We start from the raw sequence: 56,415 nt of genomic DNA on the forward strand, positions 1-56,415 counted from the left end.
GCAATGCCACCGAGTCATAGCCTTGCACCAACGGGTACAGGAACTCATGAATGGCAATCGGCTGATTGGTCGAATAACGCTTGTCGAAGTCGTCGCGCTCGAGCATCCGCGCAACGGTGTACTGGGAAGTTAGACGAATGAAGTCCGCCGGCCCCATCTTGTCCATCCAGGTGGAGTTGAAAGCCACCTCAGTCTTGGCAGGATCAAGAATCTTGAAGACCTGGCTTTTATAGGTCTCTGCGTTTTCCAGGACCTGCTCGCGAGTCAAGGGTGGGCGCGTGGCACTTTTGCCACTGGGGTCACCGATCATGCCGGTGAAGTCGCCAATCAGGAAGATTACCTGGTGACCCAAGTCCTGGAACTGACGCAGCTTATTAATAAGTACGGTATGCCCGAGATGCAGATCCGGCGCCGTCGGATCGAAGCCAGCCTTAATGCGCAGCGGTTCGCCGCGCTTGAGCTTCTCGATCAATTCGGACTCGACCAACAACTCTTCCGCACCACGTTTGATCAGCGCTAGCTGCTCTTCAACCGACTTCATAACAGACCCGCAAGGCTCAGATTCAAAAGGGAACCAACCATACAAGATCATGGACTAATTACAAGTTTTGCCCGGCGTACGGGAGCATTCCGAAAGCAGAGTGCCCGCGCCCTTGCGTCACAGATGATTTGGTTATATTTTATACAGTTATTTCATCTTCATCATGTCATTCATCTTTTCCATTTCATCTTTTCAAAGTCAAATTACCTATGACCACCGAACCGTCTAAAGCGCCACCGCTTTATCCGAAGAGCCACCTGCTCGCCGCAAGTGGCATCGCGGCCCTTCTCAGCTTGGCCCTTCTGGTATTTCCATCCAGTGATGTAGAAGCAAAAAAAACGACATTGAGCCTTGATCTGGAAAGCCCGATCGAGCAACTGACACAAGATCAAGACGCCGCATCCACCGAACAAGCCACAAGCGAGGCCGTTGCCTCACCTTTCGCACAGATCGAAAACACCGCCGAAGACACCACGCAAACCGCAGAAACCGCACCTGTGCCTGCTGCCGTGGAGGAGCCAAAAGCCCCCGGCCACAGGGAAGTTCTGGTCACCAAGGGCGACACCCTCTCCACACTCTTTGAAAAGGTTGGCCTGCCAGCCACTTCTGTCCATGAAGTACTGGCCAGCGACAAGCAGGCCAAGCAGTTCTCCCAGCTCAAGCATGGCCAGAAGCTGGAGTTCGAGCTGACGCCTGATGGCCAACTGAACAACCTGCACAGCAAGGTCAGCGACCTGGAAACCATCACCCTGACCAAAGGCCCCAGGGGCTTTACGTTCAGCCGGGTGATCACCAAGCCAGTGGTTCGTTCTGCTTATGTCCACGGCGTCATCAACAGCTCGCTTTCGCAGTCTGCCGCCCGCGCCGGGCTGTCCCACAGCCTGACCATGGATATGGCCAACGTTTTCGGCTACGACATCGACTTCGCCCAGGATATTCGCCAGGGTGACGAATTCGATGTGATCTATGAGCAAAAAGTCGCCAATGGCAAGGTAGTCGGCACAGGCAATATCCTCTCCGCGCGCTTCACTAACCGCGGCAAGACCTACACCGCAGTGCGCTACACCAACAAACAGGGCTCCAGCAGCTACTACACCGCTGATGGCAACAGCATGCGCAAGGCCTTCATCCGTACACCGGTGGACTTCGCTCGCATCAGTTCGCGCTTTTCCATGGGCCGCAAGCACCCGATCCTGAACAAGATCCGTGCCCACAAGGGCGTGGACTATGCCGCGCCACGGGGCACTCCCATCAAGGCTGCCGGTGATGGCAAGGTGCTTCTGGCTGGCCGTCGTGGCGGTTATGGCAATACCGTGATCATCCAGCACGGCAACACCTACCGCACTCTGTACGGCCATATGCAGGGCTTTGCCAAGGGTGTGAAGACTGGCGGCTCGGTGAAACAGGGCCAGGTCATCGGCTATATCGGTACCACCGGGCTGTCCACCGGACCGCACCTGCACTACGAGTTCCAGGTCAACGGTGTCCATGTGGATCCGCTGGGCCAGAAGCTGCCCATGGCCGACCCGATCGCCAAGGGCGAACGTGCACGCTTCCTGCAGCAGAGCCAGCCTCTGATGGCCCGGATGGATCAGGAAAAGGCCACGATGCTGGCCTCGAGCAAGCGCTAAGCCATGGCGCTCTATATAGGTGTGATGTCCGGTACCAGCCTTGATGGCCTGGACATCGCCCTGATCGAGCAAAGCCCGGCGCTCAGATTGGTCGCCACTCGCTACATCCCCATGCCCGATACCCTGCGCGCCGAACTCCTGAGTTTGTGCGCCAGTGGCCCCGACGAGATCGCCCGTTCCGCCATCGCCCAACAGCACTGGGTCGAGCTGGCCGCCCAGGGCATCAACCAACTTCTGCAACAACAGCAACTGCACCCTCAAGACATTCGCGCTATCGGCAGCCACGGACAAACCGTGCGCCATGAGCCAAGCCGCGGGTTCACGGTGCAGATCGGCAACCCGGCCCTGCTCACTGAGCTGACCGGGATCACTGTCGTCAGCGACTTCCGCAGCCGCGACGTGGCGGCGGGCGGACAAGGCGCGCCGCTGGTTCCGGCCTTTCACGAAGCCCTGTTCGCCCAGCGCCCGGGAAACCGCGCCGTGCTGAACGTCGGCGGGTTCAGCAACCTGAGCCTGATCGAAACCTCCAAGCCGGTGGCCGGATTCGACTGTGGCCCGGGCAACGTCCTGCTCGATGCCTGGATCCAGGCCCAACGCGCAGAGAACTTCGACCGCAATGGCCAGTGGGCTGCCAGCGGCCAGGTTGATCCGCCCCTCCTGCAAGCCCTGCTCAGCGACCCGTTCTTCGCCACCCAAGGCCCGAAGAGTACCGGGCGCGAGGTATTCAATCTTGATTGGCTACAGCGGCATCTGAGGGCACGGGGCGCTATTGCCGCCGAAAACGTGCAGGCTACCCTTTTGGAGCTGACAGCTCTAACCATCGTCGAGTCGCTGCAGAGCGCTCAAAGTGACACCCAGGAGCTGCTGGTGTGCGGCGGCGGCGCGCATAACGCAGCGCTCATGGGCCGCCTGGCAGCCCTACTTCCGCAAACCCGGGTCAGCAGCACCGCAGCGTATGGCGTAGATCCCGACTGGGTAGAGGCTATGGCGTTCGCCTGGCTGGCCCACTGCTGCCTGGAAGGCATCGCTGCCAACCGGCCCAGCGTCACCGGCGCCCGTGGCCTGCGTGTACTAGGCGCCATCTACCCGGCTTGAACAGCAGACAGCAAAACGCCGCAGGATCCCAGGCCCCTGCGGCGTTCGGCGAATGGCTACTGCCGGCTGGTCAGATCGAGAACGACGACCCGCAACCACAGGTAGTGGTGGCATTGGGGTTCTTGATCACGAACCGCGAACCTTCCAGGCCTTCCTGGTAGTCCACTTCAGCACCGGCCAGGTACTGGAAGCTCATCGGATCGACCACCAGGCTCACGCCCTCGCGCTCGACGATGGTGTCATCCTCGGCCACTTCCTCATCGAAAGTGAAACCGTACTGAAACCCCGAACAACCGCCGCCCGTAACGAATACGCGCAGCTTCAAGCGATCATTACCCTCTTCATCGACCAGGGTCTTCACCTTGTGCGCTGCACCTTGAGTGAATTGCAAAGCCGTGGGGGTGAAGGATTCAACGCTCATGCTGACTATCTCCCGGCGTTAAGCCGCCATACTGCGTAATGACGCGCATTATCCGCTTCTCCCAGAAAAGCGGTCAACTATTGTTACGGTATATCAATAGTCGTACAGCCACCCGTATAAAGCAGAAAGGCCCGTCAGACGGGCCTTTTTGTTCACGCAAAAACGACGTTAAGGCAGCATGCCCGCGTGGGACAGCCCAAGACGCTCATCCAGGCCGAACAGGATATTGAGGTTCTGCACCGCCTGGCCCGAAGCGCCCTTGACCAGGTTGTCGATGACTGACAGCACCACTACCAGATCACCATCCTGCGGCCGATGCACGGCAATCCGGCACACGTTGGCACCCCGCACACTGCGGGTCTCCGGATGGCTGCCGGCCGGCATTACATCGACAAACGGCTCATTGGCATAACGCTTCTCGAACAACGCCTGCAGATCCACCGACTTATCCACCACCGTGGAGTAGAGCGTGGAGTGGATACCGCGAATCATCGGCGTCAGGTGCGGTACGAATGTCAGGCCAACTTCCTTGCCTGCTGCCCGGCGCAGGCCCTGACGGATTTCCGGCAAATGACGGTGCCCCTTGACCGCATAGGCCTTCATGCTCTCGGAAGTTTCCGAGTACAGCGACCCGACGCTGGCACCACGGCCAGCACCGCTGACACCGGATTTGCAGTCGGCGATCAGCCGGGAAGTGTCGGCAAGACCGGCTTCCAGCAGCGGCAGGAAACCGAGCTGGGTTGCGGTTGGATAGCAGCCAGGAACCGCAATCAAACGGGCTTTCTTGATCTGTTCACGATTGACTTCCGGCAGGCCGTAGACCGCTTCGTCCAGCAATTGAGGGGCACCGTGAGGCTGACCGTACCACTTGGCCCACTCATCGGCATCCTGCAGGCGGAAGTCTGCCGATAGGTCGATGACCTTGGTCCCCGCAGCCAGCAGTTCGCCAGCCAGTGCATGCGCCACGCCATGGGGTGTGGCAAAGAACACCACGTCACAGGCACCAAGGGTCTTGATATCCGGCACGCTAAACGCCAGGCCGTCGTAGTGGCCACGCAGGTTCGGGTACATGTCGGCAACGGCCAGGCCAGCCTCGGATCGCGAAGTGATGACTTCCACTCGCGCTTGCGGATGCTGTGCCAACAGACGCAGCAGTTCGACACCGGTGTAACCCGTGCCGCCGACGATACCGACCTTGACCATAAACCTGCCCTCAACGAACCCACTGGAAAGCTGCCGATAATAGGGGCGGCGCGCCCCTGCGACAACCGTCAAGGTGACGTGCGGACGCTCTACCCTCTACTATCTTCGCCACCGTGAACCTGGGAATAACTAAAAATGCTCTATCTATGGCTCAAAGCCTTTCATATCGTCAGCGTGGTCTGCTGGTTTGCCGGCCTTTTCTACCTGCCACGCCTGTTCGTTTACCACGCCCAAAGCGAGGACAGCATCAGCCGCGAGCGCTTCTGCCTGATGGAACGCAAGCTGTACCGCTTCATCATGGGGCCTGCGATGATAGCGGCACTGATCTTTGGCATCTGGCTGATCAGCCTCAACCCCAGCGCGTATTTCGGCCAGGGCGGCTGGATGCACGCCAAACTGACCCTGGTGGTCATCCTCATCGGCTATCACCACATGTGCGGTGCGCAAGTGAAGCGCTTCGCCCGTGGCGAAAACACCCGCAGCCATGTCTTTTATCGCTGGTTCAATGAAGTGCCGGTTCTGATATTGCTGGCTATTGTAATTTTGGTCGTTGTACGGCCGTTCTAACTCTAACTAGTCGCTTCCCTGGGGGTACTCCAATGTCACTGCCCGCTTTGCTTGAACAACGTCTGCGCCTGCCCCTGGTGGCCGCGCCGATGTTTCTGATCTCCAACCCGGAACTGGTCCTGGCATGCTGTCGCAATGGGGTGGTGGGTAGCTTTCCCGCCCTCAATCAGCGCGAAAGCAGCGGTTTCAAGGCTTGGCTGGAGGAGATCGAAGCGGGCCTGGCCAAGCTGGAGAACCCTGCTCCCTACGCCGTGAACCTGATCGTGCACAACAGCAACCCACGGTTGCAGGCCGACTTGCAGATCTGCATCGAGCACAAGGTACCGATCGTCATTACCAGCCTCGGCGCGGTCAAGGAAGTAGTGGACGCCGTGCACAGCTACGGCGGCCTGGTATTTCATGACGTGACCACCCGCCGGCACGCAGAGAAAGCCGCCGAGGCGGGTGTCGATGGGCTGATCGCCGTCGCAGCCGGAGCGGGTGGCCATGCAGGCACCTGGAGCCCCTTCTCTCTGGTCGCCGAGATCCGCCAGTTCTTCGACAAGACCCTGCTACTGGCCGGCTGCCTGAACCGGGGCCACGAGATTCTTGCCGCACAGCTGCTTGGCGCCGACCTCGCCTACTTGGGCACCCGCTTTATCGGTACCACCGAAAGCCACGCACCGGATGCCTATAAAGAGATGCTGCTCAGCTCTCGAGCCGCCGACATCGTGCATACTGCCGCGGTTTCCGGAGTACCTGCCAGCTTCATGCGTCAGAGCCTGGAGAATGCAGGTTTCGACCTGGCCGCCCTGCAAGGCAAAGGTGAGATCAACTTCGGCTCCAAGCTCAAACCCATCAGCGATGAGGCAAAAGCCTGGAAAACCGTCTGGTCCGCAGGCCAGGGGGTTTGTGAAATCGACGACCTGCCCAGCGTCGACCAATTGATCGCGCGCCTGGACAGCGAATATCAGGCGGCCCAGCAACGCGCCAGCCAACTGAGCAAACGCTGGCCACGTTAACCCGTTCTCATTAGTTTTTTGGCCAGCCGAGGGGCGCTGGCCTTAAACTGTCGGTCTTTTGTGTAAACCTTCTTTTCAAGTGACAGGGATGCCCCCATGAGCGAAACCCGCTACAAGATCGTTTTCGACGGCACATTGCTGCCCGGCGTGGAAAAAGCCACCGCCCAACTGAACCTCGCCGAACTGTTCAAAAGCGATGCCGCCGCCGTAGAACGCCTGTTCAGCGGCCAGCAGGTGGAGCTCAAGCGCGACCTGACGCAGGCCGACGCCCAGCGCTATCTGGAAGCATTGAAGAACGCCGGGATCGATGCCCGCATCGAATCCGAGCAGGCCCTGAAGCTGGATCTAGACGCAGTAACCCCCACACCCAGGGCCAGCAGCCTCAGCGAGTCGCCCTATGCGCCCCCGCAAGCCGCAGTAGGCGATGCAATCCCACAATACGCCGCACTCAACGTATTCAGCTTCGAAGGCCGTATCGGTCGCCTGCGCTACCTGGCCTGGACTCTGGTCCTGACGGTGGCCATGCTGGCCGTGGTCGGGGTAGGCGCCTTCTTCGGTATCCTGTCCGCGGCGGTGTTCAATTCCACCCTGCTCACCGGCCTGGGGATTGTCGGCGGTATCGTGGTCTTCATCGGCTTCCTCGTGGTCAGCATTCAGATCAGCGTGCAGCGCCTGCACGATCTCGGCTGGTCGGGCTGGCTTTGGCTACTGAACTTCGTGCCCATCGTCGGCAGCATCTTCCCTCTGGTGCTGATGGTCAGCCCGGGCAGCAACGTGGCCAACCGCTACGGCGCACCACCGCCGCCCAATACCACCGCCGTCAAGGTGCTGTCCTGGATGTGGGTCGTCCTGATCGTCGTGCTGATCGTGGGCATGGTGGCCGGCGGCCTGAGCTCCCTGGAAGATCGCTACAGCGAAACCAGCTACAGCGAAAGCATCGACTCCAGCAGCGCCGATGAAGATGCCGAACCCGCCGATATCGCCGCCCCTGTAGAATCCGAGTCCGAGCAAGAATAAACGCGCCCGGGCCTGCGACCCTCCCCGTCGCAGGCCGCCGGCCGTTGCGATGGAGAAATGCATGACCCGTTACGCTCTGATCACTGGTGCTTCCAGCGGCATAGGCCTGGCCCTGGCCGAAGCACTGGCCCGGCGCGGCCGCAACTTGATTCTCGTGGCCCGTCAGCGTGATCAGCTGGAATGCATCGCCTTGGAGTTGACCCAGCGCTTCGGCGTCGAAGTGCTGTTCCGCGCCTGCGACCTGGGCGAACCGCTGCGCCTGTCCGGCTTCCTGCTGGAGCTGGAGGAAGGCGACCGGCAGATCGACCTGCTGGTCAATTGCGCCGGCATCGGCACCAGCGGCCCGTTCCTGGCCCAGGACTGGATGACCGAGCAGGACCTGATCGAGGTCAACATCCTCGCCCTCACCCGCCTGTGTCATGCCCTGGGCAACAGCATGGCGCTGCTGGGCGGCGGGCAGATCCTCAATGTCGCCTCGGTGGCAGCCTTCTATCCCGGGCCCTGGATGAGCAGCTACTACGCCAGCAAGGCCTATGTCCTGCATTTCTCCGAAGGGTTGCGCGAAGAATTGAAGAAGTGCGCGGTGAAGGTCTCGGTACTCTGCCCGGGGCCGACCCGCACCGAATTTTTCCGCACCGCACAAATGGACACCACCAAACTCAAGGACAGCAAGCTGCTCATGAGCCCCGAGGAGGTCGCGCTGTATGCGGTCCGCGCCCTGGAAAAGAACCGCGCCATCATCATTCCCGGCCGCCTGAACCGCTGGATGGCCTTCAGCGCCCGCCTGAGTTCACGCTGGCTGACCCGCAAGATCGTCGGTTACGTCAATCGGGCGTACTGCCCACGTTAAGAGTCGGGGCTGGGCGCACCTTGTGCACCTGAGTACACTCGGCCCGGACCAACCCAATGGAGAAACAGCTGTGGATACTCTGTTCACCAAGATCATCAACAGAGAAATACCCGCGAAGATCATCTACGAGGACGACCAGGTTCTGGCCTTCCACGATATTGCCCCGCAAGCGCCGGTGCATTTCCTGGTGATCCCGAAGAAACCCATCCGTACCCTCAACGACCTCACCGAGGACGACAAGGCCCTGGCCGGACACATTCTGTTCACCGCCCAACGCCTGGCCAAGGAGCAAGGCTGCGAAGACGGCTTCCGGGTCGTCATGAACTGCAACGAGCTGGGTGGGCAGACCGTGTATCACATTCACATGCACGTGCTGGGTCAGCGCCAGATGAACTGGCCGCCGGGCTGATTACCCGCCCCACCCCTTGCGCAGCGCCCTCTCGGACCATCGAGGACGAGGGTGCGCTGATCCAGCGCAGTTTTCGCTCCTTTGATTGGAGTAAACTGGCCGCCGAGATTTCTCCCGGAGATAAGCATGACTACCCAACGTCACTACTCGCCGATCGACCGCCTGCTGTTGCAAGCCGATATGGCGATGCGCACGCTGCTGCCTTTCAGCGGCCAACCTTATCGCCCGTCGCCGGCCATCGTGCAGCCGGAAGCGCAGATGAGTGACGAGGACACCCGGCACGTGGCCGGCCTGATGCGCATCAACCACACCGGAGAAGTCTGCGCCCAGGCGCTGTACCAGGGCCAGGCCCTGACCGCCAAGCTGCCTCAGGTACGCCAGGCCATGGAACATGCAGCCGAAGAAGAAATCGACCACCTGGCCTGGTGCGAACAGCGCATCCGCCAGTTGGGCAGCCACCCGAGCGTGCTCAACCCGCTGTTCTACGGTTTGTCCTTCGGCATCGGCGCCGCGGCAGGCCTGATCAGCGACAAGGTCAGCCTGGGGTTCGTTGCCGCCACCGAAGACCAGGTGTGCAAGCACCTGAACGAGCATCTGGAGCAACTGCCGGCCGAAGACGAAAAGTCTCGAGCGATTCTCGAACAGATGCGCATCGACGAAGAACATCACGCTGAAACCGCGCTCGAAGCCGGCGGGTTCCGCTTCCCGGCGCCGGTAAAATTCGGCATGAGCCTGCTGGCCAAGGTCATGACCAAGAGCACCTACCGGATCTGATTCCAAACCACGGGCATCAAAAAGGGCGCTATCGAAGCGCCCTTTTCTTTTACCGCCAGAATCCGCGCGGGTTCAGCCCAGCTCGACGATTTCGTAATCGTGAGAGATGGCCACACCGGCCGCACCGAGCATGATAGACGCCGAGCAGTATTTCTCGGCAGACAGCTCGATGGCCCGCTTGACCTGGGCTTCTTTGAGGCCCCGGCCCTTGACCACGAAATGCATGTGGATCTTGGTGAAGACCTTGGGGTCTTCGGTGGCACGCTCGGCATCCAGGAACGCCTCGCAGCTATCAACCGCCTGGCGCGACTTCTTGAGAATGCTGACCACATCGAAGTTGCTGCAACCGCCCACGCCGAGCAGGAGCATTTCCATAGGGCGAACACCCAGGTTGCGGCCACCGGCTTCCGGCGGGCCATCCATCACCACTACGTGGCCACTGCCCGACTCACCGAGGAACATGGCTTCGCCAGCCCATTGGATGCGTGCCTTCATCGCCAAGACTCCACTGTTAAAAAAGGGTCGCCAGCTTAGCACAGGGTTTTCCAGCCACAGCGCTTTGACCGTTTGTCCCTCATTACCGGTTTTCGATAAGAAAAATCTTAATTGAGCCAAGGACGTGTCTGTTAAGCTGGCGCCAAATGACTGGCGCATCGCCAGCGTTCAACACCTTCGTTTTACGCCCCATAAAAAAACACCTCATACCGTGCAGTCTTTTCGGGATACAACCATGGTTGCTATTGCCCCCACCCCCAAGATCAAAAATCTCGACAAGTTGCTCATGCACTGTCAACGCCGCCGGTATCAGGCCAAGAGCAACATCATCTGCGCCGGTGATGTGTCCGACAGCCTGTACTTCATCATCAAGGGCTCGGTGACCATCCTCATCGAAGACGATGACGGTCGGGAGATGATCATCGCCTACCTCAATGCCGGAGACTTCTTCGGCGAACTGGGGCTCTTCGAAGAGGCCGGACATGAGCAGCAGCGCAGCGCCTGGGTGCGCGCCAAGGTAGAGTGCGAGGTTGCCGAGATCAGCTACGCCAAGTTCCGCGAACTGTCGCAGAACGACCCGGACATCCTCTATGTGCTCAGCGGGCAGATCGCTCAGCGCCTGCGCAACACCACGCGCAAGGTCGGCGACTTGGCGTTCTTCGACGTGACCGGGCGGGTGGCCCGCTGCCTGCTGGAGCTGTGCAAGCAACCGGACGCCATGACCCACCCGGATGGCATGCAGATCAAGATCACCCGCCAGGAAATCGGCCGGATCGTCGGTTGTTCACGGGAAATGGTCGGTCGCGTCCTCAAGGACCTGGAAGAACGCAACCTGGTTCACGTCAAGGGCAAGACCATGGTGGTGTTCGGCACCCGCTAATCCGCCAGGAAGGCCTTGAGCATCTGCCGGTACAGGCTCTCCAACCGCACTAGCGCATCGGGCGCCGCAAAGGCCTCGTGCAGGGCGATATGACTTTCGGCCCGGCAACGCTGTTCCAGGCCACAGGCCTGATTGAAAGTATTGACCGCGCTCACCATCGAATCGCGTTCGTTATCCAGCAGCAAGGCACCATGCACCAGGCCCACTGGCCGCTGGCCACCCTTGCTCTGACGCCAGCGCTGGGCAGTGCCGACCATCTTGCGCCCGTCCAGGTTGACGTTGAAGCGACCATCGCAGAACGCCCCTTCCACTTCGCCCAATGACGGGTTGCCCCCCAGTTCGCTGAGCAGGTCGCAGATCGGCTGACACAGGCGCCGGTACGCGGTTTCGATCCGGCCCTGATCCCCTTCGCTGCGCGGCGGGGCATAGACCAGGGCGATGTTCACCGTGGCCGCCGACTGCGGCACCGGCTCGCCGCCGGTTTCGCGCAACAGCACCGGCCAGCCGTTAGCGGCCGACTCCTCGCAGGCCCGTTCAAATCCAGGCAGGCGGCTCAAGCGCCGAGGCATCACCAGCGCCCGGTCACTGGGCTGCCAGAACAGCAGGCCGAACTCTTGTTCACCGGTACACACCAAGGCCAGCAGATCTTGCTCGGCCTGCAGGCCGGCTTCGACAGTCAAGGCAAGGGGTTGAGTCATGGCAGTAGAAATCCTTGGCGATAGGCATGAAAAAGCCGGCATCGCCGGCTTGTTCATTGTCACGGGTTCAGTCCAGGGTCGAGCCGCTGACCGGCACGCCGCGCTCAGGGAAGAACAGACGCTGCAATTCGCTGCCCGGGCTTTCGGCACGCATGAACGCCTCACCCACCAGGAACGAATAGACATCGCTGATTTCCATCAGCTCGACATCGGCACGGTTGAGGATGCCGCTCTCGGTAATCACCAGGCGCTCGCGGGGAATGCGTGGCAGCAGGTCGAGGGTGGTCTCCAGATTGACTTCGAAGGTGTGCAGGTTGCGGTTGTTGACCCCAACCAGCGGTGTGTCGAGGGTCTTCAATGCCCGCTCCAGCTCATCACCATCATGCACTTCCACCAGCACATCCAGGCCAACGCCCTTGGCCACCGCCGCCAGCTCCGCCATCCGCGCGTCATCCAGCGCAGCGACAATCAGCAATACGCAGTCGGCGCCCAGGGCACGGGCTTCGACGATCTGGTACGGGTCGATCATGAAATCCTTGCGGATCACCGGCAGCTTGCAGGCGGCGCGGGCCTGCTGCAGGTACTCATCGGCACCCTGGAAGTAATCGACATCGGTCAGCACGGACAGGCAAGTGGCACCACCTTTCTCGTAGCTCTTGGCAATGTCCGCCGGAACGAAGTTCTCACGGATCACGCCTTTGCTCGGCGAAGCCTTCTTGATCTCGGCTATCACTGCCGGCTGCTTGAGCTTGACCTGGTCCTGCAAGGCCCGGGCGAAACCCCGTGGTGCATCGGCAGCACGCGCCAGGGTCTCCAGCTCGGCCAGGCTGACGCGGGCGCTGCGCTCGGCAACCTCCTCGACTTTACGGGCGAGGATTTTTTCCAGAACTGTCGGCACACTCATCCTTCATTCTCCTGCTTGAACACCGCGGTAAAGGCACCCAGCTCTTCGAGCTTCTCCCGGGCCAGGCCGGTGTGCAAGGCGTCGTGAGCCAGGGCCACGCCCTCTTTCAGGCTACTGGCATGATCGGCGGCATACAGCGCCGCACCCGCATTGAGCACAATCATTTCGGCGGCCTTCTGGCCATGCTCTGTCTTGCGGCGCCCCAGAGCATCGCGGATCAGCGCCAGGGAGGCCGCCGGGCTTTCCACCACCAGGCCGAACAGACTCTGGCTCTTCATGCCCAGATCCTCGGGCTGTACCCAGTACTCGGTGATCTGGTCATTCTTCAGCTCGGCCACATAGGTGGGCGCAGCCAGGCTGAACTCGTCCAGACCATCCTGGGAATGCACCACCAGAACGTGCTTGCTGCCCAGGCGTTGCAAGACTTCGGCCAAGGGCCGGCACAACGCCTGAGTGAACACGCCTACCACCTGATGCTTGACTCCGGCCGGATTCGTAAGCGGGCCGAGCATGTTGAACAGGGTGCGCAGGCCAAGGTCGCGACGCGGGCCGGCGGCATATTTCATCGCCCCGTGATGGGACTGGGCAAACATGAAGCCGATGCCGACGTTATCGATGCAGCGCGCCACCTGAACCGGGGTCAGGTTCAAATAGATCCCGGCCGCTTCCAGCAGGTCGGCGCTGCCGCTCTTGCCGGACACCGCGCGGTTGCCGTGCTTGGCCACAGTGCAACCGGCCGCCGCGACCACAAAGGAGGAAGCCGTGGACACGTTGAAGATGTTCGCCCCGTCGCCGCCGGTGCCCACTACATCCACCACGCCATCCAGGGTTTTCAGCTCGACCCGGTCCGCCAGCTCGCGCATTGCCGATACCGCACCGACGATCTCGTCGATGCTTTCGCTTTTCATGCGCATGGCCATCATGAAGGCGCCAATCTGCGCATCGGTGCATTGGCCAGTCATGATTTCACGCATTACCGAACGCATTTCTTCGGTGCTCAGGTCCAGGTGGCCGACGATACGGCTCAGGGCAGTCTTGATATCCATGAAAAGTCCTTAGCGCGTGCCGCCGCTCTGTTTGAGAAAGTTGGCGAACAGCTCGTGGCCCTGCTCGGTGAGAATAGACTCGGGGTGAAATTGCACCCCCTCGATATTCAGCGTCTTGTGGCGCAACCCCATGATCTCGTCGACGGAGCCGTCTTCCAGCTGCGTCCAGGCCGTGACTTCGAGGCACTCGGGCAAGCTCTCGTGCTTGACCACCAGCGAGTGGTAACGGGTTACGGTCAGCGGCATGTTCAGGCCGTTGAACACCCCCAGGTCACGGTGGAACACCGGGCTGGTCTTGCCGTGCATCACTTGCCGGGCACGCACCACCTGGCCGCCAAAGGCCTGGCCGATGGACTGATGCCCCAGGCATACGCCGAGAATCGGCAGCTTGCCGGCGAAATGCTTGATCGCCTCGATGGAAATACCGGCTTCGGTCGGCGTGCAAGGCCCGGGCGAGACCACGATGCGCTCGGGCTTGAGCGCCTCGATCTGAGCCACGGTCAGTTCGTCATTGCGCACTACTTTCACCTCAGCTCCCAACTCGCCCAGGTACTGGACGACGTTGTAGGTGAAGGAGTCGTAGTTATCAATCATCAGCAGCATACATGCTCCAACTTATTGATTTTAAAGTAGGTGTGCATGCAACTCAGGGTGTCGATATGCACATTGATATACACAAGCGCAGTGGAGCGTGCCGGGCGAGCTTGCGCACCCGAATGCTGCAAGCTGTCGGCAGGGCAGACAAGGTGACGGATTTGAACCGCCTTATCTATGCAATGTCGCTCAGCTCGCCACGCCATCGTCGGCCATCGCCAGCGCAAGCCGGCAGAACGTTGGGCATGACGATGCACCCGATGGCATTGCCGCCGGGCGAAGGTGTACTGCGTGGGGAGACTGATTGGCATGCAGCGTTCTCCTGGGGTTTGGAGCCGCCGTGCCGGAGAGCTATTAGATCCTTGATCCCTGCTTGCCGATTACGGCGGCAGGGTTCGGTTAAAAAACCGCAACGACGTGCCGCTTCCTATTGGAAGCGCCACCACTGACTAAAACGAATCGTTGCAATGCAAAGCATAGGACCTAACCGTAATTGAGCACTCGACGGCGTTCCGCAGCCGAGCTTCGAGGCGCGATTGTACCGTTCATCAAGGGGCTGCGTCGATTGCAATTTGCCGCTGGGTCTTGCGGCACTCACTCCGATGGTTGATACCTGCCCCACTCCGCTAAAGCGCAATGCATGGCCGGTCCCGTGCACGTCGCGCACTGCAAAGGCGGGGGCACGACATGCGCACCGCGTTACGCAGCCCGCCTCGGCAGCTGGCTTGAAGGCCCTTTAAACGCCAAAAGTCCATCACCGAAACGGCACGGTTCGTAATGTGGTGGCCGCCTGCTTGCTCTCCTTTGTCGTGCGGTTCAAGGGGCATTACGCCTCTGCCAGAACAGGAAACACGGCCACTTGATCAAAGGGACGCTTTTCTTGCCATGGCCAAGTCAGGAAACCAGCGCCCTTTTCTCCAGCAAATGATCGAGCCAGTCTGGATCCATTTCTGGCTCACTGGAGAACAACAAGCCGGTGTAGTCGCGGTACGGCGGGGTAAAGATCTCCTCCCGGCAGCCGTGATCGACCACCTTCCCACGCTGCATCACCAGTACCTCGTCGGCAATGGCGCGCACGGTGGCGACGTCGTGGGTGATGAACAAGTAGGCCACGCCCAGTTGCTGCTGGATGCGGTTGAGCAGCTTCAGAACGCCTTCGGCCACCAGTTGGTCGAGGGCCGAGGTGACTTCGTCGCAGATGATCAGTTGCGGCTCGGCCGCCAGAGCCCGGGCGATACAGATTCGCTGCTTCTGCCCGCCAGACAGTTCGCGGGGCTGGCGATCCATGTACAACGCCGGGTCCAGTTCGATCATCTCCAATAGCTCGGCGACCCGCTGGCGCAGCGCCTGGCCCTTGAGGCCGAGGTAGAAACTCAGCGGCCGGCCGATGATGTCGACGATGCGCTGGCGCGGGTTGAGCGCGGTGTCGGGGATCTGGTAAATCATCTGCAATCGGCGCAATTGCTCCTTGCTGCGCTGGCGATAATCAGCTGGCAGCGCTTTTCCGTCATACAACACCTGGCCGCTGGTCGGCGGCAACAACCCGGTGATCAAGCGTGCCGTAGAGCTCTTGCCGCTGCCCGACTCGCCGATCACCGCCAGGGTCTGGCCACGATAGAGCTTGAGCGAGACATCATGCAGCACCGGCTGATGGCCGTAGCTGGCGCTGGCCTTGCGTACCTCCAGCAGCGGTGTTGCCTGCGGTGGGCACGGCTTGGGTTCGGTGCGCAAGCTACGCACTGCCCACAGCGATCGGGTGTAATCCTGCTGTGGGGCGTCGAGCATGGTCCGGGTGTCGGCCTCCTCCACCAGCTTGCCGTGACGCAGAACCATGATGCGGTCGGCCATTTGCGCCACCACTGCCAGGTCGTGGCTGATGTACAAGGCGGCGCTCCCGTAGGTTTTCACCGCATCGCGAATCGCCACCAGCACTTCGATCTGGGTGGTGACATCCAGCGCCGTGGTCGGTTCGTCGAAGATGATCAGGTCCGGGTGGCAGGCCATGGCCATGGCGGTCATCACCCGTTGCAACTGACCGCCGGAGACCTGGTGCGGGTAGCGCTGGCCGATCTGCTCGGGGTTGGGCAGACGCAGTATGCGGTAGAGCTCCACTGCTTCGGCTTGTGCCTTGGCACGGTCGATACCAGCGTTCCTTACCGCGGTTTCGACATGCTGGTCGATCAGCCGGTGCGCGGGGTTGAACGAGGCCGCCGCGCTTTGCGCGACATAGGCGATACGCAGGCCGCGCAGCTTGCGCAGGGCTTCGGGCTTGGCGCCCACCAGTTCCTGGCCATCGAAGCGCACCGAGCCACCCGTGATACGGCAACCGTCGCGCACATAACCCATGGAGGCCAGGCCCAGAGTCGACTTTCCCGCCCCCGATTCACCAATCAGGCCCAGTACTTCGCCCCGCTGCAAGCTCAAGTCGATGCCTTTGATCAGCGGGTGCCAAGCGTCCTGATAATGGCCTTCAATACGCAGGTCGTGGATTTCCAGTAGCGGCTTGTCACTTGGATGAACGGTCATGCTCAGCACTCCTTCAGGCCGCTGGAAAGATGCAGCACCCAGTCCACGACAAAGTTGACGCTGACGGTGATCAGCGCCACTGCCAGGGCCGGCAGCAGCGGGCTGATATCGCCGAAGGTGATCAGCACGGCATTGTCGCGGACCATGCTGCCCCAGTCGGCGGTCGGCGGCTGGATGCCCAGGCCCAGGAACGACAACGCACTGATGAACAGAAACACGAAGCAAAAACGCAGGCCGAACTCGGCAATCAGCGGCGCGGCGGCATTGGGCAGCACCTCGCGGCTGACCAGCCACCACAGCCCTTCCCCACGCAGCCGGGCGGCCTCGACGAAGTCCTGGACCACCACGGTCATCGCCACCGCCCGTGACAGGCGAAACACCCGGGTGGCATCCAGCAGCGCGATCACCAGCACCAGCGAGGTGGCGTTGGTGCCGACCACGCTGAGGATCAGCAAGGCAAAGATCAGCTGCGGGATGGCCATGAGGATATCCACCAGCCGCGACAGGCCCTGGTCGATCCAGCCGCCCCTGATCGCCGCTACCAGCCCGCAGAAACCGCCGACGGCAAAGGCCAATAGCGTCGTCAGGAAGGCAATCCCCAGAGTGTTGCGCGCGCCATACACCAGGCGGCTGAACATGTCGCGGCCCAGGTTATCGGTACCCAGCAGGAACTGCCCGCCCCAGGGCGCAAAACCTTCGCCGACCACTTCAGTCTCGCCATACGGCGCCAGCACCGGCGCGAACAGCGCCACCAGTATGTAGGCAACAATCACCAGCAGGCCGAACTGGGCGCTCATGGGCGCCCGCAACAACGCTTTGATCAGGCTCATGGCTTACCCCTTCGGATGCATCAGGCGTGGGTTGCTGGCAATCGACAGCACGTCGGCCGTGGTATTGAGCAGGATGTAGGTGGCGGCGAAGATCAGGCTGCAGGCCTGCACCACCGGGATATCGCGCTTGGACACCGAGTCGACCAGTAACTGGCCGAGCCCCGGATAGACGAACACCACCTCGACCACCACCACGCCGACCACCAGGTAGGCCAGGTTCAGTGCCACCACATTGATGATCGGTGCCAGGGCATTGGGCAAGGCGTGGTGGAAGATGATCCGCGCCTGGCTGATGCCCTTGAGCCGGGCCATCTCGATATAGGGGCTGGCCAGCACGTTGATCAAGGCCGCGCGGGTCATGCGCATCATTTGCGCGACCACCACCAGGCTCAGGGTCAGCACCGGCAGTAGCGAGCGCTCCAGCACCTCGGCGAACGATGCCCCCGGAGCCAGGTTGGAGATACTCGGCAACCAGTTGAGCTTGACCGCGAACACCAGGATCAGGATATAGGCGACGAAAAACTCCGGGAACGACACCGCGCTCAGGGCGCTGGTGTTGAGCAGGCGGTCGAACCAACTGTTGCGGTACAGCGCCGCGAGCATGCCCAGCAGCAAGGCTACCGGCACCGACACCAGCGCCGCCAGCAAGGCCAGGGTAAAGGTGTTGCCCAGGCGCGTGCCGATCAGCTCGGCAATCGGCCGCTGGTTGGCCAGCGACAGGCCCAGGTCACCGTGCAGCAGTTGCCAGGCCCAGTGGCCGAAGCGGGTCAGCGGCGGCAGGTCCAGGCCCAGTTGGGCACGGAACGCAGCGACGGTCTCGGGAGTTGCCGCCTGGCCGAGCATGGCCTGGGCGACATCGCCCGGGAGCATGCCAACGGCCAGGAAGATGATCACCGACACCGCCAACAGCGACAACAGGCCCAGGGCCAGGCGCTGGAGCAACAGTTTGCAAAGGCTATTCACCGTACAGCTCCTCGAACAGGATCAACGAAGAAAGGTGCAAAAAGTGTCGGGCTTACGCCTGCCACCAGCGCTCGATCAAGCGCAGGCCGTCGAGCTCGCCATAGGGCGCGGTCAGCCCGCCGTGGGCCACGCGCTTGGAGCGTGCGGCCACGGAGCTTGCGAACAGCGGCACGATCGCCCCGCCCTCGTCACGGCACAGGGCCTGCATTTCGTTGTACATCTCCTGGCGCAGCGGCGCGTTCATCTCGCCGCGAGCGGCGTTGAGCAGCTGGTTGAAACGGGCGTTGTCCCAGTGCGTCTCGTTCCATGCCGCGCCCTTGGCGTAGCCGATGCTGAACATGCGGTCGGCGGTCAGGCTGCTGTACCAGAACGAGGTGGTGAAGGGCTGCTTCATCCACACATTGGAAAAAAAGCCGTCGGCAGGTTCGCGCACCACGTCGATGTCGATACCGGCCTGGCGTGCCTGCTCCTTGAACAGCACCGAGGCATCCACCGCGCCGGTGTAAGCGGCATCAGAGGCCTGCAGGCGCACCTTGAGAGAGTCGACCCCGGCCTGGCGCAGGTAGAAACGCGCCTTGTCCGGGTCATAGCCACGCTGCTCCAGGGCGCTGTTGATGAAGCGACTACCGGGCTGGATCGGGTGGTCGTTGCCAATCTGGCCATAGCCATAAAGCACCGAGGCCAGCAGGGTTTCGCGGTTGATCGCATGTTTGAGCGCCAGACGGATGTTGTTGTCCTGGAACTGCTGGCTGTCGGTCAGCATCGGGAAGGTGTAGTGCTGGGCTCCCTTGGTCTCTTCGATGACCAGATTGGGGTTGCGCTTGAGCAAGGCGACAGTCTTGAGATCGACCTTGTTGATCACATCGACCTGGCCGGTGACCAGGGCGTTGACCCGCGCGGTGCCATCGGCGATGGCCAGCAGCTCGGCGCTGGCGAAATGCGCGCGGCCGGCTTTCCAGTAATCCGGGCTGCGCTCAAGGTCCATGCGCACGCCGGGTTCGAAGCCCTTGAGGCGATAACCGCCGGTGCCGATCCCGGCCTGCCAGTCGGCGGCGCCGTCCTTGGCGGGCATGATCACCAGGTGATAATCGGCCACCACGTAGGCGAAGTCGGCATTGCCCGAATGCAGTTCGAACACCACGGTGTCATTGCCCTGGGCGCTGACCTTGGCAACATCGCCGAGCACAGTCTTGGCCGCCGAGGTGGACTTGTCGCCCAGGTGATGCCCGATTGAGGCGACCACATCGCCAGCATCCAGAGTCTTGCCGTTATGGAAGGTCACCCCCTGGCGCAAGGTGAAGGTCCAGATGCGTGCATCGGGGCTGGATTCCCAGCGCTCGGCAAGCTCGGGGATCGCCGTGCCATCGACGCCGATTTCGCTCAGGGTGTTGTACACCGCCGAGAAACCGACAAAGGTAAAGGTGTCGCTCCATGAACCTGGATCACGAGAATCGGTAGTACTGCCACCGGCCAGGCCCATGCGCAGCACGCCGCCCGCTTTCGGGGTGGCCTCCCCGGCCCAGCCGCGTTGCGGCAAGCCCATTGAAAACGCCCCGGCCACGGCAACCGCCGCTGCGCTGTACTTGAGAAAATCCCGACGCGGCAGGCCGCTGTCGTGCATCGCTTGAGTTATTTTGTTGTTGTTATCGCTCATGGCATTGCCTCTGTTGAACCGCAGAGAAAAGGATTCAGCCGACCTCGCACGCACTGATGCAAAATATTTGTAATTGTCATCGTGACAAATACATTAAGCTCAAAAACAGGTCGCTGCCAATCCCCTTTTCTTTGCGAGCGAGGCTCTTGCTAGGCGGGGTTTTGTCAGTACTATCGGTTCGAAGGGGCAGATCGGAATGTCGCTACTGCCCTACCACTGAAGAGAGAATTCAAACTAGATGAGTCAGTCGACCCGCCTGATCACCGCCTCATACATCCTCTCGTTCGTAGCGGCCAACGCGCCGCAGAGGTTGCGTACCGAGACCATTGCCAAGTGGGTCAAGACTCATCCCACCCGGGTACGCAGTCTCGTGTCGTTGATGGTCAAAGCCAATATTCTGAAGTCATGGCGCGGCGCCCACGGCGGCCTGACCCTCGCACGCCCAGCCAGCGATATCACCTTGCGTGAGGTCTATGACGCCGTACAGGAAAGCTCGCTGATCGCCGAGAAGATCGACAACCCGTTCTCAGGCATGGAAGAACACTGCAAGGTATTCGATGTATTCACCCGCCTGTTCGCCATGCTTGAAGCCAACATGCGCCTGGACCTTGGCACTATCACCGCAGACCAACTGTTCGTTGCCTTCGAAAAGCCGCAGGAAAATATCAGGCAGGCCTAAGACCTTAGGGCGCAATGCTCGGGGCCTTCATCAGCGCAGCAACTGGGCGCTTATCGCTCCCGCGCTCGATTGATATACACCACAGCACTGGATTTCATGAGGACCTGATAGACATCAGGATCCTCACAAAACCAATCAACGACAGCAACTCCTCAAGCCTTGGATGCAGGGGGCTGTTCCGCCAGTGCCACGGCACGGAACATTGCGCGACGCTTGTTCAGCGTCTCTTCCCACTCCAGGGTCGGCACCGAGTCGGCAACAATCCCGCCGCCGGCCTGTACATGCAGCTCGCCGTTCTTGATCACCGCCGTGCGAATGGCAATGGCGGTGTCCATGTTGCCATTCCAGGCGAAGTAACCCACGGCGCCGCCATAGATCCCACGCTTGACCGGTTCCAGCTCGTCGATGATTTCCATCGCACGGATTTTCGGTGCGCCGGACAGGGTGCCCGCCGGCAGGATCGCCCGCAGCGCATCCATGGCCGTCAGCCCGGCCTTGAGCTGGCCGGTGACGTTGGAAACGATGTGCATCACGTTGGAATAGCGCTCGATGACCATCTTTTCGGTGAGTTTCACCGAACCGATTTCCGAGACCCGACCGGTGTCGTTGCGTCCCAGGTCGATCAGCATCAGGTGCTCGGCGATCTCCTTGGCGTCCGACAGCAGGTCCTGCTCCAGGGCCAGGTCGGCCTCCTCGGAGGCGCCCCGGGGGCGGGTACCGGCGATCGGCCGCACAGTGATCAGGTTGTCTTCGACCCGCACCAGTACTTCCGGCGAGCTGCCCACTACGTGGAAATCACCGAAGTTGAAGAAGTACATGTAAGGGGTCGGGTTGAAGCAGCGCAGCGCCCGGTACAGGTCGATGGGCGCCGCCGAAAAATCGATGGACATGCGCTGGGACGGCACCACCTGCATGCAGTCACCGGCCAGGATGTATTCCTTGATGGTGTCCACGGCCCGCTCATAGTCAGCCTGGGTAAAGCTGGAGCGGAACAGCGGATCGGCGGCCAGCTGCTTGCTGAAATCCAGGCCCGGACGCGGAGTAATCGGCTGGCGCAATTGCGCCAGCAATTCCTGCAAACGTGCCTGGCCGGCTTCGAAGGCGTTGTCCTGGCCAGGGTCGGCCAGCACGATGGCGTGCACCTTGCCCGCCAGGTTGTCGAACACCACTACCGCGTCGGAGACCATCAACAGGATATCCGGCACACCGATCGGATCCGGGTTCGGGCACGGGCCCAGGCGCGGCTCGACATAACGCACGCAGTCATAGCCGAAATAGCCCACCAGGCCACCGTTGAAACGCGGCAGGCCGGCAATGGTCGGGACGTTGTAGCGGGCTTTGAATTCCTCGACGAAGGCCAGTGGGTCGGCCACTTCGTGACTTTCGATCTCCACGCCATCATGGGTCACGCTGACCTGGAAGCCGTGCACCCGCAGCACAGTGCGGCACGGCAGGCCGATGATCGAGTAACGCCCCCACTTCTCACCGCCCTGAACCGACTCCAGCAGATAGGAGTTGGGCTGGTCGGCCAGTTTCAGGTAGATCGACAGCGGGGTGTCGAAGTCGGCAAGGGTTTCGCAGGCCAGCGGGATACGGTTGTAACCGGCTGCGGCCAAACGCAGGAATTCTTCGCGAATCATGGGGTGCCTCGTGGCTTGAGGGTCTAACAGTCAGGTATGCAAACGTGCCGGCGGGGCCGGCCAGACAAAAATCAGGCGCGCCAACGCCAGCGGGCCAGGGCCTTGATGACTTTCATCCAGAGTTTGCGAGTGACCACCACGATGGAGTTTCCAGAATGGGATGGAACAGCGTCGGGCAACGTTATCTCAGCGGCAGGCTCTAAGCAACCGGGGATCAGCGCCCGCAGGTTGTCGATCACCAGCGCCGGCGACTCCTCGGCAATCGGCCGGCCGTGGTTGTAGCCGTAGCTCAGGGCGACGCACTTGACCCCCGCCGCCTTGGCTGCCAGTACGTCACTGCGCGAATCGCCGACGAACAGTGATTGCGAGGCCGGCACGCTGGCCATCTTCATCACAAAGAACAGCGCCGCCGGGTCGGGTTTCTTCTGCGGCAGGGTATCGCCGCCGATGATCCAGCGGAAATACCGACCGATTTTCATCTGGTCCAGCAAGGGGGCCACGAAACGCTCGGGCTTGTTGGTAATCAGGGCCATTTCCACGCCCTGCTTGTGCAGCCACTTGAGAGTCTCACGCGCACCGGGATAGACCACAGTCAACTCGTGGCTGTCCTCGTAGGCGGTATTGAACAGCTCCAGCGCATACTCGGCCTCGACATCGTCGACACCCTGGGCCTCCAGGCTGTTGGCCAGGGCCCGGCGCACCAGCATGGGCGCACCGTTGCCAACCCACTCACGCACCGCCTCGACACCGGCAGGCTTGCGCCCCAGCTTGAGCAGCATCTGATCCACGGCGGCCGCAAGGTCCGGTACCGAATCGACCAGGGTGCCATCCAGGTCGAACATCACCAGCCGTGGCAGGCGCCCCTGGAACAGCTGCTCAAAGGCGCTCATGGTCGCGCCAACGCCAGTTCGGCACGCATTTTCTCGATGACTTCCTGATAGTTCGGCGCATTGAAGATCGCCGAGCCTGCCACAAAGGTATCGGCGCCTGCGGCAGCGATTTCGCGGATGTTGCCCACGTTCACCCCACCGTCGATTTCCAGGCGGATATCCCGCCCGGAGGCATCGATCAAGGCACGAGCCTCACGCAGCTTGTCGAGGGTGCCCGGAATGAACTTCTGCCCGCCAAAGCCCGGGTTGACACTCATCAGCAGCACCATGTCGACCTTGTCCATCACGTACTTGAGCACGTCCAGCGGAGTTGCCGGGTTGAACACCAGGCCGGCCTTGCAACCGCCTTCGCGGATCATCTGCAGGGAACGGTCCACATGCAGCGTGGCTTCCGGGTGGAAGGTGATGTAGGTGGCGCCCGCTTCGATGAAATCACCGATGATGCGGTCCACCGGAGTGACCATCAGGTGTGCATCGATCGGCGCGGTGATCCCGTACTTGCGCAGCGCAGCGCAGACCATCGGGCCGATGGTCAGGTTCGGCACATAGTGGTTGTCCATGACATCGAAATGCACGATGTCGGCGCCGGCGGCCAGGACATTGTCCACTTCCTCGCCCAGACGGGCGAAGTCGGCGGAGAGAATCGACGGAGCAATAGCGAAGGGCTGCATGACGCACCTTTTTTGAGCAGAATCACGATGGCGCGCATTGTATACCTCATGCTTTGGAGCGCACACCGTAACCGCTATGATCAGTAGGCCGCGCGATAGATCTTCTCGATATCGGCGGGGCTCAGCCGGCGCGGGTTGTTGCGCATCAAGCGCTCGATACCCGCGGCCTCGACGGCCATGGCCGGGATCGCATCCTCGGGCACGCCGAAGCTGCGCAAGCCGCTGGGAATTTCCACCGCCGCACACAACGCTGCCATGGCCTCCACTGCCCGGTCGGCCGCCTCGCTGGCACTCAGGTGCGCGGTCTGTACCCCCATGGCCTCGGCGATATCCTGCATACGCTCGACGCAGGCCATCTTGTTCCAGGTCATGACATAGGGCAGCAGCAAGGCATTGCTGACCCCGTGGGACATATGAAAGCGTCCGCCCAGGGGATAGGCCATCGCATGCACCGCACCGACCCCGGCATTGCCGAAGGCCATGCCGGCCATCAGGCTGGCGGTGGCCATGTCCTCCCGGGCCTGCAGGTGGGCCGGGTTGGCAAAGGCCTTGGGTAAAGCCTTGACGATCAGCTTGATGGCGCCGATGGCCAGGGAGTCGGTGATCGCGGAAGCATTGAGGGACAGGTAGGCCTCGATGGCATGCGCCAGGGCATCGACGCCGCTGGCCGCGGTGACACGCGGTGGACAGGTCAGGGTCATCTGCGGGCTGACCAGGGCCACGTCCGGCAGCAGGTAGTCGCTGATGATGCCTTTCTTCAATTGCGCGACCCGGTCCGAGAGGATCGCCACATTGGTCACTTCCGAACCAGTGCCTGCGGTGGTGGGAATGGCGATCAGCGGCGGCCCCTTGCGCGGCACCTGGTCGATGCCGAACAGGTCCTCCAGGGCGCCGTGATAGCCGGCATAGGCCCCGACACTCTTGGCAATATCGATGGCGCTGCCGCCGCCCAGGCCGATCAGCCCGTCATGCCCACCCTCGCGGTACACCTGCATGCAGTCCTCGACGATAGCGATTTCCGGATCGGGCTGCACCCGGTCGAAGACTTCGTAACTGCGTTCCCCCAGGTGGGCCAGCGCCAGCTCCACCGTGCCGGACCTGAGCAGGGCAGTATCGGTGACGATCAGTGGGTTATCGACATCCAGGCGGGTCAGCTCGGCAGCCAGTTGCTCGATGGCGGTGCTGCCGGTCAGCAATTTATGGGCGATCTTGAAAGAGGAAATACTCATGTGCGCAGCCTCTTATATAAAGGTGGGAGCCGGCACAAGCGTAGCTGGGGATTACGCAACCGGGCTGTCGCGATGCCCGATCGGCATCACGACAGTGCTAACGTTGCGCGCGGAGGCTCAGGCCACCTCGCTTTCCACCGCCCGGGCGGGCTTGGCCTGGGGCCCTGGCTGGGCACCCGGGACGGGAGTTGCGTCCGCGGCGCCCAGGTCCTTACTGAAAGTCCGGTCGTTCTCGCCCTTGAAGAAGTTCTTGCCGTAGATCAGCAGGCACAGCACCACGCCAATGGCAAAGCCCCAACTGGCGCCCTTGATCGCCAGCACTGCACCGATCACCCCTGCTATGCCCAGGTCACGCTGACTACGGGCCTCGAGAATGCCCAGGCGCACGCTGACGTAGCCCTGGATCAGCAAGGTCAGCGCCAGCGCGACCCCAAGAATTGGCTGCACCAGGGTCACTACCGGCAACAGCAGCAAGCCTGTGTTGGTGCCCCAGCGGAACGAGCCCATGCCGCCATAGATCGACTTCATGGCCTTGGGCCCGCCCTTGAAGCGCTCGATCACCACCACCAGCATCGCCGCCCATTTCGGCCCGCACATGGCAATGTCCGGACCGAAGATGCTCATGAATGCGTTGCGCCCGCCGAAGATCAGGTGCGAGCGGTCCGGGTCGTAGTCGACCTTTTCGTCGGTGCGGATCTGCTCGGCCTCGTCCAGCAACACCTTGGCGCTGAGCACATCGCCAAAGACGATGATGTACACCGCGAGCATGGTTGGCAGCGCGCTGATGAACATCGACAGCGGCGGCATGCCCAGGCCGAACACGGTGTAGTTGTTCCACAGGCCGATGAAGTCCGGCTTGCTCAGGCCCCACTGGATGGTCGGCCACGGCGCTTCACCGAACAGCGGCGCCAGCACTACCGCCAGCAGGATGATCGGCAGGATGCCCAGCTTGGCGAAGTTCCACCAGAAGCGGTTGCGCAGCTTGAGCTGGGCAAAATGCTGGGAAAAGATCAGGTAGAAGGCAATGCCGATGGCGATGGAAATGGTCCAGGGAAAACTGTCGAACTTGCCGCCCACCTGGAACACCGCGGTCACCGCACTGAGCCCGGCGCCGACAATGATTCCCGACTTGATCGCCGAGGGCACGAAGCCCACCACCTTGCGTGCCATGCCGGTGGCCCCCAGGGCGATGGAGAACACCCCGAGCATCAGCTGGAAGGCAATCAGCGCGTGGACACGCTCCGGGCCCACGGGAAACTGCGCGCAATAGGCCATCAGCAGCGGCACCGCCGGGGTGATCCAGCCGGGCACCACGGGGTCGCCCAGCAGGTGGTGGGCCAGGTACAACAGGCCGTTAAGCATGACCACAGCCAAGGCCATCTCGAAGGGCATGCCGAGGAACTCGGTCATCAGTGGAATGGCCGCCAGGTCGACGGCGCACATCAGCAAGCCTTGCAGGTAGTCCGGCAGCTCGAATTTGTAGTGGATAAAGGGCAAACGCACCTTGAACGGGCCAAGGGCGATGTACGGCGTTTCGTGCCGAGTGTCGGAAGGCGTTGGCATCAACTGCACCTGTCTTATTGGTATTGGTGGCGGTGTAAAGCGGCCCGCGCCAGTTGGCACGGGCAAGGATCGATCAATAGGCAGCCCGGTAGATCTGCTCGATATCGCCGGGGCTCAGTTGGCGCGGGTTGTTGCGCATCAGCCGCTGGATACCCGCCGCTTCCACGGCCATGGCCGGGATCGCGTCCTCGGGCACACCGAAGCTGCGCATGCCCGTGGGGATGTCCACCGCAGCGCACAGCACAGCCATGGCCTGGACCGCCTGCTCTGCGGCCTGGCCATCACTGAGCCCGGCGATCGGCAGGTCCATGGCCTGGGCGATATCGCGAAAGCGCTCGACACAGGCCATCTTGTTCCAGGCCATGACGTAGGGAAGTAGCAGCGCGTTGCTCACCCCGTGGGCGATATTGAAGCGCCCGCCCAGGGGATAGGCCAGGGCATGCACCGCACCGACTCCGGCATTGCCGAAGGCCATGCCGGCCATCAGGCTGGCGGTGGCCATGTCTTCCCGGGCCTGCAGGTTGGCCGGGTTGGCGTAGGCCTTGGGCAGCGCCCTGACGATCAGGCGGATAGCGCCCAGGGCCAGGGAGTCGGTGATCGGCGAACCGTTGAGCGACAGGTAGGACTCCACCGCATGCACCAGCGCGTCGACGCCACTGGCGGCGGTGACGCTGCGCGGGCAGGTCAGGGTCATCACCGGGCTCACCAGCGCTACGTCCGGCAGCAGGTAATCGCTGACGATGCCCTTTTTCAACTGGGCCACCTTGTCCGAGAGGATCGCCACGTTGGTCACCTCCGAACCGGTGCCCGCAGTGGTAGGAATGGCAATCAGCGGCGGCCCCTTGCGCTGCACCTGATCCACCCCGAACAGTTCTTCCAGCGCGCCTTCATGGCCGGCGAACGCCGCCACCGCCTTGGCGATATCAATGGCGCTGCCGCCGCCCAGGCCGATCAGGCCATCGTGGCCACCGGCCCGGTAAGCCTGGGTGCAGGCCTGGACTATGGCGATTTCCGGCTCCGGCTGGACCTCGTCGAAGATCCGGTAGGCGCGCCCGCCCAGGTGGGCCAGGGCCAGATCGACGGTGCCGGACTTGAGCAGGATCGCATCGGTGACGATCAGCGGGTTGCTGATCTGCAGGCGCGCCAGTTCGGCGTCCAGCTGTTCGATGGCGCCCTGGCCGGTAATCAGTTTGTTGGCAATCTTGAACGCAGAAATACTCATCAGCTCGGCCTTGTTTAATTGTTGTGGCAAGAGCGCCGTCAGGCGGCCACTCTCGAATGGGCTCGCAGGCTGTAGAGCGAAAGCTGTGCCAAGATACGCAAAGCCTTGATCTACAAGGCTCTGGGAGGAAATCCAGGGGAATGACCGGGCCGTCGCGATTGAATTGCTGATCGCTGCAGGCAGCTCTGATCAGAATTCTAATCAGAGTGTTCCCAGCGCTTCATCTTCTGCACCACCGTGGCCTGGCTCACCCCCAGCGCCTTGGCGGCCAGGCGGGTGGTCTTGTGCAGTTGCAGGGCCGCGCGAATCGCCTGGCGCTCGGCGTTCTCCAGCACCTTGCGCAGCGGCAGGCGGCTGTCGTCGGTGTTGCGGGCCTGTTGCTCGATCAGGTCCTCCGGCAGGTCCAGGGCCTCTATCACCTGGCCGGAGCAGGTCACCACCAGGCGCTCCACCACGTTGATCAGCTCGCGGATGTTCCCCGGCCAGGCGTACTCGCCCAGCAGTTCCAGGGCTTCCAGGCTCCACTGCACCTGACGCTGATAGCGCTGGTTGAAGTGCTCCAGGTAGTACTCCAGCAAGGGGCCGATTTCCTCGCTGCGCTCGCGCAGGGCCGGGATCGCGATGGGCACCACATTCAGGCGGTAATACAGGTCGGCGCGGAACTTGCCCTCGGCCACCCGCTGCTTGAGGTCGTGATGGGTGGCGCTGATGATGCGCACATCCACCTCCTTGAGCTCCAGGCCGCCCACCGGAATGAAGCGGTTCTCTTCGATGACCTTGAGCAGCTTGACCTGCACCGCCAGGGGCAGATCGCCGATCTCGTCGAGAAACAGCGTACCGTTGTGTGCCAGTTCCAGCAGCCCGCGCTTGCCCTTGCTGCCGGCACCGGTGAAGGCACCCGGGGCATAGCCGAACAGCTCGGCCTCGATCAGGTTCTCCGGCAGCGCCCCGCAGTTGAGGGCCAGGAACGGTTCGCGGGCACGAGCACTGGCGTTGTGGATAAATTGCGCCACCAGGGTTTTACCCACACCCGTCTCCCCCTGCAGCAGCACCTTCACGTCGCAGTCGGCCACTTGCCGGGCCTGGGCAAAGACCCGTCCGGAAACCTCCTGGTCGGCCATCAGCGGTGATTGCAACAGGTCGTCACGCTGGCCCGCATGCAGCCGCGCAGTGCTGGTGCGCAGCTGCTTGAGCTGCTGCAACTCGTCGCGCTCGCGCTTGATGCGCAGCAGCTCGGTCATGTCGCGCACGGTGCTGACCACATAGCGAATGCTCTGGTCGGCGGCGAGGATCGGCGTGGCACTGACCAGCAACTTCTTGCCGTGGCTGAGGCTCTGCATCACCGACACCGGCCGACCGTCCTGCAGTACCCGTAGTGAAGCGGACTGGGAAATCACCCCGCTCTTCACCAGTTCCTGCATCGGCCGCCCCAGCAGCTCGGCGCCGTTCAGGCCGGTGAGGCGCTCGTAGGCCTGGTTGACCTTGAGGGTCTGGCCCTGGCCATCGGTGATGTAGACGCCGTCATGCAGCGCATTGAGCAGCTCTTCGAAACTGGCATCGTTGAAGTTCACCCGCGACTCCACAGTAAGCATGGGAAGCGCGCAGTTTACGGGTGAACGACAAGCAGAGGGGACGGGGCGGCCCAGACCTTAGTACAAGGCCGCCCGAGGGGCTCAGGCCTGAGCCGTGCGCAGTTTCTCGCTGCGCCCACGCAGCCATTCCAGGGTCAGCAGCAGGATCACCGAGAAGGCGATCAGCAACGTGGCCGCAGCGGCGATGGTCGGGCTGAGGTTCTCGCGGATGCCGCTGAACATCTGCCGCGGCAGGGTGGCCTGCTCCGGGCCGGCGAGGAACAGGGTCACCACCACTTCATCGAACGAGGTGGCGAAGGCGAACAGCGCGCCACTGATGACCCCGGGGGCGATCAACGGCAAGGTCACCCGGCGGAACGTGGTCAGCGGCGAGGCGCCCAGGCTGGCCGCGGCCCGCACCAGGTTGTGGTTGAAGCCCTGCAGGGTTGCCGACACGGTGATGATCACGAAGGGCACCCCAAGCACCGCGTGCACGATGATCAGCGAGAAAAAACTGTTGCCCATGCCCAGCGGGGCGAAGAACAGGTAGCTGGCCACACCGATGATCACTACCGGTACCACCATCGGCGAAATCACCAGGGCCATCACCAGCGCCTTGCCGGGGAAATCACCGCGAGTCAGGCCGATGGCCGCCAGGGTGCCGAAGACCATGGCCAGCAAGGTTGCGGCCGGCGCCACGATGACGCTGTTCTTCAGCGCGCGCATCCACTCGGCAGAGGCGAAGAAGTCCTGGTACCAGTGCAGCGAAAAGCCCTGCAGCGGGTACACCAGGAAACTGCCGGAGTTGAACGACAGCGGGATGATCACCAGCACCGGCAACACCAGGAACAACAGGATCAAGCCGCAGAGAATCCGCAAGCTGTAGAACCAGACCCGTTCGACGGGCGACATGTAGGGGCTCAGCATTTCGATTCTCTCCTTAGCTCAGGCGCAGGCGGCTTGCGCCCACCAGCCAGCTGTAAATCAGATAGAGCACGATGGTCGCCAGCAACAGCAGGCCGCCCAGGGCCGTGGCCATGCCCCAGTTGATGCTGGTGTTGGTATAGAAGGCGACGAAGTAGCTGACCATCTGGTCGTTCGGGCTGCCCAGCAATGCCGGGGTGATGTAGTAACCAATCGCCAGGATGAACACCAGCAGGCAACCAGCGCCGACCCCGGCGTAGGTCTGCGGGAAATACACCCGCCAGAAGCTGGCGAACGGATGGCAGCCCAGGGAGATCGCCGCACGCATGTAGGTCGGCGAGATGCCTTTCATCACGCTGTAGATCGGCAGGATCATGAACGGCAACAGGATGTGCACCATGGAGATGTAGACCCCGGTACGGTTGAACACCAGTTCCAGGGGCTTGTCGATCACCCCCATGGCCAGCAGCGCGCTGTTGATCAGGCCACCCGATTGCAGCAGCACGATCCACGCCGCCACTCGCACCAGGATCGAGGTCCAGAACGGCAGCAGCACCAGGATCATCAGGAGGTTGCTCTTGCGCGCCGGCAGGTTGGCCAGCAGGTACGCCAGGGGATAGGCCAGGGCCAGGCAGATGGCGGTGATCACCAGGCCCATCCAGAAGGTGCGGGCGAAGATGTCCAGGTAGATGGACTGGTCCGGGGTGGCCGGCGCCAGTTCGCCCAGGTCGTCGATGCGATGGTCCACCGCCGCCAGCAGGTAGTACGGGGTCAGGCTGCTGGTGTTGCGGCGGATCGCCTGCCAGTAGGCCGGGTCGCCCCAGCGCTCATCCAGGCTTTCCATGGCTTCTTTATAGGATTCGGGCTCGGCCTTGAACGGCAGGGCGCGAGCGGTCTTGGTCAGCAGGCTGCGGTAGCCGGCCAACTCCATGTTCAGACGCTTGGACAGGTCGCCCAGGGTCTGATTCTTGCGGGCGTCCGCCAGGTCTTCGCTCAAGGCCTTGTAGGCCCCTTCGGCGGGCAGGCCACGACCGTCCCAGGCACTCACGGCCGCCACAGTACGCGGCATGCCGCCGACCACTTCCGGGTTGCCGACGCTCTTGTACAGCAGCGCCACGATCGGTACCAGGAACACCAGCAGCAGAAACAGCACCAGGGGCGCGATCAGCGCCTGGGCCTTCCAGCGGTTGACCCGCTCGGCACGGGCCAGCCGCTGCTTGAGGGTCGGGCCGGTGACCGCGTTCAGGGGAACGGTGATGGTCATGACAAACTCCGCGAATCGATCTTTCGAATACAAACCACCCGGCAGCAGGAGCGGGCTTGGCCGCGCATCGAAGGCTGTGCTTCACCATCAAGGTTGATGCTGATGACGCCTTCGCGAGCAAGCTCGCTCCTACAACGGCAGGGGGTGGTTACTTGGCAGCCCAGGCGTTGAAGCGCTGTTCCAGTTGCTCACCGTTGTCAGCCCAGAAGCTGACGTCGATCTGCACCTGGTTGGCGATGTTTTCCGGAGTGGTCGGCATGTCCTTGAGGATGTCCTTGGCCAGCAGCGGCACGGCCTGAGTGTTGGCCGGGCCGTAGGCGATATTCTCCGAATAGGTCTTCTGCTGCTGCGGTTGCACCGAGTAGGCGATGAACTTCTTCGCCGCTTCGGCGCGAGCCTTGTCCAGGCCTTTTGGAATGGCCCAGGCGTCGAAGTCGTAGATGCCGCCGTTCCACACCACTTTCAGGTTGCTTTCCTTCTGCACCGCGGCGATCCGGCCGTTGTAAGCCGAGCTCATGACCACGTCGCCGGAAGCCAGGTACTGCGGCGGCTGGGCGCCGGCTTCCCACCACTGAATGTAGGGCTTGAGTTCATCGAGTTTCTTGAAGGCACGGTCCTGGCCATCCTTGCCGGCCAGGACCTTGTACACGTCCTTGGGCGCGACGCCGTCGGCCATCAGGGCGAACTCCAGGGTGTACTTGGCGCCCTTGCGCAGGCCGCGCTTGCCCGGGAACTGTTTGACGTCCCAAAAATCAGCCCAACTGCTCGGAGCGGTTTTCAGCTTGTCGGCGTTGTAGGCCAGTACCGTGGACCAGACGAAAAAGCCCACGCCGCACGGCTGGATCGCGCCCTTGACGTAGTCTTCGCTGTTACCGAACAGCGCCGGGTCCAGTTGCTCGAACATGTCCTCGTCGCAACCGCGGGACAGTTCCGGGGACTCCACTTCTACCAGGTCCCAGGACACACTCTTGGTGTCGACCATGGCCTTGATCTTGGCCATTTCGCCGTTGTATTCGCCGGCGATGATCTTGCCCTTGCCCGCCGCTTCCCAAGGGGCATAGAAGGCCTTGACCTGGGCCGCCTTGTTCGCCCCGCCAAAGGACACCACGGTCAGGTCCGGGCCCGCCGCCATGGCGTGCGCCGCACCCATCATGCCCAGTGCCAGGGCGGTGAATTTCAGGGATCTCAACATTTATTGTGTTCTCCACGTGCAGGTTGGTGTTGCAGGGGGGCGATCAATTCGCCTCTAGAAGCGGATCGAGCGCGCGAACGTGCTCGACTTGCCAGCCAAGCGGCACCACGTCACCCACTGCCAGCGCAGGATCGAGCTCGGCAATCGGCTGTTTCACGAAGAAGTCGCTCTTGCCGCAGACTTCCAGGCGCACCCGGACGTGGTCGCCCAGATAGATGAATTCCGCCACCCGGCCGGAGAAGCGGTTGACGCAGTTTTCGCTGGAACCGTTGAGGCTCACCCGCTCCGGGCGGATGGACAAGGTCACCGGGCCGCCGACCTGGCCGACATTCACCGCCAGCGCCTCGACCTTCTCGCCACGCCCCAGCTCCACCACGCAACGCTCGCCGTTGTGGCTGTGCAGGCGGCCGTTGAGGCGGTTGTTCTCGCCGATGAAGTTGGCGACGAAGGTGTTCTTCGGCTCTTCGTAGAGAGTGCGCGGCGGCGCGATCTGCTGGATCTCGCCCTGGTGGAACACCGCCACCCGGTCGGACATGGTCAGGGCTTCGCCCTGGTCGTGGGTCACATAGACCACGGTCACGCCCAGGCGCTGGTGCAGGTGCTTGATCTCCATCTGCATGTGTTCGCGCAGTTGCTTGTCGAGGGCACCAAGGGGTTCGTCCATCAGCACCAGCTGTGGCTCGAACACCAGGGCCCGGGCCAGGGCCACCCGCTGCTGCTGGCCGCCGGACAGCTGGGCCGGGTAGCGTTGGGCGAAAGCGTCGAGCTGGACCATGCTCAGCACCCGCTTGACCCGCTCGCTGATGTCGGTCTTGCTCAAGCCGCGTACCGACAGCGGAAAGGCCAGGTTCTCGGCCACGGTCATGTGGGGGAACAGCGCGTAGTTCTGGAACACCATGCCGATGTCGCGCTTGTGCGGCGGCACATTGTTGATCGAGCGCCCGGCCAGCTGGATCTCGCCGGCGGTCGGGGTTTCGAAACCGGCCAGCATCATCAGGCTGGTGGTCTTGCCGGAACCGGACGGCCCCAGCAGGGTGAGGAACTCGCCTTTGCGAATTTCCAGGTTGAGGTCTTTGACGATCAGGTTCTCGCCGTCGTAGCTCTTCTGCACACCACGAAAGCTGACCAGAACATCGTTGGCCCCAGCACTTGAAACGACCTCGCTCATACCCGCACCTTTTGTTTTAGACGGCTGTGGAACAAGCCTAGAGGAGCCTGCAGAGCGCGCAAATCGGGGGCCAGGAGAGATTCGCCTCAGCCGTCTGGAAGGTTGCGTGTAGGGATTGCCCTACAAGAATGGCGCGATTGGATAAGGGCGGAGGCAAACGACAGGCTGCAAGCGGCAAGAAACGGCGAAAGCCTGAAAGCGCGGAATGTCGCAAATGGATAAGTACCCTCCCCCAAGGGGAGGGAGAGCACCGCAGAGGGTGTCAGAGCAGCTTGTGTTCCATGGCGTATTTCACCAGTTCGGCCAGGGAGGTGATGTTGAGCTTCTGCATCAGCCGCGCCTTGTGGGTACTGATGGTCTTGCTGCTCAGGGCCAGTTGCTGGGCAATGTCGTTGACATTGGCGCCCTGGGCCAGGCGCTCGAAAACCGAGAATTCACGCTCGGAAAGCAGCGAATGCAGGGGCCGGGTATCGGTCAGGCCGACCTCGAAGACCATACGGTCAGCCAGGTCCGGGTCGATATAGCGGCCGCCGGATGCCACCTTGCGAATGGCCGTCAGCAGCAGCGACGGATCACTGTCCTTGGTGGCGTAGCCGGCAGCGCCGATCTTCAGCGCCCGGGCGGCCATCTGCGCCTCGTCGTGCATCGACAGCACCAGGATCGCCGGCGGATTGCTCAGGGCACGGATCCGCGGAATGGCCTCCAGGCCGTTCACCCCGGGCATGGAGATATCCAGCAGCACCACTTCGCAGGGCACCTGACGCAGGGTCTCCAGCAACTGCTCGCCGTTGCTCGCCTCGCCCACCACGACCAGGTCCTTGGCCAGGCCAATCAGTTGCTTGATGCCTTCGCGAACGATGGTGTGGTCTTCGGCTACCAGTACACGGATCACGCGTGTCTCCTCATTATTGTTCTTGGTCCAGGGGCACCCGGACACTCAGGGTGGTGCCTTCGCCCCGCTCACTGTGCAGCGACAGGCTCCCGCCCATGATCAGCACCCGCTCGCGCATGCCTACCAGGCCAAAGGACGTCGGACGTGCAGAAGCGGTGTCGAAGCCCAGGCCGTCATCGCTGATGCTCATGCACAGCTCGTGTGCTTCCAGGGTCAGGGTGAGTTCCACAGTATGCGCCTGGGCATGGCGCATGACATTGGTCAGGGCCTCCTGGAGGATACGGAACAGGCCGACGGCCTTGGCGTCGCTCAAGCGCGGCAGGTTGTCCGGCACCTGGACCAGGCAGGGGATCTGGGTGCGGGCCTCGAACCGGCGGGCCTGCCATTCGATGGCCGAGGCGATGCCCGCATCGAGGATTGGCGGCCGCAGTGCGGTAGCCACATCCCGCACCAGCTGGAACAGCTGGGCGATCAGGCGCTTCATGCTGTTGAGGCGTTCATGCAGGCCCGGGTCGAGCTGGGCATAGGCCAGCTCACACATGGACGTTTCCAGCTTGAGCACAGTCAGCATCTGCCCCAGTTCGTCATGGACTTCCCGGGCAATGCGGGCCTTTTCCTCTTCGCGCACGCTTTCCAGGTGCGCCGACAGCTCCCGCAACTGTTCACGGGAGCTGGCCAGTTCCAGCTCGATGCGCTTGCTTTCGCTGATGTCCCAGACAATGCCGTCCCAGACAAACGCGCCGTCATCCAGGCGCCGGGTGATGGCCTTGATCTCGGCCCAGCGCTGCTGGCCCTGGCGAGTGAGGATGCGGCCCTGCCAGGACCAGTCGCTGTCGGTGTCCAGGGCCTGGTCCTGGGTCTGGTGATAGCTGGCCTTGTCGTCCGGGTGCACCAGGCTGCGCAGGCCCTTGTCCCGGTGGGCCAGCACTGCTGGCGAGTAGCCCACCAGGGTCTCGCTGCCTTCGCTGATATAGGCGAAGTCGATCTGCCCGGTGACCGGCGCCCGCTCCAGGCGGAACACCAGGCCCGGCACGTTGGCTGCAATCCCCTGCAGACGCGCCTCGCTTTCGCGCAGGGCCGCCAGCGCGCGACGGCGCTCGGTCACGTCATTGAGATAGACCACCAGGTATTCGCTGTCACGAAAGCGCAGGAAGCTCAGGGACACGTCCGCCGGCAGGATGCTGCCATCGGCACGCACACACTGGGTCTCGAAACTTTGCACGCCCTCCTCGCTGCCCCGGGCCCGCTTCCACAGGTTGAGCCAGCGATCCATATGCAGGTTGGGCTCGAAATCGATCAGCGGCCGGTCGATCACCCCGCCCGCCGGGTAACCGAGCATCTCTTCGGCTGCCCGGTTGGCGTAGCGCACATGGCTGTCCCAATTGACCCAGAGAATGCCCACGGTGCTCTGATCGATGGAGAACTGGGTCAGGCGCAGGGCTTCCTCGCTGGCGGCACGCAAGGCGATGTCCTCCCGCGCAGCCAGCAGGCGCTGCTCCAGGCTGCGCTGCTGGCGGCGCTGCCAGAAGACGATCGCCAGACTCGCCAGCAGCAGGATCACCAACAGCAGGCTGAGGTTCTGCCAGACCCCGGGGGACTCGCCAAGCCGCGGGTACTTGGGCTGGAGCCAGCGGCCATGGAGCTGCTCCAGCTCCTTGGCCGGGATCGCATGCAAGGCCGCTTCGACAATGCTCGCCAGTTCCGGCCAATCGCGGCGAGTGGCTACCCGCAGCAATTGCGGCAAGCCGATATCCCCCACCACGGCCAGCCCGGCGAACTCCGCCTCCCCCGAAAGGCGACTGAGCTGAGCCTCGTCCACCACCGCGTAGCGGGCCTGCTGGCTCAGCAGCAACTGCAGGGCCTGGCGCTCCAGCGGCACCCCTTGCAGGTTGAGGTTGGGGTAAGTCAGGCGCAGGTAATCGGCCACCGCACTGGGCATGCGCACGGCGACCCGGGCCTGGCTGTCGAGTTTTTCCAGCTCCACCGCACCTGCGCCCTTGCGCTCCCCGACCACCAGCTGCGGCACGCGCATATAGGGGTCGCTGAACAACCACAGGCGCAGACCGGCCGGGGTCTGGGTCAGGCCCGGGGCCATGTCCACCTCGCCGTCGCGCAGGGCCCGCTCCAGCTGTGCCTGGTCAGGGAAGTTGCGCCAGCTGAGCTCGATGTTCAGCGCCTTGGCCAGGGCTTGCATCAACTCGACATTGGCCCCGGACAGCCGCTGCAGGCGCCGGTCGTACTGGGCGAACGGCGCCTGCAACACCAGCCCCACCCGCAACTCGGGGTGCTGCGCCAGCCACTGGCGCTGTTCCAGGCTCAAGGGCGCAGTCGGCACCTGGGGCGTCGGGGCCGCATGGCCTATCAAGGGAAGGCACAGACAGCCGATAAGCAGAAGGCAGCGAAAACGCATCATCTGAAGTCTCACACCCTGACAAATACTGACCAACCCATTAGGCTGCCGGAATTACTTCTGGCCTGGAATATCCGATGCCCCTTGTCCACCGCTCGGCACTGCCCGCATTGTGCCTGTCGCTGATCCTGCCCTGGACCTTTTCTGTGCAAGCTGCCGACCCGGCTCCAGAAACCAAGACTCCCGAGGAACAACCGGCGCAACGCCAACCTCTGCCTGAGCGTAGCCAGGAAGACGCCGCCGCCCTGGAGCGCCAGTTGCCCGCCCTGGAACAGCAGCAGTTGCAAGCCGGCGGCGATACCTTCCTGGCCCTGTGGAAGCCGGCCAACACCAGCGACCCCAAGGGCGTGGTGATTATCCTCCCGGGAGCGGGTGAAACCGCTGACTGGCCGCAAGCCATTGCACCTTTGCGCAACAAATTGCCGGACACCGAGTGGGCCAGCCTGAGCCTGACCCTGCCCGACATGCTCAGCGAGGCCGCGCAACCACGGGTGGTCGAAGCCGCACCGGCCCCTACGGACAAGGCCAACACCGCCAAGGATGCCAGCACCGAGGCCAAGCCGATCGAGCAGGTCGCTGGCGGCGAAGCCGACGTGGCCGACCGGGTAGTAGCAGAAAGCACGGAAGAGCAGATCAAGGCGGATGCCGAGCGCATCTTCACCCGCGTCGATGCTGCCCTGGCCTTTGCCGAACAGCAGAACGCCCGCAGTATCGTGCTCCTGGGTCATGGTACGGGTGCCTACTGGGCCGCACGCTACCTCAGCGAGAAACAACCGGCCCAGGTACAGAAGCTGGTGATGGTAGCAGCCCAGTCCCCGGCCAATGGCAAACCGCAACTGGTGGAGATCACGCCTACGTTGAAGCTGGCCACTGCCGACTTCTTCTATGTCGACAAGCCTCTGGCGCAAAAAGCCGCCCTGGAGCGACTGCAAGCGAACAAGCGCCTGAAGCACTCGAACTTCAGCCAGATTCCCCTCAAGGCCCTGCCCGGCAACAACACCGCCCAGCAAGAGCAGCTGTTTCGCCGGGTACGCGGTTGGTTGAACCCTCAGAACACCGATAGCTGAGCCCACAGGCCGCGACTGCCGCAGCGGCAATCGCGGCCTGCACCCTCAGCGGAATTCCCGGCGCTGGCGTATCAGGGCATAGGCGCTGTGCAGCTCCCGGGTCTTTTCCGTAGCCTCACGCACCTGTGCCTCGCTGGCGCCGTTGCCGGCGATCTTGTCCGGGTGATGGCGGCTGAGCAGGCGCCGATAGGCCCGCTTGATCTGCGCCGGCTCGCTGGTAGCTGCAACCCCCAACAGGCGCAGCGCCTCTTGATAAGTCAGGGCGCCTTCGGCCAGTGACTTCCTCGCCGGACCGTAGTCCTGCGCCAACGCCTGCACCTGCTCTCGGGTCCAGCCCAGCCATTTACCCCAGAGCTGAATCAGTTCGCGCTCCGCCGGCCCGACCCGGCCGTCGGCCCAGACCATGCGCCAACAGGCCCGCAGCACGCCTTCGGCGGCATGGGGCTGGGCCGCGAGGCGACGCAGATAGCCGCGCAGACGGTCATTGCCCGACTTGCCGCGGTTGAACGCGGCAATCGCCCGGCGCTGGGCCGCATCGTTCATCTCCAGCGAGCGCATTTCCTGGCGCGCCTGCTGGATATGCCCATCCATCACCCGGCCATCACTCTTGGCCAGCCGCCCCAGCAGCACGAACAGCAATTCATCATTGCGCAACGCCGGGCGGCCGCCCAGGCGTTCACGCACCTGCGCCCAGCTGTGCAGTTGCAGACGCCGGTCCAGCGCCTGCCCCAGCAACGCACCGAGCATGGCCCCCGGAATACTGGCGATTGCAAATCCAGCTCCGGCTCCGATCAGAGTCCCTGGCCACCACATATCAGCGACTCGCTTGCAGCAAGTGTTCAACCTGGGCCAGGCGCTCGACGGTGCCGACATCGACCCAGTGCCCCTGCATATGTTCGCCACTGACCTGGCCTTGTGCCATGGCTTCGCGCAATAGCGGCGCCAGCTTGAACGGACCGGCAACACAATCTTCGAATAACCGCGGATGCAGCACCGATATGCCGCTGAACGTGAGCGCCGCTGCGCCAGGCTGGCGGTCGTGCAACTGGCCGTTTACCAGGCAGAAGTCGCCACCACTGGGGTGGTGCGGCGGGTTGTCCACCATCACCAGATGAGCCAGCCCGGCCAGGGGCCGGCGCAGGACGGCAAAATCGTAGTCGGTCCAGATATCGCCATTGACCACCAGGAACGGCGCGTCCCCCAACAAGGGCAATGCCTGGAAAATCCCGCCGCCGGTTTCCAGCGGCTGGCCTTCGGCCGAATACTGAATGTTCAGGCCCCAGCGCTGGCCATCGCCGAGTGCATCCTCGATCTGCTGGCCGAGCCAGGCATGGTTGATGACGATGTCGCGAAAACCTGCCGCCGCCAGGGCCCGCAGGTGGTACTCGATCAGCGGCACGCCCGCTACAGGCAGCAAGGGTTTGGGAGTGGTCAGGGTCAGGGGGCGCATGCGCTCGCCCCTGCCGGCTGCCAGGATCATCGCCTTCATGCATGGGCTCCCGCCGGCTGGCGCAGGCTGAGCAGCAGTTGCGACAGCTCTGCAAGCTCGGGGCGTCGGGACGTCACCGCCTCTATATAAGCAAAGAAGCGCGGCACGTCGGCCAGGTAGCGTGGTTTGCCATCGCGGTGGCAAATCCGCGAGAAGATACCGATCACCTTGAGGTGACGCTGCACGCCCATCAGGTCGCTGGCCCGCAGAAACTCGTCAAAGTCGTCCTGCACCGGGATACCCCGCGCCCGCGCCTGGTGCCAGTACTGGCTCAGCCAGCCTTGTACCCGGGACTCCGGCCAGCTGAGGAAGGCATCCTTGAACAGACAGGTCACGTCATAGGTCACCGGGCCGTAGACCGCATCCTGGAAGTCCAGCACGCCGGGGTTCGGTTCGCTGTGCATCAGGTTGCGTGGCATATAGTCGCGGTGCACCAGCACCTTGGGTTGCGCCAGGGCGCTGTCGATCAGCAGGTCGCTGGCACGCTGCCATTGCTCGCGCTGCTGCGGACTCAGGCTGATGCCCAGCTCACGGCCGATGTACCACTCGGGGAACAGCTCCAGTTCGCGGCGCAGCAGGGCCACGTCGTAACTGGGCAGGGGCGTGTCCATCGGCAACTGCTGGAAGGCCAGCAAAGCCTGGAATGCATCCTCGAACAGTGCGTCGGCATTATGTTCGTTGATCACGTCCAGGTAGGTCTGATTGCCCAGGTCATTGAGCAACAGGAAGCCGCGAGGCAAATCTTCTGCATAAATTTTCGGCACGTTGATGCCGCAAGTCGCCAGTAAACGGGCGATATCCACGAAGGGTTTGCAGTTTTCCTGGGGGGGCGGAGCGTCCATCACCACGAAGCTGCGACCCGCGCCCTGCCAACGGAAATAACGACGGAAACTCGCGTCGCTGCTGGCTGCGGTCAATGTTGCCGGGGGCACTTCACCCCAGCCCTGTGCTGCATAAACAATCGCCAACTGCTCATCGAGCCAAACTTTCAGGTGTTGCAAGCGTACATCTTGGTCAGGCATTACAAGGGTCTCCGACGGCGCTAGCCGTCAAGCGGGTCATGCTTTATTATCCAGCATCTTTTTCAGACCATCGAGAGGCGTGCGGCCCACACCGCGGGCAGATGGCACGCAGGAAGCCCGGACTAATAAGATGGCATTGAAATCCCCCGCGTTTCGTAAAAAATTTCCGTTGCTGGTTACCGGCAGTTTGCTGGCCCTGCAACCTCTAGCCACTTCCTTCGTGGTCGCCGCGGAACAGTATGACTGCTCAGTCTCTGCTTCGGGTGGCTGGGCCTGTGCGCCGAAAACCAGCGCCGCCCAACTGCCGCCGCGCCCGGTCCACGACGCCAACTCGGTCAGCTCCAGCGTTGCCACGGCAGCCGATGCTACGGGCGAAGAAGCCAGCGGCGACAAGTCGAAGCTGGTGACCGAGGCCAAGGGCCGTGGCCTGAAGTCCCGCAGTGCGGACTACAGCCACCTCGACTGGGTACCGCGCGAGAAGCTCACCGCCGCTCAATTGGCCGAGACTGGTCCTTACTGCTCTGGTTCCTATATCGAACCGATTCGTCCTGGCATGAATGACAAGACGAATAAAAGTGACGCTCCGACCTTTATCGGCGCCAAGGCTTCCCGCTATCAGCAGGAAGAACAGGTGGCGACCCTGGCCGGTGACGTGGTCATGCGCCAGGGCAGCATGCAGGTCGAGGCCGACGAGGCCAGCCTGTATCAGGCCGAGAACCGCGGCGAACTAAGCGGCAACGTGCGCGTACGCGACAATGGCGCGCTGCTGGTGGGCGACCACGCCGACATCCAGCTGGATACCGGTGAAGCCAAGGTCGACAACGCCGAGTACGTTCTGCACAAATCCCGCGTCCGTGGTAATGCGCTGTACGCCAAGCGCGCGGAAAACGCCATCATCCGCCTCAAGGATGGTACGTACACCACGTGCGAACCGAACAGCAACGCCTGGCAGCTCAAGGGCAACAACATCACCTTGAACCCGGCCACCGGCTTCGGCACCGCGACCAACGTGACCCTTCGGGTCAAAGATATTCCGGTGCTCTACACCCCGTATATCTACTTCCCGATCGACGATCGTCGCCAGTCCGGCTTCCTGCCGCCTAGCTTCAGTACCGGCAGCGATACCGGCTTCATGCTGGTGACCCCCTACTACTTCAACCTGGCACCCAACTACGACGCCACGTTGTACCCACGCTACATGGCCAAGCGCGGCCTGTTGATGGAAGGCGAGTTCCGCTACCTGACCAAAAGCAGCGAAGGTCAGTTCGGCGCGGCCTACCTCAACGACGACGACACCGATCGCAAGAAGCAGACCGACTACGAAAAAACCCGCTACATGCTCAACTGGCAACACAAGGGCGGGCTTGATTCGCGTCTGATGACCGAAGTCGACTACACCAAGATCAGCGATCCGTACTACTTCCAGGATCTGCAAACCGACCAGATCGGCGTGAAGTCCACCGATTACGTCAACCAGCAAGGTGCCGTGACCTACCGTGGCGACAGCTACACCGCACGCCTGAACGTACAGGCGTACGAGCTGGCCAGCGTGTCTAACATCACTCCGTACAACAAGCTGCCACAAATCACCTTCAACGGCGCGCTGCCGTACCATCCGCAAGGCCTGGATTTCACTTATGAAACCGAGTTGGTGCGCTTCGATCGGGATCTGCTGACAGGCAATTATACGGACAAGGACGGTGGGCCGATCGATCCGGTTACCGGTGCAGTGGGCACGCGACGCCTGGATACCAACGTCGCTGGGCTAGCCCGCGCGAATGGCGATCGTCTGAACCTCAAGCCGGGCGTCAGCCTGCCGCTGAACTGGAGCTACGGCTACCTGACCCCGTCCTTGAAGTACATGTATACCCAATACAACCTTGATCTTGATGGTACTGGCAAAGAAGGCATCGTCGCGGCACGCAACTACGCGACCGCTACAGGCACCCGCTATGTCGGCGGCGACTACAGCCGAAACCAAAACCGCGGCGTCCCGATCGCCAGCCTCGACGGTGGCCTGTACTTCGACCGCAACACCCAATGGTTTGGCAAGAACTATCGTCAAACCCTGGAGCCACGCGCGTTCTACCTCTACGTTCCTGAAGAGGATCAGAAAGACATCCCGGTATTCGATACTGGCGAGCCCACGTTCAACTACGCCTCCTTGTTCCGCGACAACCGCTTTTCCGGCTCTGACCGTGTCGGCGACGAGAACAAGCTGTCCTTGGGTGTGACCAGCCGCTGGATCGAAGACAACGGTTTCCAACGCCAGCGCATCAGCGTCGGCCAGGCTCTGTACTTCAAGGACCGTACCGTCCAGCTCCCGGGCATCGATTACCGTACCCGCGCGGACGCCACCTCGAACGTCTCGCCTTACGCACTTGAGTACGAATACCGCTACAACCGCGACTGGCGTGCAACTGCCGACTACAACTGGGACCCGGACAGCCACAGCCCGCGTTCCGGCAGTGCGATGTTCCACTATCAGCCTGAAGACAACCCGAACAAGGTGGTCAACGCCGGCTATCGCTATCGCAACGACCAGATTCGCTACGACCAGAACAGCGGTACCTGGAAAATGGGTGGCGACTACGGCACTCCAGGCCAGCCTGGCTACGTGAAGGACTACTACAAGATCCAGCAGCATGACTTCTCGGTGATCTGGCCGATCGTGCCGCAATGGAACGCCATCAGCCGTTGGCAGTACGACTACAACCGTAACCGCACGCTCGAGGCCTTCGGTGGTTTCGAATACGACAACTGCTGCTGGAAACTGCGCCTGATCAGCCGTTACTGGGTCAAGTATGACGAGTTCAGTCAGAACGCTCCGGAGAACGAAAAAGGCGACCGCGGCATCTTCCTCCAAATTGTTCTGAAGGGTCTCGGTGGCGTCATGGGCACCAAAGTAGAGAGCTTCCTCGACAAAGGCATCCAAGGTTATCGTGAACGTGAAGACCAAGCTTTCTGATTGTCTGCGCCCGCTGATGCTGGGCGCGCTGTTCCTGAGTACTGCGGCCAGCGCCGCAGTACAGTCCATCGACAAGGTCGTGGCCATCGTCGACAACGACGTAGTCATGCAGAGCCAGTTGGACCAACGGGTTCACGAAGTCCAGCAAACCATCGCCAAGCGTGGCGGTGGTGTACCGCCTACCAGCGTCCTGGAGCAACAGGTTCTGGAACGCCTGATCGTTGAAAACCTGCAACTGCAGATTGGCGAACGCTCCGGCATCCGCATCACCGATGAAGAACTGAACCAGGCGATCGGCACCATTGCCCAGCGCAACAGCATGAGCATCGAGCAATTCCGCGCCGCCCTGGCCCACGATGGTCTTTCTTATGAGGACGCCCGTGACCAGGTTCGCCGCGAGATGATCATCAGCCGCGTGCGTCAGCGCCGTGTGGCCGAACGCATCCAGGTATCGGAACAGGAAGTGAAGAACTTCCTGGCCTCGGACCTGGGCAAGATGCAGCTCTCCGAAGAACTGCACCTGGCCAACATCCTGATCCCGACCCCGGAAAGCGCCAACTCCGAAGCAATTCAGAGTGCTGCCCGCCAGGCCATGGAGGTGTACCAGCAGCTCAAGCAGGGTGCGGACTTCGCCCAGCTGGCAATCGCCCGCTCCGGCAGCGACAACGCTCTGGAAGGCGGCGACATGGGCTGGCGCAAAGCGGCTCAACTGCCCCCTCCATTCGATCGCGAACTGAGCGCCATGGCCGTGGGCGACATTACCCAACCAGCCCGTACCCCAGGCGGCTTCATCATCCTCAAGCTGCTGGACAAGCGTGGCGGCGGCAATCAGGTGCGTGACGAAGTGCACGTGCGTCACATCCTGATCAAGCCAAGCGAAATTCGCAGCGAAGAAGAGACCAAGCGCCTGGCGCAGAAACTCTACGATCGCATCGAGGCCGGCGAAGACTTCGCCGAACTGGCAAAAAGCTACTCGGAAGACCCAGGCTCTGCCCTCAACGGCGGCGACCTCAACTGGATCGACCCGAACGCCCTGGTGCCGGAGTTCCGCGAAGTGATGGCCAAGACCCCACAAGGTCAACTGTCCAAGCCCTTCAAGAGCCCTTACGGCTGGCACGTACTGGAAGTCCTTGGCCGTCGCGCCACCGACAGCACCAGCCAGGCCCGCGAACAGCAAGCCATGACCGTCCTGCGTAACCGCAAGTACGACGAAGAGCTGCAGACCTGGTTGCGGCAGATCCGTGACGAGGCCTACGTCGAAATCAAGCTGCCCGGCGCTGAACAGGCGGCACAGTGAAACCCAGACGTTTCGCTCTGACACCCGGCGAACCGGCGGGTATAGGTCCTGACCTGTGCCTGCTGCTCGCTTCGCAACCCCAGCCTCACCCCCTGATTGCTATTACCAGCCGCGACCTGCTCCTAGAGCGGGCCGCGCAGCTGGGCGTGGCCGTCGATCTGTTGCCGGTAACCCTGGAGCAACTGCCGACTGAACCCGCCCCGGCGAACAGCCTGTATGTCTGGGACACCCCCCTGGCCAAACCAGTGATCAGCGGCCAGCTGGACCAGGCCAATGCGGCTTTTGTCCTGCAAACCCTGACCCGCGCCGGCCAGGGCTGCCTGGACGGGCACTTTGCCGGCATGATCACCGCCCCCGTGCACAAAGGCGTGATCAACGACTCCGGGATCGCCTTTTCCGGCCATACCGAATTCCTCGCCGACCTGACCCACACCGAGCAAGTGGTGATGATGCTGGCCACCCACGGCCTGCGCGTGGCGCTGGTAACCACCCACCTGCCCTTGCGGGAAATCGCCGACGCCATCACTGTCGAGCGCCTGGAGCGGGTCACGCGGATCCTGCATGCCGACCTGCAACACAAGTTCGGCATCGCCCGGCCCCGCATCCTGGTCTGCGGGCTCAACCCCCACGCCGGTGAAGGCGGTCACCTGGGCCGCGAAGAAATCGACATCATCGAACCTACCCTAGAGCGCCTGCGCACCGAAGGCATGGACCTGCGCGGTCCGTTGCCTGCCGACACTCTGTTTACCCCCAAATATCTGGAGCACTGCGACGCAGTGCTGGCGATGTACCACGACCAAGGCTTGCCTGTGCTGAAATACAAAGGCTTCGGTGCGGCCGTCAACGTGACGCTCGGCTTGCCGATCATCCGCACCTCCGTCGACCACGGCACCGCCCTGGACCTGGCCGGCAGCGGCAAGATCGACACCGGCAGCCTGCAGGTCGCCCTGGAAACCGCCTACCAGATGGCCGAGAACCGTATATGACCGAGCAATACCAACACCGGGCGCGCAAGCGTTTCGGCCAGAACTTCCTGCATGACGCTGGCGTCATCGACCGCATCCTGCGGTCCATCCACGCCAAGCCCGAGGACCGCATGCTGGAAATTGGCCCGGGCCAGGGCGCCCTGACCGAGGGCCTGCTGGGCAGCGGCGCCCAGCTGGACGTGGTGGAACTGGACAAGGACCTGATCCCGATCCTCAACCAGCAGTTCGCCGGCAAGAGCAACTTCAACCTGCACCAGGGCGACGCCCTGAAGTTCGACTTCAACACCCTGGGCGCAGCGCCAGGCAGCCTGCGGGTGGTCGGCAACCTGCCCTACAACATCTCTACTCCGCTGATCTTCCACCTGCTGCAGAACGCCGGACTGATCCGCGACATGCACTTCATGCTGCAAAAGGAAGTGGTCGAACGCCTGGCCGCCGGCCCTGGCGGCGGTGATTGGGGCCGTCTTTCGATCATGGTTCAGTATCACTGCCGTGTGGAGCACCTGTTCAACGTCGGACCGGGCGCCTTCAATCCGCCGCCAAAAGTTGACTCGGCGATCGTGCGCCTGGTGCCCCACGCGGTACTGCCACACCCGGCCAAGGATCATCGCCTGTTGGAGCGCATCGTGCGCGAAGCCTTCAACCAGCGCCGCAAGACCCTGCGCAACACCCTCAAGGCACTGCTCAGCAGCGCCGAGATCGAGGCCGCCGGCGTCGACGGCAGCCTGCGTCCCGAACAACTGGACCTGGCCGCCTTCGTGCGCCTGGCCGATCAGCTGGCAGGCCAGCCCAAGCCCGCCACCGACTGAAACGCCCTCGGCTGATATCGGGTAGGACGCCAGGCAGGATGTCTGGTCTACTACCCGATACTTGACCTAGACTGACCTCCATCAGTCCTGTCCTGCGTCCCGCTTTGCTTTAAAGGCCCCTTGCATGTCCGATCCTCGTTACCAGGTCGACGTCAGCGTCGTCACTCGCTTTCTGGCAGACCAATCGCAACCCGAGCAGAACCGCTTCGCTTTCGCCTACACCATCACCGTGCAGAACAATGGCTCGCTTCCAGCCAAGCTGCTGTCCCGGCACTGGGTGATCACCGATGGCGACGGGCATGTCGAAGAGGTCCGTGGTGCCGGCGTGGTGGGCCAGCAACCGCTGATCGCCGCAGGCAAAAGCCACACCTATAGCAGCGGCACGGTAATGACCACCCGGGTTGGCAACATGCAGGGCAGCTATCAGATGCTCGCCGAGGATGGCAAACAGTTCGACGCCATCATTGCGCCCTTCCGCCTGGCCGTGCCCGGAGCCTTGCACTGATGGCGACCTACGCCGTCGGCGACCTGCAAGGCTGCCTGGAACCTCTGCAATGCCTGCTTGAACAAGTAGCCTTCGATCCCGCCCGGGATCGCCTGTGGCTGGTGGGCGACCTGGTCAACCGTGGCCCGCAGTCGCTGGAAACCCTGCGCTACCTGTATTCGATCCGCGACTCGCTGGTCTGCGTGCTGGGCAATCACGACCTGCACCTGCTGGCCGTCTGGCGCAACGTCGAGCGCCTGAAGAAATCCGACACTCTGCGCGAGATCCTGGAGGCTCCCGATTGCGAGGAGCTCTTGCAGTGGCTGCGCCAGCAGAAGCTGATGCATTACGACGAAGCCCGCAACATCGCCATGGTGCACGCCGGCATAGCCCCCCAGTGGTCGCTGAAGAAAGCCCAGAAATGTGCCGCCGAGGTCGAAGAAGCGTTGCGCGACGACAACCTCTTCGCCCCCTTCCTGGACGGCATGTATGGCAATGATCCAGCGAAATGGGACAGTGATCTCAAAGGCGTGACCCGCCTGCGGGTCATCACCAACTACTTCACCCGCATGCGCTTCTGTACCAGCGACGGCAAGCTGGACCTCAAGAGCAAGGAGGGCCTGGACACCGCGCCACCGGGCTACGCCCCCTGGTTCAGCCACAAGGAGCGCAAGACCCGGGACCTGAAGATCATCTTCGGCCACTGGGCAGCCCTGGAAGGCCATTGCAACGAGCCCGGCATCTTCGCCCTGGACAGCGGCTGCGTCTGGGGCGGGGCCATGACCCTGCTGAATGTCGATAGCGGCGTACGCCTGACCTGCGACTGCGATGCCCAGGGCCGCACCGCCGCTCTTTCCCCCGAACCCCTGCCGGCACCGGCAAAGCGCTAGCCGGCGCTGATTATCAAGCTCCAGGAGCCCACCATGAGCGAATTCAAACGCATCCCCCCAGAACAGGCCCAGGCACTGCGCGAGCAAGGTGCCGTGGTGGTGGATATCCGCGATCCGCAAACCTACGCACTGAACCACATCAGTGGCTCGCAACACCTGGACAATCACTCCATTTCCGACTTCATCCGTGCTGCTGACCTCGACGCTCCGCTAGTGGTGGTGTGCTATCACGGAAACTCGAGCCAGAGCGCGGCGGCCTACCTGGTCAGCCAGGGCTTTTCCGACGTCTACAGCCTGGATGGCGGCTTCGAACTGTGGCGCAGCACTTATCCAGCGGAAACCGCTCAGGGCAACCCTGAATAATTTTTTTCCGACGCTCTAGCCCGCGTAAGACGCGGGCTGACGCAGTACCAGACGAACGGTAGCGGGCAACTAATTCCCCATCTCGCCTTGACCTCCCGGATTCCGAACTATCCTTAGCCTCAGGCCATCCAAATCAGGGGAGAGCCGGTACACCGGCGAGCGGGTCATCGGTACTAGCTTTCAAGGTCGATAGCTTTGAAAGTGTTCTGGGGGGTAAACAGCAGCTGGAAACTCAGCTGCATGCCAGCACTTGACTGACTGATCCGACGCCGGCTCCACGTATCGAGCGAGGTGACGTCATGAGTATTTTTAGCCACTTCCAACAACGCTTCGAATCCACACGCCAGGAAGAGTTTTCGCTGCAGGAATACCTGGAGCTGTGCAAGAAGGATCGAAGCGCCTACGCCTCGGCCGCCGAGCGCCTGCTGCTGGCCATCGGCGAGCCCGAATTGCTGGATACCTCGACCAATTCGAGGCTGTCGCGAATCTTCTCCAACAAAGTGATTCGCCGCTATCCGGCGTTCGAAGACTTCCATGGCATGGAAGAATGCATCGATCAGATCGTCTCCTACTTCCGTCATGCCGCTCAGGGCCTGGAAGAAAAGAAACAGATCCTCTATCTGCTGGGGCCGGTGGGCGGTGGTAAATCCTCCCTCGCCGAGAAACTCAAGCAACTGATCGAGAAAGTGCCCTTCTACGCCATCAAGGGCTCTCCGGTCTTCGAATCACCGCTGGGCCTGTTCAACGCCACGGAAGATGGCGCGATTCTCGAAGAAGACTTCGGCATTCCCCGGCGTTACCTCAACACCATCATGTCGCCCTGGGCCACCAAGCGCCTGTCGGAGTTCGGCGGTGACATCAGCCAGTTCCGAGTGGTGAAACTCTATCCGTCGATCCTCAACCAGATTGCCGTGGCCAAGACCGAGCCTGGGGATGAGAACAACCAGGACATCTCGGCCCTCGTGGGCAAGGTGGATATCCGCAAGCTGGAAGAATTCCCCCAGAACGACGCCGACGCCTACAGCTACTCCGGGGCGCTGTGCCGAGCCAACCAGGGCCTGATGGAATTCGTCGAAATGTTCAAGGCACCGATCAAGGTGCTGCACCCACTGCTGACCGCGACCCAGGAAGGCAACTACAACAGCACCGAGGGCCTGGGGGCGATTCCGTTTACCGGCATTCTGCTGGCCCACTCCAACGAGTCGGAATGGCACACCTTCCGCAACAACAAGAACAACGAAGCCTTCATCGACCGGATCTATATCGTCAAGGTGCCGTACTGCCTGCGGGTCACCGATGAGGTGAAGATCTACGACAAGCTGCTGTTCAACAGCTCCCTGGCCAAGGCCCACTGCGCCCCCGACACCCTGAAGATGCTGGCGCAGTTCACCGTGCTTTCGCGCCTCAAGGAACCGGAGAACTCCAACATCTACTCGAAGATGCGGGTGTATGACGGCGAAAACCTCAAGGACACCGATCCCAAGGCCAAGTCGATCCAGGAGTACCGTGACAGCGCCGGCGTCGACGAGGGGATGAACGGGTTGTCGACTCGCTTTGCCTTCAAGATCCTGTCGAAGGTCTTCAACTTCGACCCTCACGAAGTGGCGGCGAACCCGGTGCACCTGCTGTACGTGCTGGAACAACAGATCGAGCAAGAGCAGTTCCAGGCAGAAACCCGCGAGCGCTACCTGCGCTTCCTCAAGGAATATCTGGCACCGCGCTACATCGAATTCATCGGCAAGGAGATCCAGACCGCCTACCTCGAGTCCTACAGCGAGTACGGCCAGAACATCTTCGACCGCTACGTGCTCTATGCGGACTTCTGGATCCAGGATCAGGAATACCGCGATCCGGAGACCGGCGAAATCCTCAATCGCGTGGCCCTCAACGAGGAACTGGAAAAGATCGAAAAACCGGCCGGGATCAGCAACCCGAAGGATTTCCGCAACGAAATCGTCAATTTCGTCCTGCGCGCCCGGGCCAACAACAACGGCAAGAACCCCACCTGGCTCAGCTACGAGAAGCTGCGGGTGGTCATCGAGAAGAAAATGTTCTCCAACACCGAGGACCTGTTGCCGGTCATCAGCTTCAACGCCAAGGCGAGCAAGGAGGATCAGCAGAAGCACAACGACTTCGTCACACGAATGGTCGAGCGCGGCTACACCGACAAACAGGTACGGCTGCTATCCGAATGGTATCTGCGGGTCAGAAAGTCGCAGTAAAGCAGCTGCAAGCTTCTAGCCCCAAGCTGCGGGCACCTTGCCGTAGAGCCCTTGCGGGCTCTGCTGCAACGCTGCCTACCGCTTGAAGCTTATGTCTTGAAGCTCCCCGGAGGGGCCCATGAGCTATGTGATCGACCGACGTCTCAATGGCAAGAACAAGAGCACGGTAAACCGCCAGCGGTTTCTGCGGCGCTACCGTGACCACATTAAAAAGGCCGTCGAAGAGGCGGTTAGCCGGCGCTCCATCACCGATATGGAGCATGGCGAGCAAATCAGCATTCCCGGGCGGGATATCGACGAACCGGTGCTGCACCACGGCCGTGGCGGCAAGCAGACCGTGGTTCACCCAGGCAACAAGGAGTTCACTGCCGGCGAGCACATTGCCAGGCCTCAAGGCGGCGGTGGGGGCGGTGGCGGCCGGGGCAAGGCCGGCAACTCCGGCGAAGGCATGGACGAGTTCGTGTTCCAGATCACCCAGGAGGAATTCCTCGAATTCATGTTCGAGGACCTGGAACTGCCCAACCTGGTGAAACGCAACCTGACCGGAACCGACACCTTCAAGACCGTGCGAGCCGGGATCAGCAACGAAGGCAACCCGGCTCGGATCAATATCATCCGTACCTTGCGGTCGGCCCACGCGCGGCGCATTGCCTTGTCCGGCAGCAGCCGGGCCAAGCTGCGGGAAGCCAAGGAAGAACTGGCGCGCCTGAAGCGGGAAGAACCGGACAATTTCGGCGATATCCAGGAGCTTGAGGCGGAAATCGAGCGCCTGAGTGCCCGGATTCACCGCGTGCCCTTCCTCGACACCTTCGACCTCAAGTACAACCTGCTGGTGAAACAGCCCAACCCCAGCTCCAAGGCGGTGATGTTCTGCCTGATGGACGTTTCTGGCTCCATGACCCAGGCCACCAAAGACATCGCCAAGCGTTTCTTCATCCTTCTGTACCTGTTCCTCAAGCGCAACTACGACAAGATCGACGTCGTGTTCATCCGCCACCACACCAGTGCCCGGGAAGTGGACGAGGAGGAATTCTTTTATTCCCGGGAAACCGGCGGCACCATCGTCTCCAGCGCCCTGAAGCTGATGCAGGAGATCATGGCCGAACGCTACCCGAGCAACGAGTGGAACATCTACGCCGCCCAGGCCTCCGATGGCGACAACTGGAACGACGACTCGCCGATCTGCCGCGACATCCTGATCAACCAGATCATGCCGTTCGTGCAGTACTACACCTACGTGGAAATCACCCCGCGCGAGCACCAGGCCCTGTGGTTCGAGTACGAACGCATCGCCGAGGCCTTTTCCGATACATTCGCCCAGCAGCAACTGGTTTCGGCCGGAGACATCTATCCGGTCTTCCGTGAACTCTTCCAGCGCAGGTTAGTGACATGACCGCCAGAGAGCAGAAGCGCCAACCCATCTCCACCGGCTCGGAATGGACCTTCGAGCTGATCCAGGCCTACGACCGTGAAATCAGCCGTATCGCGGCCCGCTATGCCCTGGACACCTATCCCAACCAGATCGAAGTGATCACCGCCGAGCAGATGATGGACGCCTATGCCTCGGTGGGCATGCCCCTGGGCTATCACCACTGGTCCTACGGCAAGCACTTCCTCAGCACCGAAAAATCCTACAGCCGGGGCCAGATGGGCCTGGCCTACGAAATCGTCATCAACTCCGACCCTTGCATTGCCTATCTGATGGAAGAGAACACCATCTGCATGCAGGCGCTGGTGGTGGCTCACGCCTGCTATGGCCACAACAGCTTCTTCAAGGGCAACTACCTGTTCCGCACCTGGACCGATGCCAGCTCGATCATCGACTACCTGGTGTTTGCCAAGCAGTACATCATGCAATGCGAGGAGCGCCATGGCATCGATGCCGTGGAAGATCTGCTGGACTCCTGCCATGCCTTGATGAACTACGGTGTCGACCGCTACAAGCGGCCCTACCCGATTTCCGCCGAAGAAGAACGGCGCCGGCAGAAAGACCGGGAGGAACACCTGCAGAAACAGATCAACGACCTGTGGCGCACCATTCCCAAGGGCGCGGACAAGTACAGCGACAAGGACAATGCGCGCTTCCCCGCCGAACCTCAGGAAAACATCCTCTATTTCATCGAAAAACACGCGCCACTACTGGAGCCCTGGCAACGCGAAATCGTGCGCATCGTGCGCAAGATCGCCCAGTACTTCTACCCGCAACGCCAGACCCAGGTGATGAACGAAGGCTGGGCTACCTTCTGGCACTACACCTTGATGAACGATCTGTACGACGAGGGCCTGGTCACCGATGGCTTCATGATGGAATTCCTCACCTCCCATACCAGCGTGGTATTCCAGCCAGGCTTCGACAGCCCCTACTACAACGGCATCAACCCCTATGCCCTGGGCTTTGCCATGTACCGCGATATCCGACGCATCTGCGAAGAGCCCACGGAAGAGGACCGGCGCTGGTTCCCGGAACTGGCCGGCACCGACTGGCTGTCGAGCATCAAGTTCGCCATGAGCAGCTTCAAGGACGAGAGCTTCATCCTGCAGTACCTGTCGCCCAAGGTCATCCGCGATCTCAAGCTGTTCAGCATCATGGACGACGACCAGAAGGACGACCTGCTGGTACCGGCAATCCATGATGAAAGCGGCTATCGGATCATCCGTGAAACCCTCGCCGCGCAATACAACCTGGGTAACCGAGAACCCAACGTGCAGATCTGGAGCATCGACCGCCGGGGCGACCGCTCCTTGACCCTGCGTCATCAGCAACACGACCGTAAACCCCTGGGGGATTCCACCGACGAAGTGCTCAAGCACCTGCACCGCCTCTGGGGCTTCGACATTCACCTGGAGACCCTGCAGGGCGATCAGGTGATGAAAACCCACCACGTACCGCCAAAGAGCGATCACAACGAAAACGACTACGGTCGCCTGGACCTGGCGGTTATCCACCTTTAAGCCCGATAACAAGCCTCCGGATGCGCGATACAAGGGTTATCCTGTCGCGCTAACGGAGGTTTTTTTATGCGGATTTACAAAGTCGGCGGCGCCGTGCGCGACCGCCTGCTCGGCAGGCCGGTTACCGATATCGACTGGGTGGTAGTGGGTGCCAGTGCAGAGGAGATGCTCGCCAAGGGCTTTCGCCCCGTGGGCGCGGACTTCCCGGTGTTCCTGCACCCCAAGAGCGGCGAGGAATACGCCCTGGCCCGCACCGAGCGCAAGACTGGGCGGGGTTATGGTGGTTTCACCTTCCATGCCAGCCCGGAAGTCACCCTGGAAGAGGACCTGATCCGTCGCGACCTGACCATCAACGCCATGGCCGAAGATGAACAGGGCCGCCTCACCGATCCCTACAACGGTCAGAAGGACCTTGAAGAGCGGCTATTGCGCCACGTTTCCCCGGCATTCGCCGAAGATCCCCTGCGAGTACTGCGGGTCGCCCGCTTCGCCGCCCGCTACGCCGGGCTGGGTTTTCGCGTGGCGCCAGAGACACTCGAGCTGATGCGCGACCTCAGTGAATCCGGTGAGCTTCAGGCCCTGACGGCCGAACGCAGCTGGAAAGAGATATCTCGCGCCCTGATGGAGGATCAGCCCCAGGTCTTTATCCAGGTATTGCGCGACTGCGGCGCGCTGGCGGTGCTGATGCCCGAAATCGACGCACTGTTCGGCGTACCTCAACCCGCGATCCATCACCCGGAGATAGACACCGGCGCGCACACCCTCAGCGTTCTGCTGCAAGCCGCGTTGCATCAGCAACCCCTCAGCGTGCGCTGGGCCTGCCTGCTCCACGACCTGGGCAAAGGCCTGACACCCGAGGAGGAGTGGCCACGGCACATTGGCCATGAGCGCACAGGCCTGGAACTGATCAAGGCGGTCAATGAACGCTTCAAGGCGCCCCGGGAATGCCAGGAGTTGGCACTGCTGGTGGGCCAGTACCATACCCACGGCCACAAGGCGCTGGAACTCAAGGCCTCGACACTCCTGGAACTATTGCAAAGTTTCGACGTGTTCCGACGCCCACAACGTTTCGAAGAGTTCATAGCGGCATGCGAAATGGATGCTCGCGGCCGTCTTGGACTGGAGTCGCGGCCTTATCCGCAAGCCGATTACCTGCGAGGAGCCGCCGAGGCGGCGCGCAAGGTGGCGGTTCAACCCTTGCTGGAACAGGGGGTCAAGGGGCCGCAACTGGGCGAGGCACTAAGGCTGGAACGACTGAAGGCCATCAAGGCCTACAAGGAACAGCACGCGCCTTGAGTGAGTCGCGAACCGCCCCGCCGGGTCCGCGATTAGTCGAGCGCAGCTACAGGTCTGGTGGGGTCAGTTGCATGCCCCGCCATTGGAAGGCGACCGGGGCCAGCACCTGATCGATCTGCGCCTCGGCCCAGAGCGCCCCGAGGCTCTTGCCCGCCAGCGGATGCACCCGCTCGGGCGCCATCAGCGACAGCGGCCAGAGCACGAAGGCGTTCTTCAGAATCTCTGCCCGGGGCAGGATCAGGCCATCGAAATTGCCGGTCAGTTCACCGTAGAGCAATACATCGATATCCAGCGGCAGGCCTTTACGATCAGGGGCATAACGGCCGTTATCGGCCTCGATGAACTTCAGGCGCCGGTCCAGCTCGATCAGAGGCAAGTCGGTAAAAGCCGTCACCACCAGGTTGAAAAACGGGCCGCTCTTGATCCCCACCGGCTGGCTTTCGAACACCGGCGAGCAACGCATATCCACCAGAAAACCGGCCAGGGCATCGAGCCCGGCCCGCAGATGAACTTCACGCTCGATATTGCTACCGAGCCCCAGATACACCTGAGTCAGCGACATCCGCGCTCGATCTCCACACCCACACCCGAGGCAGCCGGGACGGCGCCAGGCTTGGTCAGTTTCAAGCGCAACCAAGGGATGTGAAATTCATTCATCAGAACCTCGGCAAGGCGCTCGGCGAAGGTTTCCACCAACTGGTACTGGGCATGCTCGGCAAACGCCTGGATCCGGGTGGAGACACTGGCATAGTCCAATGCCAGCGTCAGATCATCTCCAGCAGCTGCCGGGCGATTGTCCCAGGCAAAGCTCAGATCAAGACGCAGGCACTGTCGGATGCCGCGCTCCCAGTCGTAGGCACCAATCACGGTGTCCACTTCCAGCCCTTCGATAAACACTCTGTCCAAGCACTCTTCTCCGCAGCACGACAAGGGCGCAATGCGCCGTTAGAATCAGGGCTTCCTCGCCCGGAATAGTTAGCATGTTTTGGTTACTGGCGATTTTCGCCTACCTGCTCGGCTCTCTGTCCTTCGCCATTTTGCTCAGCCGCCTTACGGGTAATCCCGACCCGCGAATGAGTGGCTCGGGTAATGCCGGCGCCACCAACATGCTGCGCCTGGCCGGCAAGAAACTCGCAGTCCTGACCCTGCTGGGAGA

53 protein-coding genes (2 of these 53 only partly in view) are annotated in these 56,415 nt (G+C 62.0%); 23 read left to right on the top strand and 30 right to left on the bottom strand.

Translation table 11 applies throughout. The features are described from left to right. On the bottom strand, window positions 1–541 hold the start of the coding sequence (tyrS, locus tag ABCR88_RS29715; RefSeq protein ID WP_041120052.1) for a tyrosine--tRNA ligase. Its footprint begins 659 nt before the window's first position; only the first 541 of its 1,200 coding nucleotides appear in the window; its start codon is at window positions 539–541; its stop codon lies off the left edge, out of view. 209 nt (window positions 542–750) lie between these two features. Between tyrS and ABCR88_RS29720 the strand changes: the two genes are divergently transcribed. Then, window positions 751–2,172, top strand: coding sequence for a peptidoglycan DD-metalloendopeptidase family protein (locus ABCR88_RS29720; protein WP_041120053.1), 1,422 nt, complete (start codon window positions 751–753; stop codon window positions 2,170–2,172). Window positions 2,173–2,175: 3 nt separating this feature from the next. After that, the gene (locus tag ABCR88_RS29725; RefSeq protein WP_041120054.1) at window positions 2,176–3,267 is read left to right on the top strand and encodes an anhydro-N-acetylmuramic acid kinase; all 1,092 of its coding nucleotides are present in this window, start codon (window positions 2,176–2,178) and stop codon (window positions 3,265–3,267) included. A 70-nt stretch (window positions 3,268–3,337) separates the two neighbouring features. On the opposite strand, the gene erpA is transcribed toward ABCR88_RS29725, so the two are convergent. Both erpA and argC read right to left on the bottom strand, forming a co-directional pair. Further along, window positions 3,338–3,688, bottom strand: coding sequence for an iron-sulfur cluster insertion protein ErpA (gene erpA / locus ABCR88_RS29730; protein ID WP_011063789.1), 351 nt, complete (start codon window positions 3,686–3,688; stop codon window positions 3,338–3,340). Between the two features lie 168 nt (window positions 3,689–3,856). Further along, window positions 3,857–4,891, bottom strand: a complete 1,035-nt coding sequence (gene argC, locus ABCR88_RS29735) for an N-acetyl-gamma-glutamyl-phosphate reductase (protein ID WP_015637236.1) — start codon at window positions 4,889–4,891, stop codon at window positions 3,857–3,859. A 135-nt stretch (window positions 4,892–5,026) separates the two neighbouring features. Here argC and hemJ point away from each other — a divergent pair, with 135 nt between their 5' ends. The 6 genes from hemJ (at window position 5,027) to coq7 (ending at window position 9,509) form a co-directional block, all read left to right on the top strand. Next, on the top strand, window positions 5,027–5,458 hold the full coding sequence (gene hemJ, locus ABCR88_RS29740; RefSeq protein WP_011063791.1) for a protoporphyrinogen oxidase HemJ: 432 nt from the start codon (window positions 5,027–5,029) through the stop codon (window positions 5,456–5,458). A 32-nt stretch (window positions 5,459–5,490) separates the two neighbouring features. Beyond that, a complete protein-coding gene (locus tag ABCR88_RS29745) occupies window positions 5,491–6,459 on the top strand; it encodes a nitronate monooxygenase family protein (RefSeq protein ID WP_019092762.1) in 969 nt (322 codons plus the stop codon). Between the two features lie 96 nt (window positions 6,460–6,555). Beyond that, window positions 6,556–7,476 (top strand): DUF805 domain-containing protein, encoded by a 921-nt coding sequence (locus ABCR88_RS29750; protein ID WP_169892544.1) that lies wholly within the window; start codon window positions 6,556–6,558, stop codon window positions 7,474–7,476. A gap of 61 nt (window positions 7,477–7,537) precedes the next feature. Beyond that, window positions 7,538–8,326, top strand: coding sequence for an SDR family oxidoreductase (locus ABCR88_RS29755; protein WP_232643845.1), 789 nt, complete (start codon window positions 7,538–7,540; stop codon window positions 8,324–8,326). A 70-nt stretch (window positions 8,327–8,396) separates the two neighbouring features. Then, window positions 8,397–8,735 (top strand): histidine triad nucleotide-binding protein, encoded by a 339-nt coding sequence (locus ABCR88_RS29760; protein ID WP_016963742.1) that lies wholly within the window; start codon window positions 8,397–8,399, stop codon window positions 8,733–8,735. 126 nt (window positions 8,736–8,861) lie between these two features. Further along, a complete protein-coding gene (coq7, locus tag ABCR88_RS29765; protein WP_011063796.1) occupies window positions 8,862–9,509 on the top strand; it encodes a 2-polyprenyl-3-methyl-6-methoxy-1,4-benzoquinone monooxygenase in 648 nt (215 codons plus the stop codon). A gap of 72 nt (window positions 9,510–9,581) precedes the next feature. On the opposite strand, the gene ABCR88_RS29770 is transcribed toward coq7, so the two are convergent. Beyond that, the gene (locus ABCR88_RS29770) at window positions 9,582–10,004 is read right to left on the bottom strand and encodes an OsmC family protein (protein WP_041120059.1); all 423 of its coding nucleotides are present in this window, start codon (window positions 10,002–10,004) and stop codon (window positions 9,582–9,584) included. A 235-nt stretch (window positions 10,005–10,239) separates the two neighbouring features. On the opposite strand from ABCR88_RS29770, the gene crp reads away from it, so the two are divergent. After that, entirely contained in the window at window positions 10,240–10,884 is a 645-nt protein-coding gene (crp, locus tag ABCR88_RS29775; RefSeq protein ID WP_011063797.1) for a cAMP-activated global transcriptional regulator CRP, read from the top strand. Here crp and ABCR88_RS29780 read toward each other — a convergent pair. The 8 genes from ABCR88_RS29780 to ABCR88_RS29815 all read right to left on the bottom strand — a co-directional run bounded on the left by ABCR88_RS29780 (window position 10,881) and on the right by ABCR88_RS29815 (window position 20,099). Next, a complete protein-coding gene (locus ABCR88_RS29780; RefSeq protein WP_350023294.1) occupies window positions 10,881–11,582 on the bottom strand; it encodes a lipoate--protein ligase family protein in 702 nt (233 codons plus the stop codon). The two genes, crp and ABCR88_RS29780, sit on opposite strands and share 4 nt — an antisense overlap. Before the next feature lie 67 nt (window positions 11,583–11,649). Beyond that, a complete protein-coding gene (trpC, locus tag ABCR88_RS29785) occupies window positions 11,650–12,486 on the bottom strand; it encodes an indole-3-glycerol phosphate synthase TrpC (protein WP_041120063.1) in 837 nt (278 codons plus the stop codon). Then, entirely contained in the window at window positions 12,483–13,532 is a 1,050-nt protein-coding gene (gene trpD, locus ABCR88_RS29790; protein ID WP_041120065.1) for an anthranilate phosphoribosyltransferase, read from the bottom strand. Before trpD ends, trpC begins: the two co-directional genes overlap by 4 nt. Before the next feature lie 9 nt (window positions 13,533–13,541). Continuing rightward, the gene (locus tag ABCR88_RS29795) at window positions 13,542–14,135 is read right to left on the bottom strand and encodes an aminodeoxychorismate/anthranilate synthase component II (protein ID WP_011063801.1); all 594 of its coding nucleotides are present in this window, start codon (window positions 14,133–14,135) and stop codon (window positions 13,542–13,544) included. 885 nt (window positions 14,136–15,020) lie between these two features. After that, window positions 15,021–16,652 carry an ABC transporter ATP-binding protein gene (locus ABCR88_RS29800; protein WP_123397718.1) on the bottom strand — a complete coding sequence of 544 codons (1,632 nt, stop codon included), beginning with the start codon at window positions 16,650–16,652 and terminating at the stop codon, window positions 15,021–15,023. Window positions 16,653–16,654: 2 nt separating this feature from the next. Continuing rightward, on the bottom strand, window positions 16,655–17,482 hold the full coding sequence (locus tag ABCR88_RS29805) for an ABC transporter permease (RefSeq protein ID WP_011063803.1): 828 nt from the start codon (window positions 17,480–17,482) through the stop codon (window positions 16,655–16,657). A gap of 3 nt (window positions 17,483–17,485) precedes the next feature. Further along, a complete protein-coding gene (locus ABCR88_RS29810) occupies window positions 17,486–18,445 on the bottom strand; it encodes an ABC transporter permease (protein WP_011063804.1) in 960 nt (319 codons plus the stop codon). A 52-nt stretch (window positions 18,446–18,497) separates the two neighbouring features. Beyond that, a complete protein-coding gene (locus ABCR88_RS29815) occupies window positions 18,498–20,099 on the bottom strand; it encodes an ABC transporter substrate-binding protein (RefSeq protein ID WP_077934867.1) in 1,602 nt (533 codons plus the stop codon). Between the two features lie 238 nt (window positions 20,100–20,337). Between ABCR88_RS29815 and ABCR88_RS29820 the strand changes: the two genes are divergently transcribed. Further along, window positions 20,338–20,778: an Rrf2 family transcriptional regulator gene (locus ABCR88_RS29820; RefSeq protein ID WP_015637243.1), complete on the top strand. Its 441-nt coding sequence runs from the start codon at window positions 20,338–20,340 to the stop codon at window positions 20,776–20,778. Window positions 20,779–20,930: 152 nt separating this feature from the next. On the opposite strand, the gene trpE is transcribed toward ABCR88_RS29820, so the two are convergent. The 13 genes from trpE to ABCR88_RS29885 all read right to left on the bottom strand — a co-directional run bounded on the left by trpE (window position 20,931) and on the right by ABCR88_RS29885 (window position 37,417). Next, complete coding sequence (gene trpE / locus ABCR88_RS29825; protein ID WP_053160224.1) at window positions 20,931–22,418, bottom strand: anthranilate synthase component I; 1,488 nt, start codon at window positions 22,416–22,418, stop codon at window positions 20,931–20,933. A gap of 71 nt (window positions 22,419–22,489) precedes the next feature. After that, window positions 22,490–23,308, bottom strand: coding sequence for a phosphoglycolate phosphatase (locus ABCR88_RS29830; RefSeq protein WP_011063808.1), 819 nt, complete (start codon window positions 23,306–23,308; stop codon window positions 22,490–22,492). Next, window positions 23,305–23,979, bottom strand: coding sequence for a ribulose-phosphate 3-epimerase (gene rpe, locus ABCR88_RS29835; RefSeq protein ID WP_011063809.1), 675 nt, complete (start codon window positions 23,977–23,979; stop codon window positions 23,305–23,307). The genes ABCR88_RS29830 and rpe overlap by 4 nt, the downstream gene beginning before the upstream one ends. An 80-nt stretch (window positions 23,980–24,059) precedes the next feature. Continuing rightward, window positions 24,060–25,208, bottom strand: coding sequence for an iron-containing alcohol dehydrogenase (locus tag ABCR88_RS29840; RefSeq protein ID WP_011063810.1), 1,149 nt, complete (start codon window positions 25,206–25,208; stop codon window positions 24,060–24,062). A gap of 117 nt (window positions 25,209–25,325) precedes the next feature. Further along, window positions 25,326–26,771: a membrane protein gene (locus tag ABCR88_RS29845; RefSeq protein WP_011063811.1), complete on the bottom strand. Its 1,446-nt coding sequence runs from the start codon at window positions 26,769–26,771 to the stop codon at window positions 25,326–25,328. Between the two features lie 73 nt (window positions 26,772–26,844). After that, window positions 26,845–27,993, bottom strand: a complete 1,149-nt coding sequence (locus ABCR88_RS29850) for an iron-containing alcohol dehydrogenase (RefSeq protein ID WP_041120078.1) — start codon at window positions 27,991–27,993, stop codon at window positions 26,845–26,847. A gap of 197 nt (window positions 27,994–28,190) precedes the next feature. After that, window positions 28,191–29,564 carry a sigma 54-interacting transcriptional regulator gene (locus tag ABCR88_RS29855; RefSeq protein WP_011063813.1) on the bottom strand — a complete coding sequence of 458 codons (1,374 nt, stop codon included), beginning with the start codon at window positions 29,562–29,564 and terminating at the stop codon, window positions 28,191–28,193. Window positions 29,565–29,666: 102 nt separating this feature from the next. Beyond that, complete coding sequence (locus ABCR88_RS29860; RefSeq protein ID WP_011063814.1) at window positions 29,667–30,491, bottom strand: ABC transporter permease; 825 nt, start codon at window positions 30,489–30,491, stop codon at window positions 29,667–29,669. Between the two features lie 13 nt (window positions 30,492–30,504). Further along, entirely contained in the window at window positions 30,505–31,752 is a 1,248-nt protein-coding gene (locus ABCR88_RS29865; RefSeq protein WP_011063815.1) for an ABC transporter permease, read from the bottom strand. Between the two features lie 148 nt (window positions 31,753–31,900). Further along, window positions 31,901–32,944, bottom strand: coding sequence for an ABC transporter substrate-binding protein (locus ABCR88_RS29870; protein WP_011063816.1), 1,044 nt, complete (start codon window positions 32,942–32,944; stop codon window positions 31,901–31,903). Between the two features lie 43 nt (window positions 32,945–32,987). Next, on the bottom strand, window positions 32,988–34,112 hold the full coding sequence (locus ABCR88_RS29875; protein ID WP_041120082.1) for an ABC transporter ATP-binding protein: 1,125 nt from the start codon (window positions 34,110–34,112) through the stop codon (window positions 32,988–32,990). Window positions 34,113–34,374: 262 nt separating this feature from the next. After that, entirely contained in the window at window positions 34,375–35,004 is a 630-nt protein-coding gene (locus ABCR88_RS29880) for a response regulator (RefSeq protein ID WP_011063818.1), read from the bottom strand. 13 nt (window positions 35,005–35,017) lie between these two features. After that, window positions 35,018–37,417 (bottom strand): sensor histidine kinase, encoded by a 2,400-nt coding sequence (locus ABCR88_RS29885; protein WP_041120083.1) that lies wholly within the window; start codon window positions 37,415–37,417, stop codon window positions 35,018–35,020. A gap of 74 nt (window positions 37,418–37,491) precedes the next feature. Here ABCR88_RS29885 and ABCR88_RS29890 point away from each other — a divergent pair, with 74 nt between their 5' ends. Continuing rightward, window positions 37,492–38,481, top strand: coding sequence for an alpha/beta hydrolase family protein (locus tag ABCR88_RS29890; protein WP_041120085.1), 990 nt, complete (start codon window positions 37,492–37,494; stop codon window positions 38,479–38,481). 45 nt (window positions 38,482–38,526) lie between these two features. On the opposite strand, the gene ABCR88_RS29895 is transcribed toward ABCR88_RS29890, so the two are convergent. From ABCR88_RS29895 to ABCR88_RS29905, 3 genes are read right to left on the bottom strand one after another with little or no spacing between them, the layout of a single operon-like run. Then, on the bottom strand, window positions 38,527–39,294 hold the full coding sequence (locus ABCR88_RS29895) for a TerB family tellurite resistance protein (protein WP_011063821.1): 768 nt from the start codon (window positions 39,292–39,294) through the stop codon (window positions 38,527–38,529). 1 nt (window position 39,295) lies between these two features. After that, window positions 39,296–39,970, bottom strand: coding sequence for an N-acetylmuramate alpha-1-phosphate uridylyltransferase MurU (gene murU, locus ABCR88_RS29900; protein WP_041120087.1), 675 nt, complete (start codon window positions 39,968–39,970; stop codon window positions 39,296–39,298). Then, entirely contained in the window at window positions 39,967–40,992 is a 1,026-nt protein-coding gene (locus ABCR88_RS29905) for a phosphotransferase (protein WP_041120089.1), read from the bottom strand. The genes murU and ABCR88_RS29905 overlap by 4 nt, the downstream gene beginning before the upstream one ends. A 130-nt stretch (window positions 40,993–41,122) precedes the next feature. On the opposite strand from ABCR88_RS29905, the gene ABCR88_RS29910 reads away from it, so the two are divergent. From ABCR88_RS29910 to ABCR88_RS29960, 11 genes are all read left to right on the top strand, one after another. Beyond that, a complete protein-coding gene (locus ABCR88_RS29910) occupies window positions 41,123–43,960 on the top strand; it encodes an LPS-assembly protein LptD (RefSeq protein WP_015637250.1) in 2,838 nt (945 codons plus the stop codon). Further along, entirely contained in the window at window positions 43,941–45,257 is a 1,317-nt protein-coding gene (gene surA, locus ABCR88_RS29915) for a peptidylprolyl isomerase SurA (RefSeq protein ID WP_036997049.1), read from the top strand. The genes ABCR88_RS29910 and surA overlap by 20 nt, the downstream gene beginning before the upstream one ends. Continuing rightward, window positions 45,254–46,243, top strand: a complete 990-nt coding sequence (gene pdxA, locus ABCR88_RS29920; protein WP_015637252.1) for a 4-hydroxythreonine-4-phosphate dehydrogenase PdxA — start codon at window positions 45,254–45,256, stop codon at window positions 46,241–46,243. The genes surA and pdxA overlap by 4 nt, the downstream gene beginning before the upstream one ends. Then, a complete protein-coding gene (gene rsmA, locus ABCR88_RS29925) occupies window positions 46,240–47,052 on the top strand; it encodes a 16S rRNA (adenine(1518)-N(6)/adenine(1519)-N(6))-dimethyltransferase RsmA (protein ID WP_019094977.1) in 813 nt (270 codons plus the stop codon). The genes pdxA and rsmA overlap by 4 nt, the downstream gene beginning before the upstream one ends. A gap of 124 nt (window positions 47,053–47,176) precedes the next feature. After that, window positions 47,177–47,557: a Co2+/Mg2+ efflux protein ApaG gene (apaG, locus tag ABCR88_RS29930; RefSeq protein ID WP_025131262.1), complete on the top strand. Its 381-nt coding sequence runs from the start codon at window positions 47,177–47,179 to the stop codon at window positions 47,555–47,557. After that, entirely contained in the window at window positions 47,557–48,426 is an 870-nt protein-coding gene (locus ABCR88_RS29935; protein ID WP_161466530.1) for a symmetrical bis(5'-nucleosyl)-tetraphosphatase, read from the top strand. Before apaG ends, ABCR88_RS29935 begins: the two co-directional genes overlap by 1 nt. Window positions 48,427–48,459: 33 nt before the next feature. Continuing rightward, window positions 48,460–48,789, top strand: a complete 330-nt coding sequence (gene glpE, locus ABCR88_RS29940; protein WP_011063830.1) for a thiosulfate sulfurtransferase GlpE — start codon at window positions 48,460–48,462, stop codon at window positions 48,787–48,789. Between the two features lie 299 nt (window positions 48,790–49,088). Further along, window positions 49,089–51,011 carry a PrkA family serine protein kinase gene (locus ABCR88_RS29945; RefSeq protein WP_011063831.1) on the top strand — a complete coding sequence of 641 codons (1,923 nt, stop codon included), beginning with the start codon at window positions 49,089–49,091 and terminating at the stop codon, window positions 51,009–51,011. Window positions 51,012–51,129: 118 nt separating this feature from the next. Next, on the top strand, window positions 51,130–52,404 hold the full coding sequence (locus ABCR88_RS29950; protein ID WP_011063832.1) for a YeaH/YhbH family protein: 1,275 nt from the start codon (window positions 51,130–51,132) through the stop codon (window positions 52,402–52,404). Continuing rightward, complete coding sequence (locus tag ABCR88_RS29955; RefSeq protein WP_011063833.1) at window positions 52,401–53,963, top strand: SpoVR family protein; 1,563 nt, start codon at window positions 52,401–52,403, stop codon at window positions 53,961–53,963. The genes ABCR88_RS29950 and ABCR88_RS29955 overlap by 4 nt, the downstream gene beginning before the upstream one ends. 66 nt (window positions 53,964–54,029) lie before the next feature. Further along, window positions 54,030–55,259 (top strand): multifunctional CCA addition/repair protein, encoded by a 1,230-nt coding sequence (locus tag ABCR88_RS29960; RefSeq protein WP_350403786.1) that lies wholly within the window; start codon window positions 54,030–54,032, stop codon window positions 55,257–55,259. 46 nt (window positions 55,260–55,305) lie between these two features. Here ABCR88_RS29960 and folK read toward each other — a convergent pair whose 3' ends face one another. Both folK and folB read right to left on the bottom strand, forming a co-directional pair. Continuing rightward, entirely contained in the window at window positions 55,306–55,821 is a 516-nt protein-coding gene (gene folK, locus ABCR88_RS29965) for a 2-amino-4-hydroxy-6-hydroxymethyldihydropteridine diphosphokinase (protein WP_041120098.1), read from the bottom strand. Further along, complete coding sequence (gene folB, locus ABCR88_RS29970; protein ID WP_011063836.1) at window positions 55,812–56,165, bottom strand: dihydroneopterin aldolase; 354 nt, start codon at window positions 56,163–56,165, stop codon at window positions 55,812–55,814. The genes folK and folB overlap by 10 nt, the downstream gene beginning before the upstream one ends. Window positions 56,166–56,239: 74 nt before the next feature. Here folB and plsY point away from each other — a divergent pair, with 74 nt between their 5' ends. Continuing rightward, window positions 56,240–56,415, top strand: the 5' end (the start) of a protein-coding gene (gene plsY / locus ABCR88_RS29975) for a glycerol-3-phosphate 1-O-acyltransferase PlsY (RefSeq protein ID WP_019094979.1). The gene runs 394 nt beyond the window's last position; only the first 176 of its 570 coding nucleotides appear in the window; the start codon lies at window positions 56,240–56,242; the stop codon falls past the right edge of the window.

This window comes from Pseudomonas sp. W17 (assembly GCF_040268305.1).
Classification (GTDB): Bacteria; Pseudomonadota; Gammaproteobacteria; order Pseudomonadales; family Pseudomonadaceae; genus Aquipseudomonas; species Aquipseudomonas protegens.

Excerpts from the sequence above, each read along its gene's own strand:
- ABCR88_RS29720 (WP_041120053.1), top strand. The coding sequence starts at position 751 with ATGACCACCGAACCGTCTAAAGCGCCACCGCTTTATCCGAAGAGCCAC.
- ABCR88_RS29725 (WP_041120054.1), top strand. The coding sequence starts at position 2,176 with ATGGCGCTCTATATAGGTGTGATGTCCGGTACCAGCCTTGATGGCCTG.
- erpA (WP_011063789.1), bottom strand. The coding sequence starts at position 3,688 with ATGAGCGTTGAATCCTTCACCCCCACGGCTTTGCAATTCACTCAAGGT.
- argC (WP_015637236.1), bottom strand. The coding sequence starts at position 4,891 with ATGGTCAAGGTCGGTATCGTCGGCGGCACGGGTTACACCGGTGTCGAA.
- hemJ (WP_011063791.1), top strand. The coding sequence starts at position 5,027 with ATGCTCTATCTATGGCTCAAAGCCTTTCATATCGTCAGCGTGGTCTGC.
- ABCR88_RS29745 (WP_019092762.1), top strand. The coding sequence starts at position 5,491 with ATGTCACTGCCCGCTTTGCTTGAACAACGTCTGCGCCTGCCCCTGGTG.
- ABCR88_RS29750 (WP_169892544.1), top strand. The coding sequence starts at position 6,556 with ATGAGCGAAACCCGCTACAAGATCGTTTTCGACGGCACATTGCTGCCC.
- ABCR88_RS29755 (WP_232643845.1), top strand. The coding sequence starts at position 7,538 with ATGACCCGTTACGCTCTGATCACTGGTGCTTCCAGCGGCATAGGCCTG.
- coq7 (WP_011063796.1), top strand. The coding sequence starts at position 8,862 with ATGACTACCCAACGTCACTACTCGCCGATCGACCGCCTGCTGTTGCAA.
- ABCR88_RS29770 (WP_041120059.1), bottom strand. The coding sequence starts at position 10,004 with ATGAAGGCACGCATCCAATGGGCTGGCGAAGCCATGTTCCTCGGTGAG.
- crp (WP_011063797.1), top strand. The coding sequence starts at position 10,240 with ATGGTTGCTATTGCCCCCACCCCCAAGATCAAAAATCTCGACAAGTTG.
- ABCR88_RS29780 (WP_350023294.1), bottom strand. The coding sequence starts at position 11,582 with ATGACTCAACCCCTTGCCTTGACTGTCGAAGCCGGCCTGCAGGCCGAG.
- trpC (WP_041120063.1), bottom strand. The coding sequence starts at position 12,486 with ATGAGTGTGCCGACAGTTCTGGAAAAAATCCTCGCCCGTAAAGTCGAG.
- trpD (WP_041120065.1), bottom strand. The coding sequence starts at position 13,532 with ATGGATATCAAGACTGCCCTGAGCCGTATCGTCGGCCACCTGGACCTG.
- ABCR88_RS29795 (WP_011063801.1), bottom strand. The coding sequence starts at position 14,135 with ATGCTGCTGATGATTGATAACTACGACTCCTTCACCTACAACGTCGTC.
- ABCR88_RS29800 (WP_123397718.1), bottom strand. The coding sequence starts at position 16,652 with ATGACCGTTCATCCAAGTGACAAGCCGCTACTGGAAATCCACGACCTG.
- ABCR88_RS29805 (WP_011063803.1), bottom strand. The coding sequence starts at position 17,482 with ATGAGCCTGATCAAAGCGTTGTTGCGGGCGCCCATGAGCGCCCAGTTC.
- ABCR88_RS29815 (WP_077934867.1), bottom strand. The coding sequence starts at position 20,099 with ATGAGCGATAACAACAACAAAATAACTCAAGCGATGCACGACAGCGGC.
- ABCR88_RS29820 (WP_015637243.1), top strand. The coding sequence starts at position 20,338 with ATGAGTCAGTCGACCCGCCTGATCACCGCCTCATACATCCTCTCGTTC.
- trpE (WP_053160224.1), bottom strand. The coding sequence starts at position 22,418 with ATGATTCGCGAAGAATTCCTGCGTTTGGCCGCAGCCGGTTACAACCGT.
- ABCR88_RS29830 (WP_011063808.1), bottom strand. The coding sequence starts at position 23,308 with ATGAGCGCCTTTGAGCAGCTGTTCCAGGGGCGCCTGCCACGGCTGGTG.
- rpe (WP_011063809.1), bottom strand. The coding sequence starts at position 23,979 with ATGCAGCCCTTCGCTATTGCTCCGTCGATTCTCTCCGCCGACTTCGCC.
- ABCR88_RS29840 (WP_011063810.1), bottom strand. The coding sequence starts at position 25,208 with ATGAGTATTTCCTCTTTCAAGATCGCCCATAAATTGCTGACCGGCAGC.
- ABCR88_RS29845 (WP_011063811.1), bottom strand. The coding sequence starts at position 26,771 with ATGCCAACGCCTTCCGACACTCGGCACGAAACGCCGTACATCGCCCTT.
- ABCR88_RS29850 (WP_041120078.1), bottom strand. The coding sequence starts at position 27,993 with ATGAGTATTTCTGCGTTCAAGATTGCCAACAAACTGATTACCGGCCAG.
- ABCR88_RS29860 (WP_011063814.1), bottom strand. The coding sequence starts at position 30,491 with ATGCTGAGCCCCTACATGTCGCCCGTCGAACGGGTCTGGTTCTACAGC.
- ABCR88_RS29865 (WP_011063815.1), bottom strand. The coding sequence starts at position 31,752 with ATGACCATCACCGTTCCCCTGAACGCGGTCACCGGCCCGACCCTCAAG.
- ABCR88_RS29870 (WP_011063816.1), bottom strand. The coding sequence starts at position 32,944 with ATGTTGAGATCCCTGAAATTCACCGCCCTGGCACTGGGCATGATGGGT.
- ABCR88_RS29875 (WP_041120082.1), bottom strand. The coding sequence starts at position 34,112 with ATGAGCGAGGTCGTTTCAAGTGCTGGGGCCAACGATGTTCTGGTCAGC.
- ABCR88_RS29885 (WP_041120083.1), bottom strand. The coding sequence starts at position 37,417 with ATGATGCGTTTTCGCTGCCTTCTGCTTATCGGCTGTCTGTGCCTTCCC.
- ABCR88_RS29890 (WP_041120085.1), top strand. The coding sequence starts at position 37,492 with ATGCCCCTTGTCCACCGCTCGGCACTGCCCGCATTGTGCCTGTCGCTG.
- ABCR88_RS29895 (WP_011063821.1), bottom strand. The coding sequence starts at position 39,294 with ATGTGGTGGCCAGGGACTCTGATCGGAGCCGGAGCTGGATTTGCAATC.
- murU (WP_041120087.1), bottom strand. The coding sequence starts at position 39,970 with ATGAAGGCGATGATCCTGGCAGCCGGCAGGGGCGAGCGCATGCGCCCC.
- ABCR88_RS29905 (WP_041120089.1), bottom strand. The coding sequence starts at position 40,992 with ATGCCTGACCAAGATGTACGCTTGCAACACCTGAAAGTTTGGCTCGAT.
- ABCR88_RS29910 (WP_015637250.1), top strand. The coding sequence starts at position 41,123 with ATGGCATTGAAATCCCCCGCGTTTCGTAAAAAATTTCCGTTGCTGGTT.
- rsmA (WP_019094977.1), top strand. The coding sequence starts at position 46,240 with ATGACCGAGCAATACCAACACCGGGCGCGCAAGCGTTTCGGCCAGAAC.
- apaG (WP_025131262.1), top strand. The coding sequence starts at position 47,177 with ATGTCCGATCCTCGTTACCAGGTCGACGTCAGCGTCGTCACTCGCTTT.
- ABCR88_RS29935 (WP_161466530.1), top strand. The coding sequence starts at position 47,557 with ATGGCGACCTACGCCGTCGGCGACCTGCAAGGCTGCCTGGAACCTCTG.
- glpE (WP_011063830.1), top strand. The coding sequence starts at position 48,460 with ATGAGCGAATTCAAACGCATCCCCCCAGAACAGGCCCAGGCACTGCGC.
- ABCR88_RS29945 (WP_011063831.1), top strand. The coding sequence starts at position 49,089 with ATGAGTATTTTTAGCCACTTCCAACAACGCTTCGAATCCACACGCCAG.
- ABCR88_RS29950 (WP_011063832.1), top strand. The coding sequence starts at position 51,130 with ATGAGCTATGTGATCGACCGACGTCTCAATGGCAAGAACAAGAGCACG.
- ABCR88_RS29955 (WP_011063833.1), top strand. The coding sequence starts at position 52,401 with ATGACCGCCAGAGAGCAGAAGCGCCAACCCATCTCCACCGGCTCGGAA.
- ABCR88_RS29960 (WP_350403786.1), top strand. The coding sequence starts at position 54,030 with ATGCGGATTTACAAAGTCGGCGGCGCCGTGCGCGACCGCCTGCTCGGC.
- folK (WP_041120098.1), bottom strand. The coding sequence starts at position 55,821 with ATGTCGCTGACTCAGGTGTATCTGGGGCTCGGTAGCAATATCGAGCGT.